This is a genomic window from Shewanella sp. SG44-6, from assembly GCF_014164185.1.
GTDB classification, from domain to species: Bacteria; Pseudomonadota; Gammaproteobacteria; order Enterobacterales; family Shewanellaceae; genus Shewanella; species Shewanella vesiculosa.
In genome coordinates, this window is record NZ_JACJER010000022.1 from 1 (window position 1) to 48,782 (window position 48,782).

Annotated in this window: 37 protein-coding genes; 17 read left to right on the forward strand and 20 right to left on the reverse strand. The window is 42.2% G+C overall.

The genetic code is table 11. From position 1 onward, the window contains the following. The coding region (locus tag H5185_RS05995; protein ID WP_182741595.1) for a diguanylate cyclase domain-containing protein at nucleotides 1-800 on the forward strand (800 nt) is incomplete at its 5' end. Here the strand turns inward: H5185_RS05995 and H5185_RS06000 are convergent. Beyond that, entirely contained in the window at nucleotides 770-1,345 is a 576-nt protein-coding gene (locus H5185_RS06000) for a hypothetical protein (protein ID WP_182741596.1), read from the reverse strand. The genes H5185_RS05995 and H5185_RS06000 overlap by 31 nt on opposite strands. A gap of 158 nt (nucleotides 1,346-1,503) precedes the next feature. Between H5185_RS06000 and ubiD the strand changes: the two genes are divergently transcribed. From ubiD to H5185_RS06020, 4 genes are all read left to right on the forward strand, one after another. Beyond that, nucleotides 1,504-2,985 carry a 4-hydroxy-3-polyprenylbenzoate decarboxylase gene (ubiD, locus tag H5185_RS06005; RefSeq protein WP_182696728.1) on the forward strand — a complete coding sequence of 494 codons (1,482 nt, stop codon included), beginning with the start codon at nucleotides 1,504-1,506 and terminating at the stop codon, nucleotides 2,983-2,985. 80 nt (nucleotides 2,986-3,065) lie between these two features. Beyond that, entirely contained in the window at nucleotides 3,066-3,764 is a 699-nt protein-coding gene (fre, locus tag H5185_RS06010; protein WP_124015088.1) for an NAD(P)H-flavin reductase, read from the forward strand. A gap of 219 nt (nucleotides 3,765-3,983) precedes the next feature. Next, nucleotides 3,984-5,531 carry a PAS domain-containing methyl-accepting chemotaxis protein gene (locus H5185_RS06015; RefSeq protein WP_182741597.1) on the forward strand — a complete coding sequence of 516 codons (1,548 nt, stop codon included), beginning with the start codon at nucleotides 3,984-3,986 and terminating at the stop codon, nucleotides 5,529-5,531. Between the two features lie 98 nt (nucleotides 5,532-5,629). Beyond that, on the forward strand, nucleotides 5,630-6,208 hold the full coding sequence (locus H5185_RS06020; RefSeq protein WP_182722374.1) for a nucleoside triphosphate pyrophosphohydrolase family protein: 579 nt from the start codon (nucleotides 5,630-5,632) through the stop codon (nucleotides 6,206-6,208). 94 nt (nucleotides 6,209-6,302) lie between these two features. Here the strand turns inward: H5185_RS06020 and H5185_RS06025 are convergent, their stop codons facing one another. The 4 genes from H5185_RS06025 to uvrD all read right to left on the reverse strand — a co-directional run bounded on the left by H5185_RS06025 (nucleotide 6,303) and on the right by uvrD (nucleotide 11,546). Beyond that, the gene (locus H5185_RS06025; RefSeq protein WP_182741598.1) at nucleotides 6,303-7,322 is read right to left on the reverse strand and encodes a hypothetical protein; all 1,020 of its coding nucleotides are present in this window, start codon (nucleotides 7,320-7,322) and stop codon (nucleotides 6,303-6,305) included. A 185-nt stretch (nucleotides 7,323-7,507) separates the two neighbouring features. Next, nucleotides 7,508-8,425 (reverse strand): alpha/beta hydrolase, encoded by a 918-nt coding sequence (locus tag H5185_RS06030; protein ID WP_124015092.1) that lies wholly within the window; start codon nucleotides 8,423-8,425, stop codon nucleotides 7,508-7,510. A gap of 33 nt (nucleotides 8,426-8,458) precedes the next feature. After that, nucleotides 8,459-9,319 (reverse strand): 4-hydroxybenzoate octaprenyltransferase, encoded by an 861-nt coding sequence (ubiA, locus tag H5185_RS06035; protein ID WP_124015361.1) that lies wholly within the window; start codon nucleotides 9,317-9,319, stop codon nucleotides 8,459-8,461. 37 nt (nucleotides 9,320-9,356) lie between these two features. Beyond that, nucleotides 9,357-11,546: a DNA helicase II gene (gene uvrD / locus H5185_RS06040; RefSeq protein WP_182741599.1), complete on the reverse strand. Its 2,190-nt coding sequence runs from the start codon at nucleotides 11,544-11,546 to the stop codon at nucleotides 9,357-9,359. Between the two features lie 449 nt (nucleotides 11,547-11,995). On the opposite strand from uvrD, the gene H5185_RS06045 reads away from it, so the two are divergent. Next, entirely contained in the window at nucleotides 11,996-12,874 is an 879-nt protein-coding gene (locus H5185_RS06045) for a LysR family transcriptional regulator (protein WP_182741600.1), read from the forward strand. A gap of 117 nt (nucleotides 12,875-12,991) precedes the next feature. On the opposite strand, the gene H5185_RS06050 is transcribed toward H5185_RS06045, so the two are convergent. The 3 genes from H5185_RS06050 to H5185_RS06060 all read right to left on the reverse strand — a co-directional run bounded on the left by H5185_RS06050 (nucleotide 12,992) and on the right by H5185_RS06060 (nucleotide 15,438). Next, nucleotides 12,992-13,930 carry an SPFH domain-containing protein gene (locus H5185_RS06050; RefSeq protein ID WP_124015095.1) on the reverse strand — a complete coding sequence of 313 codons (939 nt, stop codon included), beginning with the start codon at nucleotides 13,928-13,930 and terminating at the stop codon, nucleotides 12,992-12,994. Next, complete coding sequence (locus tag H5185_RS06055) at nucleotides 13,930-14,859, reverse strand: slipin family protein (RefSeq protein ID WP_182696734.1); 930 nt, start codon at nucleotides 14,857-14,859, stop codon at nucleotides 13,930-13,932. The genes H5185_RS06050 and H5185_RS06055 overlap by 1 nt, the downstream gene beginning before the upstream one ends. A gap of 117 nt (nucleotides 14,860-14,976) precedes the next feature. Further along, nucleotides 14,977-15,438 (reverse strand): NfeD family protein, encoded by a 462-nt coding sequence (locus H5185_RS06060; protein ID WP_124015097.1) that lies wholly within the window; start codon nucleotides 15,436-15,438, stop codon nucleotides 14,977-14,979. A 475-nt stretch (nucleotides 15,439-15,913) separates the two neighbouring features. On the opposite strand from H5185_RS06060, the gene H5185_RS06065 reads away from it, so the two are divergent. Next, nucleotides 15,914-16,666: an outer membrane protein OmpK gene (locus tag H5185_RS06065; protein WP_124015098.1), complete on the forward strand. Its 753-nt coding sequence runs from the start codon at nucleotides 15,914-15,916 to the stop codon at nucleotides 16,664-16,666. Nucleotides 16,667-16,764: 98 nt separating this feature from the next. On the opposite strand, the gene udp is transcribed toward H5185_RS06065, so the two are convergent. Beyond that, nucleotides 16,765-17,523, reverse strand: coding sequence for a uridine phosphorylase (gene udp, locus H5185_RS06070; protein ID WP_124015099.1), 759 nt, complete (start codon nucleotides 17,521-17,523; stop codon nucleotides 16,765-16,767). A 457-nt stretch (nucleotides 17,524-17,980) separates the two neighbouring features. Between udp and H5185_RS06075 the strand changes: the two genes are divergently transcribed. Then, nucleotides 17,981-18,196, forward strand: coding sequence for a YdcH family protein (locus tag H5185_RS06075; protein WP_124015100.1), 216 nt, complete (start codon nucleotides 17,981-17,983; stop codon nucleotides 18,194-18,196). Between the two features lie 83 nt (nucleotides 18,197-18,279). Here the strand turns inward: H5185_RS06075 and H5185_RS06080 are convergent, their stop codons facing one another. Then, nucleotides 18,280-19,455: a type III PLP-dependent enzyme gene (locus H5185_RS06080; protein WP_124015101.1), complete on the reverse strand. Its 1,176-nt coding sequence runs from the start codon at nucleotides 19,453-19,455 to the stop codon at nucleotides 18,280-18,282. 354 nt (nucleotides 19,456-19,809) lie between these two features. On the opposite strand from H5185_RS06080, the gene H5185_RS06085 reads away from it, so the two are divergent. Next, on the forward strand, nucleotides 19,810-20,643 hold the full coding sequence (locus H5185_RS06085; protein WP_124015102.1) for a mechanosensitive ion channel family protein: 834 nt from the start codon (nucleotides 19,810-19,812) through the stop codon (nucleotides 20,641-20,643). Nucleotides 20,644-20,873: 230 nt separating this feature from the next. Here H5185_RS06085 and H5185_RS06090 read toward each other — a convergent pair whose 3' ends face one another. After that, the gene (locus H5185_RS06090; RefSeq protein ID WP_182741601.1) at nucleotides 20,874-21,857 is read right to left on the reverse strand and encodes a nucleoside hydrolase; all 984 of its coding nucleotides are present in this window, start codon (nucleotides 21,855-21,857) and stop codon (nucleotides 20,874-20,876) included. A gap of 471 nt (nucleotides 21,858-22,328) precedes the next feature. Here H5185_RS06090 and H5185_RS06095 point away from each other — a divergent pair, with 471 nt between their 5' ends. Beyond that, nucleotides 22,329-22,745, forward strand: a complete 417-nt coding sequence (locus H5185_RS06095; RefSeq protein ID WP_182741602.1) for a hypothetical protein — start codon at nucleotides 22,329-22,331, stop codon at nucleotides 22,743-22,745. After that, nucleotides 22,742-22,936 carry a helix-turn-helix transcriptional regulator gene (locus H5185_RS06100; protein ID WP_124015105.1) on the forward strand — a complete coding sequence of 65 codons (195 nt, stop codon included), beginning with the start codon at nucleotides 22,742-22,744 and terminating at the stop codon, nucleotides 22,934-22,936. Before H5185_RS06095 ends, H5185_RS06100 begins: the two co-directional genes overlap by 4 nt. A 481-nt stretch (nucleotides 22,937-23,417) precedes the next feature. Here H5185_RS06100 and nhaC read toward each other — a convergent pair whose 3' ends face one another. Then, nucleotides 23,418-24,830 (reverse strand): Na+/H+ antiporter NhaC, encoded by a 1,413-nt coding sequence (gene nhaC, locus H5185_RS06105; protein WP_182741603.1) that lies wholly within the window; start codon nucleotides 24,828-24,830, stop codon nucleotides 23,418-23,420. Between the two features lie 415 nt (nucleotides 24,831-25,245). On the opposite strand from nhaC, the gene H5185_RS06110 reads away from it, so the two are divergent. Further along, nucleotides 25,246-26,379 carry an ADP-ribosylglycohydrolase family protein gene (locus H5185_RS06110; RefSeq protein ID WP_182741604.1) on the forward strand — a complete coding sequence of 378 codons (1,134 nt, stop codon included), beginning with the start codon at nucleotides 25,246-25,248 and terminating at the stop codon, nucleotides 26,377-26,379. Here H5185_RS06110 and ovoA read toward each other — a convergent pair. The 4 genes from ovoA to H5185_RS06130 form a co-directional block, all read right to left on the reverse strand. After that, the gene (gene ovoA, locus H5185_RS06115) at nucleotides 26,351-28,513 is read right to left on the reverse strand and encodes a 5-histidylcysteine sulfoxide synthase (protein WP_182741605.1); all 2,163 of its coding nucleotides are present in this window, start codon (nucleotides 28,511-28,513) and stop codon (nucleotides 26,351-26,353) included. The two genes, H5185_RS06110 and ovoA, sit on opposite strands and share 29 nt — an antisense overlap. A 119-nt stretch (nucleotides 28,514-28,632) precedes the next feature. Continuing rightward, complete coding sequence (locus tag H5185_RS06120) at nucleotides 28,633-29,766, reverse strand: MalY/PatB family protein (RefSeq protein WP_182741606.1); 1,134 nt, start codon at nucleotides 29,764-29,766, stop codon at nucleotides 28,633-28,635. A 285-nt stretch (nucleotides 29,767-30,051) separates the two neighbouring features. Continuing rightward, nucleotides 30,052-30,711, reverse strand: a complete 660-nt coding sequence (locus H5185_RS06125; protein WP_182741607.1) for a thiopurine S-methyltransferase — start codon at nucleotides 30,709-30,711, stop codon at nucleotides 30,052-30,054. A gap of 98 nt (nucleotides 30,712-30,809) precedes the next feature. Beyond that, nucleotides 30,810-31,157 carry a hypothetical protein gene (locus H5185_RS06130; RefSeq protein WP_124015111.1) on the reverse strand — a complete coding sequence of 116 codons (348 nt, stop codon included), beginning with the start codon at nucleotides 31,155-31,157 and terminating at the stop codon, nucleotides 30,810-30,812. 289 nt (nucleotides 31,158-31,446) lie between these two features. Between H5185_RS06130 and H5185_RS06135 the strand changes: the two genes are divergently transcribed. Then, nucleotides 31,447-33,273 (forward strand): protein kinase domain-containing protein, encoded by a 1,827-nt coding sequence (locus H5185_RS06135; protein WP_182741608.1) that lies wholly within the window; start codon nucleotides 31,447-31,449, stop codon nucleotides 33,271-33,273. A 160-nt stretch (nucleotides 33,274-33,433) separates the two neighbouring features. Here H5185_RS06135 and H5185_RS06140 read toward each other — a convergent pair whose 3' ends face one another. The 3 genes from H5185_RS06140 to H5185_RS06150 form a co-directional block, all read right to left on the reverse strand. After that, entirely contained in the window at nucleotides 33,434-35,830 is a 2,397-nt protein-coding gene (locus tag H5185_RS06140) for a zinc-dependent metalloprotease (RefSeq protein WP_182741609.1), read from the reverse strand. 39 nt (nucleotides 35,831-35,869) lie between these two features. Further along, the gene (locus H5185_RS06145) at nucleotides 35,870-39,580 is read right to left on the reverse strand and encodes a response regulator (RefSeq protein ID WP_182741610.1); all 3,711 of its coding nucleotides are present in this window, start codon (nucleotides 39,578-39,580) and stop codon (nucleotides 35,870-35,872) included. A 279-nt stretch (nucleotides 39,581-39,859) separates the two neighbouring features. Then, nucleotides 39,860-41,254, reverse strand: a complete 1,395-nt coding sequence (locus H5185_RS06150) for a PhoH family protein (RefSeq protein ID WP_182741611.1) — start codon at nucleotides 41,252-41,254, stop codon at nucleotides 39,860-39,862. A 324-nt stretch (nucleotides 41,255-41,578) separates the two neighbouring features. Between H5185_RS06150 and rapA the strand changes: the two genes are divergently transcribed. After that, nucleotides 41,579-44,485 (forward strand): RNA polymerase-associated protein RapA, encoded by a 2,907-nt coding sequence (rapA, locus tag H5185_RS06155; protein ID WP_182741612.1) that lies wholly within the window; start codon nucleotides 41,579-41,581, stop codon nucleotides 44,483-44,485. 117 nt (nucleotides 44,486-44,602) lie between these two features. Further along, nucleotides 44,603-45,478 (forward strand): DUF3530 family protein, encoded by an 876-nt coding sequence (locus tag H5185_RS06160; RefSeq protein ID WP_182741613.1) that lies wholly within the window; start codon nucleotides 44,603-44,605, stop codon nucleotides 45,476-45,478. 35 nt (nucleotides 45,479-45,513) lie between these two features. Here the strand turns inward: H5185_RS06160 and H5185_RS06165 are convergent, their stop codons facing one another. Further along, complete coding sequence (locus tag H5185_RS06165) at nucleotides 45,514-46,320, reverse strand: crotonase/enoyl-CoA hydratase family protein (RefSeq protein WP_182741614.1); 807 nt, start codon at nucleotides 46,318-46,320, stop codon at nucleotides 45,514-45,516. Between the two features lie 434 nt (nucleotides 46,321-46,754). Between H5185_RS06165 and H5185_RS06170 the strand changes: the two genes are divergently transcribed. Together H5185_RS06170 and H5185_RS06175 are read left to right on the forward strand one after the other, a co-directional pair. After that, nucleotides 46,755-47,750 carry a response regulator gene (locus tag H5185_RS06170; RefSeq protein ID WP_124015119.1) on the forward strand — a complete coding sequence of 332 codons (996 nt, stop codon included), beginning with the start codon at nucleotides 46,755-46,757 and terminating at the stop codon, nucleotides 47,748-47,750. A 15-nt stretch (nucleotides 47,751-47,765) separates the two neighbouring features. Then, nucleotides 47,766-48,722, forward strand: coding sequence for a sensor domain-containing diguanylate cyclase (locus H5185_RS06175; RefSeq protein WP_182741615.1), 957 nt, complete (start codon nucleotides 47,766-47,768; stop codon nucleotides 48,720-48,722). Nucleotides 48,723-48,782: the final 60 nt, after the last annotated feature.

Genomic DNA, 48,782 nt, shown 5'->3' on the forward strand with positions numbered 1-48,782 from the left:
TAGCGATTATGGTAACAGCTTGGTCTATTATGACACTAATTAGGTTTAAGAAAGGGCTCGCCTCACTCAAGATCGGTATGGAAGCGCTCGCAGCAGGCGATCTCGTCAGTCAAATTAATTCTTTTGATACCGATGAATTATCTGCACTCGCTGATGATTTTAATGAGATGAAACAATCATTAGCCCAAATCACGATAAAAAAAGAAAAATTGAAACAAGAAGTTGATATTCAAACCCGCAAATTGATTGAACAGCAAGATAAGCTTATTTTTTTAGCCGAACATGACGAACTCACGGGGATTTATAATCGCCGCGCATTTATTAAGCAAATTGATGCCGCGATAGCACGTGATTTACGCGGAGAACAGCAAGCTGCATTACTGTTTATAGATCTTAATAAATTTAAAGAGATTAATGATTCTCTGGGTCATAGCATTGGTGACGAAGTGATCATGACCATCGCTAATCGTTTGGTTAATAATCTGCGTACTACTGATATTGTCGGTAGATTGGGAGGCGATGAGTTTATCATTTGGCTCGATATGATCACCGAACCTATCGATATCAAAAACAAAATAAACCAATTATTGAGCAGTATTAAGCAACCCATAACCATCGGCGAGCACACTTTACAAGTTGGGGCGAGTATTGGTATTAGTGTACTGCCTGATGATGGTTTAAACAGCCGTGAACTTATCAGTGCGGCTGATACTGCTATGTATCAAGCTAAGGCTGACCACACGACTGAATTTTGTTTCTATACTGATGATCATCGAGTATCCGCTTTGGCTACTTCATAGGTTTGAGTATTCCAATCAAAATAATATTCTACCCCTTGCCACTCATAAACAGTGCCATTGTCACGCTGAATCACTTTGGCATTTTCAGGTAAATGATTCAAACCTTGAGCATATTGAATGCTGGTTGTAGTTTGTTGCCGTGGCGCGACTGCAACAGGCTCTAAAACCTCGATAGCTTGTGACTGGTAGACTGCGCTCAACTGATTTTGATAGGGGTAGCGACTAGGATAATCATTATTTCTCCAAACCGAATTGTATCGCAAGTTATTAGCATTGCTCCAACTAACACCAATACTCGGTCCCCAATATTGGTTACCACTCCAGCCTTGATCCCAACCGATCCCCCAACGCCAAGGGTCACGATGTCGATAATGATTATAATGTTGGCGATGGTTATTATGTTGAGAGCCGACAGAATGAGAAACGCGCTGAGAATACTCGTTCGCTAACAGCGGCTGAGCACTGACCAAACTCATCACAGTTAAGGTTACACTTGCACTAAGCCCTAATAACGGCATCAAAACCCACGGTTTGTTCACCCACATAAGTCACCTCCACAATCTGGTTCACAACATCCAGTTTACGCTAAGTATCACTAAAGTCGATATCAACAATATAGGTCTATCAAATGGCTTAACCCTATATTAGAAAAATGCTATAGTGCGCGCCATAGTGGTTTGGATTTGATTTACAGGCGGTAAACATGAGTTTTAAAGATTTACGCAGCTTCATCGATCATTTAGAAGCAAATGGAGAGTTAAAGCGCATTAGCTATCCTGTTGATCCTCATTTAGAGATGACAGAGATTGCTGATCGAGTTTTACGATCAGGTGGCCCCGCGCTGTTATTTGAAAATCCGACCAACCATACCATGCCGGTACTGGTTAACTTATTTGGTACGCCTAAACGTGTTGCTATGGCATTGGGAAAAGATGACCCTTTAGCATTACGTGAAGTCGGTGAATTATTAGCATTCTTAAAAGAACCAGAACCACCGAGTGGCTTTAAAGATGCCATAGCTAAAATACCAATGTTTAGGCAAGCGTTAAATATGCCGCCGAAAACAGTGCGTAATCCACCTTGTCAGCAAGTAGTCAAAAGCGGTGATGATGTCGACTTAACCGCGTTGCCAATCCAGCACTGCTGGCCAGGCGATGTGGCACCATTAGTCACTTGGGGATTAACCATCACCAAAGGGCCGCGACAAAAAAGACAAAATCTAGGTATTTATCGCCAACAGTTATTAAGTAAAAATAAACTGATCATGCGCTGGCTGGACCACCGTGGCGGAGCCCTAGACTTTAAAGACTTTAAACAGCTTCATCCAGGTGAACGTTATCCTGTCGTAGTGGCATTAGGTAGCGATCCTGTGACTATTTTGGGTGCTGTAACCCCAGTGCCAGATTCGATGAGTGAATATGCCTTTGCAGGCTTGTTGCGCGGCGAACGTACCGAGGTCTGTAAAGCCATTAGCTGCGATCTTGAAGTACCAGCCACCAGCGAAATTATTCTTGAAGGCTATATCGATCCTGATGAAACCGCAGTAGAAGGTCCATACGGCGATCACACGGGTTACTATAACGAAACAGACTCATTCCCAGTATTTACCGTGACCCATATTACTCACCGTAAAGATGCCATATACCATAGTACCTATACCGGCCGTCCACCAGATGAACCGGCTATGTTAGGCGTGGCATTAAATGAAGTATTTGTTCCTATCCTACGTAAACAATACCCTGAAATTATTGACTTTTATCTGCCGCCTGAAGGCTGCTCTTATCGTATGGCAATCATTTCAATCCGTAAACAATATCCGGGTCATGCCAAGCGTGTGATGATGGGAGCATGGTCATTCCTTCGCCAATTTATGTACACCAAATTTATTGTTGTGGTTGATGAGGATGTCAATTGCCGTAATTGGCAGGATGTTATTTGGGCTATTACCACACGGATGGATCCTACTCGCGATACCATGATGGTGGATAATACCCCTATCGATTACCTTGACTTTGCATCACCCGTTGCCGGTTTAGGATCGAAAATGGGTTTAGATGCCACCAATAAATGGCCAGGCGAAACCACCAGAGAATGGGGTACTCCCATTGTGATGGATGAGACAACAAAACAAAGAATCGACCAAATTTGGGATGATCTCGGCATAGAAGATGTGCCAACATTGTAACCATAGTGATCCGGTTAGGTCGTAAATAGCTATAATTAACTGATTGATAAAAAATTATAAAAGGGTTTAAAGGACGTTAGATGAAAACCATTCGTTGTCAGATTGAAAAAGTCACCCCGTTTAATGACGCTGTATATCAAGTGTTCCTTAAACCCGAAGCAGCCTTTGATTTTAAAGCTGGCCAATACTTATCTGTGGTCATGGGTGAAAAAGACAAACGTCCTTTTTCCATTGCTTCTGCCCCAAATGCTGCCTTAATAGAATTGCATATTGGTGCTGCTGTGAGTGAAAGTTATCCCATGCAAGTCGTTGAACGACTACAAACGGCAAGCCATATTGATATTGAAGCACCTGCTGGCGACGCATTTTTACGTAGCGAAAGCCACAGACCGCGGATCTTAATTGCGGGTGGTACTGGATTTTCATATATCAAAAGTATCGTTGAAGCACAGATTGCCAACGGCGAAACCATTCAGACTAAATTGTATTGGGGCTGCCGTAACGAAGAAGCCATGTACTATCAAGACATCGCCCGTCAATGGCACGCCGAGCATTCTTGGTTAGAGTTTATTCCAGTAGTAGAACTTGCTGACGGTAACTGGGAAGGTAAAAAAGCCAATTTACTCGAGCAGATTAAGCAGGACTTTGTCAGTTTGAATGGCTACGACATCTACATTGCTGGCCGTTTTGATATGGTTGGCACGGCACGAGAATTGTTCCGTGAGCTTGGGATTGAAGAAGCCCATTTGTATGGTGATGCTTTCGCATTTATAAAATAGGCTTAATTTCAATACCAGCATTTATGCAAAATTGAATCCATAGCTCAATACTAAAACCGACATATATGTCGGTTTTTTTATTGCCAAATTAAATATTTATTTAATCTCTGGTAATGATAATAGCTATTTACTAATATGATCTATATCTTGATATCCACTATAATTGTGAGGAAAGCAGCACAATGACTTTCCCGTTAAAAGTCGGACAATAATGGAAGTATGCCCATGAGAAACAAGGACGTAATCGATAAAGAAGTCAGTCTTAATGCTAATGACGAGCTGGTATCAATTACAGACAAACGCGGCATCATTACTTACGCCAATGAGACGTTCATTAAAATCTCAGGGTTCAGTGAGCAAGAACTCGTCACTCATAATCACAATATTGTCAGACATCCCGACATGCCAGCAGAAGCTTTCAAAGAATTATGGGATAAACTCAAAGCTGGTGAATCGTGGCGTGGAATTGTTAAAAATCGCTGTAAAGATGGAAGCTACTATTGGGTTGATGCCTTTGTCTCTCCCCTGTATGAAAAGGGCCAAATTACTGGATACCAATCGGTACGCATTAAAGCAAAGCCTGAATACATTACTAATGCCCAAAAACTTTACAGCCAAATAAAACAAGGAAAAACGGCCAGTTATGTCATGACTAGCCAACATAAACGCTGGTTAGGCGCGTCAATAACCTTGGTTGCAATCATTGGCTGTGGTGTAGTTTTTAATTGGACCATGGCAGCAGTGATCTTCTCTTTAGCACTGATTAATACACTATTATTTACCAAAGAACTCTTTTCACTGCCGAATAAGATTAACCAATATCAACAGCAATATGATTCAGTTAGTCGATTAGTCTATTGTGGTAACGACAGTATTTCCGTACTGGAATTTCAACAGGTTCTGAATCAGGCGAAAATGCAAGGGGTACTTGGCCGCTCACAAGATCAAGGTAACAACTTACATCATATCGCCAATGAACTGGTTCATTCTGCTCAAGAAGCTAATCATAGTATTGAGCAACAAAAAAATAAAATTGATGAAATCGCCAGCGCAATTGAAGCGATGAACTCCTCTGTTGCAGAGATAGCCCAACATGCGATATCGACCTCAGATCATGTAAACAAGGCACAGCAAGTGTGTCTTGAAAGTAGAACGGAAATGCACGCTAACCGTAATAGTATTGAGCGATTAGCGACTTCAGTTTCGGCAGCGGCATCGAATGCGCACTTATTAAATAAAGAAGCAGATAATGTGTCTAATGCCATGCAAGAAATTCAAAGCATTGCTGAGCAAACTAATTTGCTTGCACTTAATGCTGCCATTGAAGCCGCACGTGCTGGCGAGCAGGGGCGTGGATTTGCCGTCGTAGCAGATGAAGTTCGAACCTTATCAAGTAGAACTCAGCTCTCAACAGAGCTCATCTCTAAAAGCGTGCAATCTATGCATGCTATGCTTATTAATTGGACCGACGAAATGCAAGCCAGTAAACTTCAGGCTGATACTTGCGCAAGGGACATAGGATTTGCCTCGACAAAATTTGAAGATATCTATCAAAGCGTGAATGAGATAAACCAGTTTACACAACAAAATACTGTTGCAGCAGAGCAACAAAAACGGGTTACCGCAGAGGTAACCCATAATATCCATACGATTACAGAATTAAGCCACAGTAACTTGGCAAGCTTAAATGTGATTGAAGTTGCTGCATTAAATATTAAAACTCACGCAGATAAAGCCAAAGAACTCCGCCACACTTTCAGAGTATAAAAAAATGATTGCCTACTGCAAAAAACATTAGGCAATTTTTTGTATTCTGCTGATCAATTCTTTAAAATTAGCTTACATTATTTTTCGCAGGTAAGCCCATGCAACTCAGCCAATTAACTCAACCAATTTACGATCACTTATACCGCGATATCTTTGAGTTTCGCAGCACATTTGACTTACCCGTCAACGACGAGACCAGTCTTGATCATAAAGCAGACACTTTGCATACATCACTGATTATCGAAGAAATGACCGAGCTTGCCGAAGCGGATTCTCGTATTGAACAAGCTGATGCTATTGTTGATTCTGTCTACGTGTTAATGGGCCGTTTAGTGCACTTAGGAGCGACTCAGGTAAGCGATCGTTTAGAGATAAGCTATCTTGTCGATTTATTGCTTAACGTGGCTAAGAACCGTGAAATAGACTTTATTAAATGTTGGAATGAAGTGCATTCAAGCAACATGAGCAAAGTGTGCCGCAACCAGCAAGAATTAGCTGAAACCATTGCCCACTATGCCAAACAAGGTGTTGAAATTGTTGGTAGTACTAAAGGTGAGTTTATTATCGCTAAATGCGCTAAAGACGTTGATATGGCCGGTAAAGTGGTTCGTCAAGGTAAGGTATTAAAGTCAGTTTATTACCGCCCGGCTGACTTAACCACATTAGTGCGAGACTAATCGACAAATTAGCTCGTGGGCTTAGTTAGCCAGTACTGATTTACTCACAAAAAAATGCGCTTTCATCAGCGCATTTTTTATGCGTTTTTGAAGATTACTCAGCCACAGTAACTCTACTATTGTTAAGCGCCTGAATGAACCGCTGCGGACTATCCACACTCAAATACACCGTTTTCATGGGTTCAGGTAACTGACCCATACCACCATGATAAATAACCGCACGGTTTAGAGTAATAATGACATTACATTGTCCGCGGCCAATCATAATCGTTTCTGCTTGATCTTTATTTAATTCGATTGATTCTTGATGCGTCACACTGGCTATATCGGTCATGCTTATCACCATAAATCCCCACAAGGAGTTATTGATAACTAGGTTGTCTCGCATAAAATATAAAGAGTAATAGCGTGACAGTCGATGGTTAGCCACGATAGACATCAAGGTATAGGCAATGATGCTTGAGACAATAATCGCCACCCACTCACTCCACGATGCCAGTAATACGTAACTCAGACTCGACGCACCAACACAACCGATAAGCATTAACCACACATGCCAGCGTGTAGCGCTAACAAGATTGATATTGGCAATTACTGGTGGATGATGACGTGAAAACCATGGGATAGAATAAAACCAGTTAGTCGCTTCACTGGCCATAATAAGCGCGATAGTTAAGCTTTTATCATCACCATCTCGATAGGTTTCCACCGCCCCAACTCGAGGATCGCCCTTTAACTTTCGTACCTTAATCAAGCCACGAGCGACGCTGACAATTAAGTACAGTTGGATCACTAATAACACGGCAATAATTGGGTAGCGCAGCCAGGCCACAAACTCAAAGTAATGGGCAATTTCTGCAGGAAAACTTAGCCGTGCAACCAAGCTGCTTAAACTGAAAATAACTATTATTTTCCACAGTTTCTGGGCGCCCATTTTAATAATGCAATACCAATAACACAGTGGTAGCAACACAAAATAAAGCGCTGAAATAATACCCAGCATCAACTTGTCAGCATGGCTCGTTAACGACGCTGGGGTTAACTGAACGCCTAAGAAAAAACTGCATAGCATTAACACTAAAAAAACTAACCGGTACTTAACTGTTGCTCTCATTCAATACTCATCCTTGGGTAATCTCAGTTTAATTAATGCTGCGCTGTAGAAATTGATATGGGGGTAAATAAAAATAAAACAAGTTATTAACATATCAGCAAAAATGAATTGTACGCAGATTGATTGCCACAAAAATGGTTACAGGAAATGATTACAGGATATAAAGGATCGACTGTGGATCTTAGCTAGATGCTTCGTTTAAACAGCCAAGATAAACCGTGTATTGCCGTGGTTGGAAAAGCCATTGAATGGTCTGCTTCAGGGATGAGCAAAAATTTAAGCTGTAATGTACCTGCTTGAGCAGAAGGGTGAGATTGGAGTAGTTTAAAAAAAGCGCGCGCATCGGTAACCATCTGATGACCATCATGGGTGTAAGGTGGTTTTTCTAATTCGCCAATGCCAATAAACACCTTGGCAGATATTGCTGACGTTTGCTGGAAACGCTGAGCAAACTGCTGCAATAATTGTTTATTATCGAACCATAGAGATGGGCTACCCAACACGTAATACGCAAATAGCTTTGGCTGTTCTAATAAAATATATGCGCCGAGTAACCCGCCTAACGAATTACCCACAAAGGTGTTTTGTTGGGTGTCGACTCGATAGTTTTTTTCAATAAAGGGCATAACAACCTGGCTGATAAAGGCAACGTGGCGCTTAGCCTCGCCAGTAGGTAGTTTCCAACTCGCATCGTGACTTGGGGTATAGTCGCGGATCCGACTCGCCGAACCTTTACTTGGTCTCTGATAGCCAATAGCGACTAAAATAGCTTGCTGCATCATATTGGTGTTCATTGGAAATCGCGTCGCACCAGACACCACTTGCAAGCTATACATAGAATCCGTCATATAGACGACAGGGTAACGATGAGTGCTATTGTGGCGATAATCTTTTGGCAATTTGATCATCACTTGATAGTGGCGATCACCATCTTCAAGCACAAATTGGCGGGTACGAGGAATATTAACTAGCGCAGCAGAAGAATGCACATCAGCAGTGTTGTTTGGTAAGCCAGCCAGTACAGCATCATTGTGAGTTGACGCACTGGCGAGGGATAACCAACAACACATTATCGCGACGATTAACCAAACAGTTGTTTTCATGCATCCCTGCCACAAGGTAATAAACCACAAACCTTAAATCATATAATCCAGTGCAAGTGCAATAAACACTACCATGCCTGCCCAGTTATTATTTAAAAAGGCTTTAAAACATGGTGCACGTTCACGACCAAAGATTAATCGTTGCTGGTACACACCAAACCCAATGAAGCTGATAATGCCCAAGCCATAAATAACCCCACGATCGGCCACCAGCCCAGCCATAACAAAACACCCTAGGGCAGCAAGTTGAAATATGCCGATAATCTGTCGATCAAAGCGGCCAAACAAGATGGCGGTTGATTTAATGCCGACTTTTAAGTCATCGTCACGATCGACTATGGCATACATGGTGTCGTACGCTACCGTCCAACACCAATTCGCCATAAATAACCACCAAGCTTCCACAGGCACTTCACCAAGTTGAGCGGCATAGGCCATCGGAATTGACCAACTCCACACAATACCTAAAAACATCTGTGGCATGTTGGTCACCCGTTTCATAAACGGATACATCACTGTTAACACAATCCCGACGACAGATAACTGCACGACTAATGGATTGAGTAATAACACTAAGCTAAACGCAAGCAAACCTAAGACAGTAAATAAGCTCAGCGCCTCTTTAACAGACACTTCGCCCGATACTAAAGGACGCATACTGGTGCGCTCAACATGCGCATCTAAGTTGCGATCAGCAAAATCATTAATGATGCAGCCATTAGCACGCATAATGACTACGCCAACCACAAAAATCACCAGTACCTTAATATCTGGTAACCCTTGAGCAGCTAACACTAAGGCCATTAAACATGGCCAAAGCAAAAGTAAGGTGCCAATGGGTCTATCAATCCGCATCAGTCGCGCATAAGCATGCAGCTTGTCTTGCAATAACATTGGTTTCATCTCTCCCTGATTTTGCCAGCGAAACACCTTAACAACGCTCTAATTTTGCTAATGACACTAACAGCCATTTACTGCCAAAATCGACAAAATTAACTTGTACACGGCCTTTTTCACCAGAACCTTCAAAGCTAGTCACAACCCCTTCGCCAAACTTAAAGTGCTTCACTTTAGAACCTACTTTATGGCCTGTATCATTAAAACCATGAGGTTTTTTAGTCACAGTAACCGCTGCTGCACGAGCAGGGAAACGCTGACTAATTGATGGCGTGACCTGCGCACGAATGCGAATTTGTTCAACAAACTTTTCAGGAATCTCATTAATGAACCGCGATGGGCTGGCATAATCTTCACGACCGTAAATACGACGAGATTCAGCATAACTGATATACAGTTTTTGCATGGCACGGGTCATTCCGACATAACACAAACGGCGTTCTTCATCTAAACGATCGCCTTCATCTAATGCCATCTTGCTCGGGAATAATCCTTCTTCAACGCCCGCCATAAACACCATTGGAAACTCAAGTCCTTTAGCAGAATGCAAGGTCATTAACTGAACGGCATCGGTAAAGGCGTCAGCCTGACCTTCGCCAGCTTCTAATGCAGCATGAGACAAAAAGGCATTTAACTCGCCCATGTCTTCAAGCTCTTCAGGCATTTCGAAACTGCGCGCGGCGGTGACTAATTCATTTAAGTTTTCAATTCGCGCTTGGGCTTTCTCGCCTTTTTCAGCCTCGTACATGGTACGCAAGCCAGAACGATCAATCACGCTATCTGCCATACGGTACAGCAACATATCTGCCGTATCCGTGCGCATTGCAATAATCAGTTCCATAAAGCCATTGATGGCATTAGCCGCACGTCCAGCAAGGACCTTTTCTTCAATTAAACTCACGCAAGCTTGCCACAGAGTGAGCTCATGCTGTCTTGCGGTTGAGCGGATAATATCCAAAGTACGATCGCCGATACCACGAGCTGGGGTATTCACCACACGCTCAAATGCCGCATCATCATTTTGGTTATTAATCAGACGCATATAGCCCATCGCATCTTTAATTTCTTGGCGCTCGAAAAAGCGTAAACCACCGTAAATACGGTACGCTAACCCTTTGTGTAAAAAAGCCTCTTCTAATACCCGCGATTGCGCATTTGAACGATATAAAATAGCGCATTCGCTCAAACTACCGCCTTTGTCATGCCAGTCGCTAATGCGACCGACAATAAACTTGGCTTCATCCATCTCATTAAAGGCGCAATAAACCGAAATCGGCTCACCATCTTTATCTTCAGTCCATAACTCTTTGCCCAGACGGTCAGGGTTATTAGAGATGACCGCGTTAGAAGCATTCAAAATATTCGCGGTTGAACGATAATTTTGCTCTAAACGAATGGTGGTCGCACCGGAAAAATCTTTTAAGAAACGATGTAAGTTTTCTATTTGCGCACCACGCCAGCCATAAATAGACTGATCGTCATCACCAACTATCATCACATTGGCAGTATTACCGGCTAACACCCGGATCCACGCATATTGAATCGCGTTAGTATCTTGAAACTCATCGACTAAAATATGACGGAAGCGCTCTTGGTAATGGGCCAGTAAGTGTGGCTTATTGAGCCATAACTCGTGAGCACGCAATAAAATCTCAGCAAAGTCGACCAAGCCCGCGCGATCGCAAGACTCTTGGTAAACCTTATAAATATTCAGTAAATTTTGTTCAATCGGAAAACCACCCGCATCAATATGCTTAGGGCGTAAACCTTGGTCTTTTTTACCGTTAATATAGCCTTGGACCTGACGAGGAGGATATTGCTTCTCGTCTAAATTAAGGCTTTTAAGAATACGTTTTAATAAACGCAACTGATCGTCTGAATCGATAATCTGAAAGCTTTGCGGTAAATTGGCATCTTGATAGTGAGTGCGAAGTAAGCGGTGAGCTAAACCGTGGAATGTACCTATCCACATGCGCCCCATATTTGTGCCCACAACCTTTTCAACCCGTTCACGCATTTCTGCCGCGGCTTTATTGGTAAAGGTCACTGCCAAAATAGAATATGGACTTTGTTGTTCTACTTGCATTAACCACGCAATACGATGAGTTAATACACGGGTTTTACCGCTACCGGCACCCGCTAACACCAACATATTTGAAAGTGGCGCGCCGACTGCCTCACGCTGCTTATCGTTTAGGCCGTCTAATAATGATGATACGTCCATTCTTCCTCCCAGAAATCTGCGGGACATTATATCTTAAATAGCGGCTTAATGGCGTGCAATACTTCAGCTATTTTATAACAACAATTCACTGCGCTGGCTGAGATAATCTAGTCAGCGCAGTAATATCAAAGCCACTAAAATCATCGGGTTGTGATGTTTAACTGCGACAATGAGGCCTAAATTGACAAAGTCGTAAGCGAAAATTACTATACAAATAAAGGTGTTAATTAATTTTAGTATTAGCCAATAGCTCTGATAGTTGCTAAAACGCACTAAATAGATGACTAGAAACAGTAGATTGATTTTTTATACTTGTGGTAAATAAGCTGGGTAATTGTGCTTGTTTAGGATCCATTTATTTTAAGTAACCTGTTTACTATTCTTGTTAATACTCAAGCCGATTAAAAATGCATTTATTACCCACAGCATGAGCTGTATAGGTTGTCATATTGGATATCAAAGATTTAGAGTTATTCATTGCGGTAGCAAAGTTAGGCAGTTTTTCTAAAGCTGCAAAATCTTTTGATACTCGCAGAGCATTAGTCAGTCGTCGTATTGGGGAAATAGAAAAACAGCTCGGGGCACCTTTATTTACCCGCACCACAAGAGTAATGACTTTAACCACCGCGGGTCGGCAATACCTTGCTCAAATCGAACCTTTAGTGAATCAATTAAATCATGCTGGTTATGTGTTCAAACATCGTCATGACGAAGTGCAAGGCAAGTTGCGCATTGGCTTACTGCCGTTTGTCGACAAGCTTATGGATAAATATATCGCTCGTTTCATTCATGCTTATCCGCAAGTGCAATTAGAAGTATTAATTGTCTCCGCTGGCAGCAAAGAGCTCAATCGCTTAGGACTCGATGTGATTATTGATGCTAATGAGGTCAATGGAGCCAACCTTGCGGTTCATAAACTGACAACCTTCGAGCGTAAAATCTATGCTAGCCCAGGTTATTTAGAAAAATCATCACTGATAGAGAATACAGATGATCTGCAATATCACTCTTTATTGGGCTTTAGAGATGCCCATGGCCAACTTGAGCAAACTTGGCATTTTCAACACGCTAATGTGCCCACGCACTACAAAGTTATTTGCAGTGATTTTAACTCCCTGTACCACTTCTGTTTAGCGGGAGCGGGTATCGCATTGTTGCCACATGTGATCGCGGATGAAGCTGTCGAGCTGGGACAATTGATTAACATTTTACCGCAACACAGCATCGGCTTTGCTGATATCAGCTTGGTATACTCCACCAAAAGCCCTCAATCTTCTGTGGCCAAAGCCTTTTGCGAGCATTTGTTTACCGAGATGGCGGCGAATTAGAGTACTAAACAACTCACGGTAATATGTAATAAGCCATAAAAAAAGGTTAGCGAATTTGCTAACCTTTTTTGTGTCAATGTTCACTGCCCTGCAATCAACAGCGCTTAACCGAGATAATTATTTCTGATCGTCTTTCAAGCCAATACTGTCCATCCAGTATTCAAAATTCACTAAGTTACCCGGTAACACAATGCGGCTATCAGGTTTGCTTAAGCCATCAAGTTGTCTCATATATTGCTCACCGAGTTGCATCCGCAAGGCACTTTGTCCACCTTCAGATGAAATCACCACAGCTAAGCGCTCAATTGATTCAGCCGTCGCTTTAGCTAACGTCAAAATCTCTTGAGCTTTACCTTCGGCCTCATTGATACGGCGTTGCATTTCACCTTCAGAGCGGTTAATGGTTTCCGCCATCACACCTTCTGAACGGTTAATTTTGCTTTGCTTATCACCTTCACTTTTAGCCAGCAATGCCCGGCGCTCACGCTCGGCATTCACCTGCATTTCCATGGCATTTTTAACCGTTTCAGGTGGGGTAATATTTTTAATCTCATAACGGTGAACGCGAATCCCCCACATAGAACCAGCTTCATCGAGCACTTCCACCACTTTAGCTGAAATCACATCACGCTCTTCAAAAGTGCGATCAAGATCTAGAGTTCCGATCACTGAACGTGTTGTTGTTTGGGCTAGCTGAATAGCAGCATAACGGTAATCAGTAATACCATAACTGGCTTTAACGGGATCGGTAACCGAAATATAAATCACCCCATCCACTTCAACATTCACTTCATCACTGGAAAAACACTCTTGCGGCGGTACATCAATGGTTTCTTCCTTTAAGTCGTGGATATAAGCCACTTTATCAAAGAAGGGGATCAGAGCATGGAAGCCTGCATCTAAAGTACTGTGATATTTACCTAAACGCTCAACAATATAAGCTGATTTTGTCGGAACCAGGCAAATAGATTGAAATAATTTCAGCACAAAGATAGCAAAAATAATGCCCCAAATCGCCATCACGATAAGATCGGTATCAATTCCATTAAACGACATTAGCGTGCTCCTTTTTCTGATGAATTGGATACGGCATGAGTCACTTGTTCCATGCCTTCAAAAAAGCCTTCTAACTTAGCCATTTCTGCAGGCACCACTGAGACTTGAGCTTCAGATAAAATCTTACCAACTTGACCAATAAACTGCTCTTTTAACAGCATATTCATTGCATCATTGCCACCATTAACCGTTAAAGATTTACAGATCATTTCCATGCCTTCAGCCTTGGCATTAGCAATAATCGAAATTTCTTGTCCGGTACCTAAAGCCTCATTAATACGTTTTTGTTTTTGACCTTCGGATAAATTAATCGCTTCTTGGCGTTCACCTTGCGACATATTAATCATTGCCGCTTTTTCAGCATTGGCTAAGGTGATTTCAGCTCGCTTACGACGCTCTGCTTCCATTTGTTTTTCAAGGGTATGAATCACTTTTTGCGAAGGTGAGATATTCTTTATTTCATAGCGTAAGACTTTGATCCCCCAAGGATCGGATGCTTTATCAATTTCACGCACAATCGATTCATTTAAACTGTCACGCTCTGAAAACGTTTGTGTCAATGTCAGCTTACCAATTTCTGAACGCATAGTGGTTTGCGCTAAGTTAACTGCTGCACGGCGATAATTTTCAATACCATAACTGGCAAGCTTACCGTCCATCACCTTAAGGTAGACCAAGCCATCAACCTCTAATTGGGTGTTATCTTTTGAAATACAACTTTGTGGTGGCACATCAAGCACTTCTTCACGCGTGTCGTGTCGATAAGCAACGCGATCGACAAACGGAACGAGAAAATGAAACCCTGGCTCGAGTACGGTACGGAACTTACCTAAACGCTCAATGACATGTACTTCTCGCATTGGCACGATTAACATTAATTTGTACAAAATGAATAATACAAATAAAAAAACAATGGTTAACACAAACATATCTGCTCCCTTTTAATCTGACTTTCCTAGATGACGCTTAATAGCTATCACAGCACTATATTATTAGTTTATTAAATAAAAATGTTGGTTAAGTACAAATCACAATACTCAAAATCACTATACTGAATCAATTATAGGCTCAACAACAAAAGCAATATTATCTCGACAAATAATCCTAACTTTGGTGCCCTTTTTTATCAGAGTACCATCACCTAATGCAGTCCAATTAGAGCCTAAGCAGCTAATTCTACCGGTCTTTTGACCTGGGCCTATGGCTTGCTTTACGATAGCGACCTGATTATAGAGGTCCACTTCTTCGTCGGTATTATCCACATGAGAATCCCCTCCGACCAAACGCTGGGTCACATGACGAAAACTCAATAACAGCACCATAGAGGCCATAAACCATAGTGTCAGACTTTGCACCAAGCCTTCGACAATGCCAATAGCCAGTGCTGATGCGACGATAACACAAGCCGCACCCAATAAAATAACAATGCCCCCAGGAATGACAATTTCCGAGAGCATTAATAACAGCCCAAGTACTAGCCAGACTGCAATGGGATTTGAAAATTCCATATTATCCTCCATACAATGAGAATGACCTTAAATTTACTATAACAGCTTTATGAATCATTGCGACATATTATGTCAAATTAACTTGTTTTATTAAATATGATACGCACCTCATCAACTCAACATTGTCTGCAGATAAACGAAAAACATTAACTTATATAGCTAGTGAATTAAGCATCAGTGACCAGTATAAAAATGACACGTCCCCTTCACCATAACAGTGCAAACATATCATCGCTGTGTGTCACATCATATTGGCAGTGTTATTAAGCATTACATTATTATATTAACCACGAAAACAATGAAATCTGTATATTTGGCTCAGTTTTAATTGTGATTTATCACAATATTGAATATATTGCGCCCCATTGTGCACCAACAGAAATAATAGCTCACAAATTTACACTCAAGCGAGCTACAATTAACTCTAAAATGCTCCATTGTGGCGTACTTGGCCACTTAACTAACCGGAAGAAAAATGAAAAAAATCTGCCTATTAGCAACACTTATACTTTCTCAAAATGTTTTTGCTGATGATTTAGTGCAATGGTGGGATGTTAGCGCAACTGTCTTGCATGGCGAAAACTATGACTTAGCACCATCAGAAAGGCAAACCACTATTACGCTGGAAACCGCTGGCGGCTGGAAATATGGCGATTGGTTTGTCTTCCAAGATTTTATTAATTTTAATGGCAATAATAACGGTGTTGATAGCACCACTTATGGCGAAATTTCACCGCGTTTTAGTGCCAGCAAAATATTAGGTCAGCCAGTTGGCTTTGGTGCGATAAAAGATGTCTCTTTAGCACTGACTTTCGAAGAAGGTGAAGGCCCAGTTAACAGCATGCTTTATGGTATTGGTTTAGACATTGACGTACCATTTTTTAGCTACTTACAGCTAAACACCTACCGTCGTGATGCCATAAGCAATGGCAATATCAGTGATGGTTGGCAATTCACCCCGGTATTTAGAATCGACATGCCTATCGGTAATGCCAATATCATTGTTGATGGTTTTATTGATTGGGTATTTTCTGCCGACAATAACGGCTATGACGAAAACCTACACATTAATCCGCAAATCAAATATGACTTAGGCAAAAGTTTATTTGGTGATCACAAACAAAACCAGCTGCTAGTCGGTTTTGAATATGATTACTGGCAGAGTAAATATGGTGTTGCTGGTATTGATCAAAATACCTATTCAATCATTGCACAATATCATTTCTAATCCGCGTAGCAATTGATAATAATCAGCTAACAAAAAAGGTGCCTAGGGCACCTTTTTTAATACGTATTTTTACGTAATCGCTGATTAAAAGCGTTAACTTACGCTAGCAATTTTTTCGCTGCTGCGACAACAATAGAAACGGCACTCACTTCAGTTTTCTTCATTGTTGCTTCATCAGGAATTTCTTGCTGTGTACGGTTAACAATAACACCCGCAACACATGCTGCACGCCAACCTTGAGTCGCACACATAGTAAATAGTGTCGCTGATTCCATTTCATAGTTCAGCACGCCCATTGATTGCCATTCTTTCATAGAACCAACAAAACGCTGAGTAATGCGACCAGACACTGTATCGTAACGCTCTTGACCTGGATAGAAGGTGTCAGAAGAAGCAGTGATACCAACATGAGGTTCTACACCTGCATCACGACATGCTGCTACCATAGCGGTAGTACATTCAAAGTTTGCTGCAGCTGGGAACTCAAGCGGTGCAAAATGTAAGCTCGCACCATCTAAACGTACAGAAGCTTGAGTGACAATAACATCACCTACATTGACGTTTGGTTGAATGGCGCCAGTGGTACCTACGCGCAAGAATGTTCTTACACCTAGTTGTGCTAATTCTTCAACTGCAATAGACGTTGATGGTCCGCCGATACCTGTTGAACAAACAACCACAGCTTTGCCATCGATATAAGCTAAATAGCTAGTATATTCACGATGACTTGCTAAGAATGTTGCATTGTCCATTAGCTCGGCAATTCGCTTAACACGCTCTGGATCACCAGGAACGATCGCTAAGGTTGCGCCATCTAACATTTTTTTAGTTAATCCTAAGTGAAATACATCGGACATTATGAAAACCCCTTTCATTTTTGAATATTAAATTCTTATATCACAGACTTTAACCTAGTCTTTCGAACGATAAGGTTAACTTGATCACATATAAATTCATAATAGATAATATTGATTCGTTAAATTATTACTAATAAATGACCATAACCCACCAAATACATGGACTTCAGCATAATGGAGGACAGGCATAAACAACAATCTATTTATCTAACCCAAAAAGCATTAACGTGATTTACATCAAGTTAACCTAACAGCAATGATTCTAGGCTGAAGCTAACCACCATCACAGAGTGTCACGCACATACAATAGTCGCTTTAATATATGCCATCTTTGGAAGAGCTGTTGATACTGCTGCAGGGACTCATGATTTTATACAATCAATGTCAATTACCATAATGCCATTAATTTGTTCGATATGAGATCGGCATTGTCAACTTAACTTATAAGGAGTCACGTATGTTTCCAGAGTACCGAGATTTAATTACAACACTTAAAACAACTGATAATCATTTTTTAAAAAAATTTAATGAACATAATCAGCTTGATGCAGAAATTACCGAATTAGAAAAACACAGTAGCAGCGATGCTACACCAGAGCTCAAACTAATGAAAACTAAGCGATTACATCTTAAAGAACAAATATTTGAGATGTTAAAAAGCCATCAGGAATAAAACTAAGTTCAGGTCACAGATAAAAATAAAGGACGCACTAGCGTCCTTTTGTCTTACAAAGAATGATATCTAAAACCAATCAGTTAAAGGTAATAATCTTTAAGTGGCGGAAAACCGTTAAAACAGACTGCCGAGTATGTGGTGGTGTAAGCACCTGCAGTTAACCAATACATGCGGTCACCAATAGCAAGATCAACCGGTAAACCATAACTGTAATGCTCGTACATAATATCAGCGCTATCACAGGTTGGTCCGGCAATCACACACTTATCTAACTCCCCTCTGCGGTCAGTGTAGATAGGGAATTTAATGGCTTCGTCCATGGTTTCAATTAAACCAGAGAATTTACCCACATCAGTAAATACCCAACGCTCTAAAGCGGTGTGCGACTTACGTGAAATCAAGACCACTTCAGACACCAATACGCCGGCATTTGAAAGTAATGAACGACCCGGTTCTAAAATGATTTCAGGCAATTCATCACCAAAATCTTCTTCTAGGAAATGCTTAATCTGCTGTGCATAAATGCCTAACTCATTAGTTTTATCCATGTAGTTAGCAGGAAAACCACCACCTAAGTTAATCATTTTAAGTACGATGCCATGTTCTTCTTTTAAACGGTCATAGATACTTTTTACTTTGCCGATAGCAGAATCCCACGCACCGATATCACGTTGTTGTGAACCTACATGGAACGAAATACCATGAGGTTGTAAGCCTAACTCTTTTGCTAACACTAATAAGTCATAAGCCATTTCATTTTGGCAACCAAACTTACGCGATAAAGGCCAGTCAGCGGTGTGGGTACCTTCAGTTAAAATACGTACATATACTTTTGAACCTGGGGCTTCTTCAGCAATCATACGTAAATCAGCTTCAGAATCTGAAGCGAACATACGAACGCCTTGCTTATAGAAAGAGCGAACATCTACACGTTTCTTAATAGTGTTGCCGTAGCTAACACGATCAGTAGAAACACCTATCGACGTCACCATTTCAAGTTCGTAAATGGATGCAATATCAAAGTTTGAACCTTTATCTCGCAATAAAGTTAAAATCTCTTTGGCCGGATTTGCCTTAACCGCATAATAAATATTTGCGAAAGGAAAATTGGTAACCATATCATCGTATTGTTTCGCAACGATTTGGGTGTCAATAACGACAAATGGCGTTGGCTTATCTTCAGCAAATGCCTTAATGCGGTCAAACGTGTCCTTGTCATAATAATCTGCAACATCAATCGATTGAAATTGGCTCATTAGGCCAGTGCCTCCTGTTAGTTGGGCGAAAAAAGTGTCAATGCTATTGTGTAAAAACATGCGCAGTAAACGATATTTCTAATCATTACGCAACGAATTTTTATGCAGGAAGTGTAGTTTTTTATTCTTTAAAGCAATTTAATCAAAATGTCTAAATTGCCAACCCACTTATCCGCATAATTGATTCGCTTTTGTGCCTAAAAGTATAGTCATTCGTGAGGATAATGCGCATGAAGCCGGTAAAATATTTCACTATGATGGCTTTTACACTCGCCTCAGATTTAGCCCTGAGTATGGAAAGTTGTTATTATCTAGGTTGATATCAACTCAATGATCTTCAATAAGGAACATTAAATGAACGAACCCAGTTTAGATCAAGAGCTCCAACAACTGCAAAATGTTTATAGTCTCATCACTGAGTTTGTCATTGAATATAGTTTTCAAATCGCAGGCGCAATTATTATTTTCTTATTGGGGCTTTGGCTTGCCAGTAAAGCTGCCAGCATAGTCGCCGCTCAACTGCAAAAACATAACATTGATATCACCCTCAGTAATTTTGCCTCAAACTTAGTCAGAATAATCATTATCGTAATGGTCGCGGTAATTTGTTTAGGCAAACTGGGAATTAGCGTAACACCTATGGTGGCTGCAATTGGTGCCGCATCTCTAGGTGCAGGCTTGGCATTACAGGGCATGCTAGCTAATTATGCTGCTGGCGTTACAATTATTGTTACCCGCCCTTTTGTGGTGGGCAATACCATTGAAATTAAGGATGTTAGTGGTGTTGTCGAGACAATAAAATTAGGCCAAACCATTTTAACGAATGAAGAAGGTGAGCAGATCAGCATCCCCAACAAACATATTATTGGCGAGATTTTACATAACTCATTCGCTTATAAGCTGGTTGAGAATAAATTTAATATTGATTATCAAGCCGATGCCGATCACATTATCCAATTAATAAACGCTGTACTAGCCGCCTCACCTGCGATTTATCAAGAAAAGAAACCCTTGGTCGGCATTAATGGCTTTAATGCTATCGGTATTGAGATTGGCGTACGCTATTGGGTGCCAACACAACGTTACTATGAAGAAAAATATCACACTAACTTAGCCATTATGAAGGCGCTAACGGCAGCAAACATTACTATCCCTTGTCCTGTGAAGGAAATTCATTTACAGCGCTAGTATTAGCATTTGGGCGGTTAGTCTTCAGCGCTATGGAGGCCAGCACATAACGCTTAGCCTCCCTCATTGCAGCATAAGCTAACGTCTAACTAAAAGTCGCGAGGGTTACACCCAATATAACGAGTCTGCATGCTATGCAATTTTTACATCGCAGTGGCTCAGCCGGCACAAAACAGCCAATAACAGCACCGTTATCTGAGTAAATATAACTGCACTTTTACGTTAATTGACTAACTGGATGGTTTCAAGCGTGCGGCATATTCGATGATACTGCTGCGGTATAACTCCAACAACTCGAGATTTTTTACTGCAACACCAACCTTTTGTGAGGGCTTACTCATCCATTCATCATGCAGATACACACGGCTATCTAGTTTCTGAATAGTCATTCCTTCAGCGACTCCATCGGTCACGACCCGTATTGGCCCTTCTCTGAGAGTAAAAAGCGCTGGATTAATCACATAGGCAATCGCTGATGGATCGTGTACATGGCAAGCCTCGAGGCCAACTTTTTCACTGTAAAACCGTAAATAGAACCGGCTAATATCCCAAATAAACTGGCCTACCTCACCAGCATCATCGCGCAACTTATCAAGATACTCTCGGGTAAAGAAACTTTGCTCGGTGACATCTAAACCAATCACCACCACAGGCCAAGAGGCGGTTAAAACCATATCAGCCGCATGGGGATCATCATGAATATTGGCTTCAGCAAATGGAGTCACATTGCCACTGTGATTGTTCTCACCAAAGGCCCCACCCATGATGACCACTTGTTTAACTAAATCAACAATCGTGGGATCGGCCTGAAGCGCGAGTGCAAGGTTAGTTAACGGACCGATAGCTACCAAGGTAATTTCACCTGGCTCGGCTTTTACTTTATCGATAATATATTGATATGCAGGACGAGGATCCGCTTGCCCCTCGACCTCAGAAGGAACCATGACATCACCAAAACCACCTTCGCCATGAACAACTACTGTAGGTCCTAGCGGAGATCGTACGATAGGTTTACTCGCACCTGTGACAATATCAGCCTGTAACTGATATTTTTGCTTAAGATAAAGCGCATTATGGGTCGCATTTTCAATGGTCACATTGCCATAAACCGTGGTGATCGCTTTTAGTTCAATTGCTGGATGCGCTTGGGCAAATAGAATCGCAAATACATCATCAATACCGGGATCTGTGTCTAATATAATTTTAGTTATCATGGGGATAGCTGTCCTACTCAATTTAGGTGAATTGATTAAAATGATTTTTACTGGCTATTTGGCGATTATACTCATAGACACTTCTATGTATATCAACAAGATAGCCAACACTTTAGCCCAATATAAATACACAGAGGCTCATGAGTGACTTAGCACTATACAAAAATCATCATGATGTAAGTGTGATAGCGCCTAAACTTGCAGCTAAAAGTGCCCTCTGTTATGCGCTTACATTCATATGTAATCACTCATTTATTCATTTATTCGCTAAAAACCATAAGTAAGTTCATTAATAAATCGAATGACATAAGGTGATGCACTAACACGATTAGTTAAGGGTTTTGCTTCTATCATCAATTTAAGCCACGACTAAAAGTAAAGCGTGCTTGACATTTATTGTGAGGTTGCGGTAAATTAAGTCAAGCTTACTTTACTTAATGACAAACAAACACGACCAAAGGAGTATTAATCATGTCATCACAATCAGATCCACGAGACTGGAAAAACGCCAACAAACAAAACACTGCTCGCTTAGCAAAGTGGACCTTCGCTTGGGTGATCACTATGGCCATAGCAAACTTTGGCCCAATATATCTGTGGCAGCAACAAGCCATCACAGCTCTGGCCATTGGGATTAACTTTATGATTGGTATTGGGATGATTATGGCCAACCGCCGCCAACTACTTGGCTTAGATGAGCTACAGCAAAAAATTCAATTACATGCGATGGGACTCAGTATAGGGGTTGGGTTAATAGTTGGTTTGAGCTACTCAAATTTAGACACCACTAACCTAATAAGCGGTCATGCTGAGATTTCACATTTGGTCATTATCATGAGCCTAAGCTATTTAGTTGGCATAATTCTAGGTCATAGGAAGTACCAATGAAAAATCGCTTAAAAGTGCTCCGAGCAGAGCAAGGCTTTACCCAAGCACAGCTAGCTGATTTACTTAATGTTTCTAGGCAAACCATTAATGCGATCGAAACCGGTAAGTTTGATCCCAGTTTACCATTAGCCTTTAAAGCAGCCAGATTGTTTAACTTACCCATTGAAAGCATTTTTGAAGACGAAGTCTAGCTAGTAGCATTAAAAATAAACATTATAAAATACCCATATTATGCAAAATCAAACTTGTGCTTAACAGAGGATATTTTAGGCTTTATTGAGTTAAGTTGGATGCATAAAACCGCATGAAAGACAGAGATAAAATTAGCATTGTGACGCTAATTAAGCTTATTGAACGCTAATATTTAACTTTTCGGTTATGGATTAACGTCATTTTATTGGGTATGTGAACATCATTAAAACAGTGGGCGAACCACTAGAGAGGTAAGACAACTCACCCTTAACGTTAACTGAGTTTGACTATTTAGCCTGTATATTTCAAACGTAAAATAGGCCTTTTATATTAAAAAGGCCACTGTGACGCTTAAGAGGAATAATCCATATTCTCTACAATACATGTTAAACACCCCAGCGGTCGATTCAACTCAAGCATTGACCAGATTTACAGTATTAACCCTAAAAGCCCTACTCACTGATATAAGATTAATCTCCTTTACGTCAGCGCAGGTTTGGTTTTTGGTTTGAGAAGACCAATGCCAAAGGCGGCCATTGCCACTGCTATGATGGCATTAAGGTAGTTGAAAAAAGCATAGGGTGCGTAGTCAAGTACGTTTACCCCTAGCGTGGCAGTATAAAAGGCACCGGCCGTGGTCCACGGAATAAGGCCTGTAGTCATAGTGGCCCCTTCTTCTACTGAGCGCGAAAGAATGGCTGCCTCTACATTTTGTTGCTCATATTTGGGCTTAAACAGTTGGCAACTTAGAATAATCGAAATATAGGCTTCGCCCATAGCAATGTTACCTAAGAAGCCGGACATAATTGTCGTCGCAATAAGGGTAGCGGTGCGCTGCACTCTTTTTATAATACCGGCCAATAGTGCGCTGAGAAATCCCGCGCCATGCAAAATTCCGCCTAGCGCGATAGCCATTAACGCCAGCAGTAAGGTCCAGCTCATGCTGCTAATGCCACCGCGACCAAGCAAAGCATCTAAACTGGCAATACCGGTTGATTCGGGCGTATTTTCCCACAGCGCATTTAGCACAGAGATAGCACTTTGTTGCTGATAAAAAATCGCAATTAACACAGCAAGTATAATACTGCATGACATAGTCACTTCAGCGGGCACTTTTTTAATGCTCAGTACCGCGAGTAAAATCAGGGGTAATAAGGTGATCAGCGGCGTAAGGCTGTAATTGTTAGCAAGTGCTGTTTGAATTGAAGTGACCTCTGCCAAGTCTATATTTTGCTCGCCATAGTTCAATCCGATCACTAAAAATATTAAGAAAGTGAGGATAAAGGTCGGCGTTGTGGTGAACAGCATGGCGTAAATGTGTCGATAAAGATCGGTGCCAGCACTCATAGCGGCAAGGTTTGTGGTATCTGAAATCGGCGACATTTTATCGCCGAAGGTGGCACCGCAGACAATCATACCTGCAACCAAAGGCAGGGGAATATTCATGGCAGAACCGATGCCAATAAAAACCACGCCTAAGGTGCCGACGGTACCCCAAGATGTTCCAGTTGCTAGCGACATCAGGGCGCACAGTAATAAACCGACAGCCAGAAACAAACTCGGACTCAGCCAGCTAAGGCCATAATAAATCAGCGTGGCGATGGTTCCACTGTGCATAAAACTGGCAATCACCATGCCGATCAATATAAATATATAGATGGCAGGCATGGCTCTGGTGAGGGCGTTAGTCATCAACTCACGTATATGTATATAGCCGTAACCAAGACTAAAAGCGTTGAGGCCTATCCACAACAGACACAGGAACATCAATGTATGCAGGCTGATCCCTAGACCAAAAAGCCCACCTGCAATGGTGATGATAATCACGCTAAAACAGATAAGAGACTGCAAAAAACTAGGGCTACGGGGTAAGTTGGGAGTGATTACAGACATTGGCACACATTATGGTAACAATTGAGATAAAGCTGAGTATATCAGTACAGATAATTGGGTAAACTATAAACAAGCAGGATATCAAAAATAAACCTTTCATCTTTTAGCCGCAATGGTTTAGCCCCGATGCAAAAGCCAAATCAACAGATATATCATCATAGATTGCTGTACATAATCTGTTACGTCATCTATATCTTCCACACACTCAAAAAGCGGTTGTACTTGTCGGGGTGAAGATTATGCTTACGAAATAAATTTAACCTATTGCCTTAAAAAACGTCTAGTTTTGTATAAATCACGTATCAAATATAAACACAGACGTTTTTAATCAATATTCACGTCGTAAAAATAATCCATTGTTGCTGTATCTAATCTAGATGCGAGTGCTTTTATACCATGTGAAAGAGGCATTACCATGAATCACAACCCTTCTCAGCCACTTCGCGTTACCTGGGCACTTAAAACAAGCTTTATTGCTGATGCTTTAGCCATGCCAGTGCATTGGTATTATCAACCAATGGAAATCGAGCGTGCTTTTACGGGTGGTATTCAGCGCTTTGAAGCTGCACCTGAGTTTCACCCTTCATCTATTATGTCATTGCACTCAAAACACAAAGGAGGGCGACAATCCAATGATCGGTCGTCTAAGGGACATGCAGCTCACGATCAGCCGCCGCAAGTAATAGGCGATATTATTTTAAAAGATAAGGCGCAGTTTTGGGACAGACCGAATGTGCATTATCATCAAGGCATGCAGGCGGGAGAAAATACCCTTAACGCCCATTGCGCTCGCGTACTGATGCGCACTCTGGCGAGTACGCCACAACGCTACGACCGACAAGCATTTGTTAATGCCTACATTGACTTTATGACCATGACTCCCGCCGCTCATCCCGATACTTATGCAGAGTCCTACCATAGAGGATTTTTTGCTAACTTGGCACAGGGACGCAAGCCTGAAAATTGTGGCATCATAACTCACGACACTGCATCCATTGGTGCATTGGTAACCATAGCGCCTTTGGTGTTTTCAGAACGACTTAAGGGCATAAGCGAAGCCGAAATAAAGATTACCTGCCGAGCGCATCTGGCCTTAACCCATCCTGATGAATCCTTAATGCAGGTGTGTGATAGCTACGTACAACTCTTGTGTGCTCTGATGGAAGGGCCGGATGAGGCCAGCGCTAAAGCACTTTTACTTGAAGCAAGTAAAGGCTTAACGAGTACTCATTTAGCCGGTCTGTTAAAACGTAATGTGCCCGACAATCAGGTAGTCGGCCAAGTATTTTCAAGGGCATGTTATATTTCAGATTCTTGGCCTGTGGTCTTGTATCTGGCCTGTAAATACCAACATGATCCTTGGCAAGCACTGCGAGTGAATACTAACTTAGGCGGCGACAACGTACATCGCGGCATAGTGCTGGGTACCTTGCTTGGATTGCAAAGCGATATTGTGGCCACCAGCTGGTTTGAACAACTGGTAGACCACAAATTGATTGCTGAGGAAATTGAGGCGCTTATCAGCGAGGCAAGCGCTCCCAAACCGTAAGTTCAGACAAGGTATGCTGAAACTTGTGCTGAGTTTCACGGATCACAAACGGCACTTTGCGCGGCTCACCGATCAACTTAAAGTGGCTTGATAGTTGATCTTTCAAGCCATCTAACGTGCTGTAGTTTTCACCATCTTTTTTGAAACCCCCTATCCATTCTGCCTTGGGTGTATGTTCTTCCAGCCAAGTGTAAGGCGATGCAATAATAAGCAAACCGCCATCATTGATGCGCTGTGCCATATCCGCCAAAAAACGGCTTGGCTGGTAGAGCCTATCAATCAAATTAGCTGCTAGCACTAAATCATAAGCAGTGAATTGGGGTTTGAGGTTACAGGCATCACCTTGATGAAATGCGACACGGTTTGCATAAGCTTCCAACCCTAGTTCTTGCAGGGTTCGAGTATGATAGCTCACTAATTCGCCTTCTTCCGCTCGGGCATAACGCACTGCGCCTTGCTGTGCCATTTTAGCCGCTAGGCGAGTAAAGTTGGCAGAAAAATCAATACCGTCTACTTCATCGAACTCACGCGCCAACTCAAAACTTGCTCGGCCACAGGCACAGCCTAGATCAAGGGCTTTAACAGTGGGTTTACCCTTCATTGCCTCAAGTGCAATATCAGCTAAGGCTTTAGGGAAATTATCTACGCCATACCAGGTGTCACCAAAGTGAAACTCTGCATATTCTGACAGCAACTGGTCACTTTCGTAGTAAGCCTTATGAGACGTTGCCTCCACTTCAGAGGCAATATAGCGAAATCCTGCATGCTGCAAAAAGTGACGCCTAAATGCATAACGTGCACTAAGGCGTGCTTCATTACCACTTGAAATCCATGAACCACCTTTGATCAGGTTGTGTTTGCCATCAAAAGTCGGCGTGGTGAAATCGTCATACAATGGGTGTACTTTAAAGTTATCGAACGGGTAAATCGGCGTTTCGGTCCATTGCCATACATTGCCCACCACATCAAACCAATTACCATGTTGATAGCGCGTTACCGGGCAGCATGAGGCAAAATGGTCAAGATGCAAGTTAGCATTGGCAGCACTATTCCCCAACTCTTCGACGCCCGCTTGTGTGCACAAGCGATACCATTCGTCTTCAGTTGGCATGCGAATTTGTTGCCCGGTTACTACTGTTTTCCATTCACAAAACGCTTTCGCTTCATGGTAGTTAACTTCAGCAGGCCAGTCCCAAGCCATATCAACTTCTTCCGTCATCAAGCGCAAATACCAGCCATTATGCCAACGCCAAAATGCTGGGTGTTTCGCCTCAGTAAATTGCCGCCAAGCCAGGCCTTCATCGCTCCAGAAACGATTTTGCTCATATCCACCGTCCTCAACAAACTCGAGAAACTCCTGATTACTGACTAAATATTGGCTGGCTTTAAATTCAGCGACCTCTGCCTGATGTTGGCCATATTCGTTGTCCCAGCCATAGAAGGCACTATCAAGTGATTTGCCAAGATTTACTGAGCCAGCGGCAACGCTGATAAGTTTGTTTTTTGGAGCTTGGCCAGTATCTTTGCAAGCTTGCCATTGAGGTAATGGCTGGACTTTGGCCAATTCATGTTGACGAATGAGTACCGACGACGTCTCAAGGTGAATACGCTCATGCTCAATACCCATGACGATAGGCCACCAGGTGTTGTCCCAATCAATGGGTAGCACCAGGTCCAAGGTATCAATTAATGTTAATACTGTGGCACGTACTTTAGCGCGATAGTCTTTTACCGCAGCAACACTGGGCCAGTCATAACTGTCTTCAGACAGATCATCCCAGCTCATTTCATCAACACCCACCGCAAAAATTGATTCCATATGAGGATTAATCCTATCGGGTATCAGTTTTGCCAATAGTAGCTTGTTGATGAAAAAAGTGGCCGTATGCCCAAGATAGAAAATAAGCGGGTGGCGCAAGGGGATAGGTTTTTGATAAAAACCGGCATCATCGCGCAAACAATCAAACAGTTGCGTATAGGTATCAAAGGTGTTGGTGAAGTAAAGCGCTATTTCTTGGCGCTTATCATCCACGGTGCCACTGTTGAGTTTAGGGGTTCTGCGCAATGCTCCAGAGTCAACAAACTTTGTCGATCGTTTAGCCATTTCTTGAGCGTTTTGTATAGGTAATGTCATCGTGGAACACGTTCCCTTAATTCTTATTCTACATTTATACGAGTAACTACTGGATGAAGGGTCAATTTTTTTACTTTATATTGATATTACCCGTAAAAAAACAAAAGTTTTGCCGGCGGTTAAACGTCTCTGCCCTGCAGTTTTTTAATGGCTTCGACTAAATAATCTCGTGAACAGCCGAAATTCAAGCGAAAACAGTCTTTATCACCAAAGTCTCTGCCCGCTGATGGGCCGACACCTTTGGCTTCACACCAGGCTTGCGTATCGGTAACTTGCAACCCGCTGGCATCAACCCAGAGTAAAAAAGTTGCCGCGGGTACGATAGCTTTTAAACCGTCGATTTTGTTAATTTCAGTGACTAAATAATCGCGATTTTCTGTTAAATAAGCCACTTGTTGTTGATGCCACTCATCACAATGTCTGAAGGCTGCATTGGTGGCAGTAAGGCCTGTCACAGTGACCGATGGCATAATTCCACGGGCGGCATGGTTAAAGGCTGCTCTTAATTTTGCGTTGGGAATAATAGCAAAAGACGTACCTAATCCCGCAATATTGAAGGTTTTACTCGCGGCCATCAATGTCACTGAATGCTCAGCCAACTCTGGGTGCGCACTGGCAGGTAAATGTGGCACGTCATCTAAAATTAAATCACAGTGTATTTCATCCGAACACAGCATGACGCCATGCTTTGTGCATATTGCTGCAATTGTGTCGAGTTCTGCTTGGTTTAAGACTGTTCCAAGCGGATTCATTGGATTACACATAATAAATAAGCTGGCTTTGGGATCCGCGGCCGCCGCTTCTAAGGCATTAAAATCGAGTGTCCAGCGCCCTGCCACTTTTATCGAACCTATACAGGTTCGGTTGAGATGATTAATACCCGCTGCAGCTAATATAGGAGGATAATTGGGTGTTTGTACGATAACCGTATCCCCTGTTTGGCAATATGCTTTAATAGCCACATTAAACGCCGGCACTATACCCGGAGTCCACACTAGCCAACTGGGATCAATCTTCCAGTTATATTGACGTTGACACCACGCCACAACGGCCTCACAGGCATCTGTATCGTGAGCCGGTGAGGTATAACCGAACAGACCATCATCAATGCGCTGATGTAAGGCAGATAAAATAGGTTCAGCACAGCGAAACTCAGTATCAGCAATCCACATAGGCAATATATCTGTACCTTTGTATTTTTCCCATTTATGGGCTTTTGACCATCTGCGGTCAGGTTTATCACTGAAATTCATTGCGGATCCTTTGATTATTCATGTGGTAGCCTACAGAAAATAGCTGACTTAGCCTGTTGCTATTAACCCTTGGTTTGGCCTTAGTTATGCTTTTACTCTACCTGTGCAGCTAGACTCGGTCCGTGAGCTGGCAAATTTAGCGGCAATTTATGCCGACGCTGAAATCGATTTGTGTCCACCGATAACGCTGAAAGCATAACCCTTATGCTCTCCACTGCAATGGCTTAACAAACTATTGAGCCTAAAAAACCTACAGAGTATATCGGTAGGTTTTTGGGGGCATTGTTATGATTTTCGAGTCAATTTATACACAGCTTCATTAAGCCAAGGAACCTGTTTATAAACAAACCTAGAGTTATCGGCCAACACGTCAGCACACTCAAGTAACTCGACCGTAAAATAAGCTGTTAAGTAGGTTTCAATCCAGGTTGGACTCACAGCAAACGGTGGTCCTTTTAGGGTTTCTTGTGGGTAATCAAGGGTAATGAGTAAACCACTAACATCAGCAGGCACTAGTGCAGCTAGTGTATGAACATACTGTTGGCGCATTTCTTCAGGCCAAGCAATCAGTGCCGCGCGATCATAAAAGCCGCTAATCGATGATGTTAACTGGGAAGGTAGAGTAAAAATATCACCTTGATATAAGGTCACTTGCTCGGCAGAGAATACCGCGTGATCATTAATACGAGACTCTTGATACACTATATCGTTATCAGTAAAAAAATCTTTTACCGCGACTAAGCTTAATTCACAGCCTAACACCGTATGACGCTGTTCGGCCAAATAAAACATATCTAACGATTTACCACATAAAGGAACAAACACCTCACTATTTTCAGGTAAGCCCAAATGCGGCCAATATTTTACTAAAAATGGGTTCACTTGGTTTAGATGAAAACCGATTTGTTGTAATTGCCATTTTTCATGCCAAAAGCTGGGTTCCATAATGCTATTCTTCAGTCAAGTTGCTAGTGTTGTGCAGGCTACTTTAAAGACTAAAAAAAAGGGATGCAACTGCCGTTACTGATTTAGCAATATGCGACCTAGGCTTTGCCGTCTAGAGTCATTTGTACTTGCCTTAACCAACGACAGTTTTCACATTGGCACTTTCTTCGCGACATATGGTGTGGGCTTAAATTAGAATCGATGTAATCAACTGCGATTAATAATTGCTGCTTTAATTCGTCGATTGACTTCAACTCAAGTGCGACCATTTCATCATTATGATTAATCCACACACATTCTTCACCCTGATGACATGTTATGCATTGCTCATCACTTTGATTAAAAAATACCGCATGAGGACAATGGGTCACTTCCATAGACTGTAAAATTCGCTGCCGAGGAAAATTAAACAACTGAATTAATTCAGCTTTATTTATATTATGCATATAACCTCTCACAAAAAACATTCATTAACTGCTTCAACCATAATACCCAGTGTTGATTCATTTTGATTTGATATAGGTCAAGGTTTACATATCGGATTTTTTTAGATAGGAAGCCGCTGTTAATCAGTTAAAAATAGCGACTGATATAGGCTCTTTGAGTGATTTGCAGCTAAAAAGGTTAAATAGACTTTATGATATATCAATGGATATCGCATGTTTTAAATAACAGCACTTGCCGTCGTAAGGTTAATCAAGGTTTAATGAGTTAACAGTCAATGGAGGCTAATCTTTGCAAACACCGCAACTGCAGCACTTTTATATTAACGAAGAGCAGTCTATCTACCTGCTAAGCGCTAATGACGCCCGTAAGCATAAAGCATGGGTTCGTCTGTGTAAGCAACAGCTCAGCAAGCTGGGATATCAACAAATTGAATTTATTGGTAAAGGCGCTTATGGTTTTGTGTTTGCAGGAGTCAATGAGTTTAACCAGTCGCATGTGTTTAAATTCTCAAGAGTAAATTTACCCCAAAGTGTTCAAGATAGGCTGGAAGAAGAAGCCTATATGCTCAGCCAAGTGCATCATCCTAACGTGCCTGGAGCAATTAAATTTGAACGCGTTGGTAAGCAGGGAATATTAGTCATGGAGCGGGCTCAAGGCGAAGATTTAGACAAAATTTGTCAGCGATTAGGTGCCTTGCCTCCAGTAATGGTGGTGAGTATTGCCAGGCAATTGGCTAATATTTTATATTATCTGCGCAAAGGCAAGCCTCTAGTACACGGCGATATTAAGCCATCGAACTTAGTTTATGATATTGAAACCGACAAGCTATCATTAATCGATTGGGGGTCTGCGGTATTTGCTCAGCGAGATGAACACAACCGCGCGGTTGATGACAATGTTATGTCTTTATTATCCAGCGATCAGCAACATACCAATGCTCGCATGGGAGATGTTTACTTTATTGGTGACGAGCAACTGAGTGGCGCATTATCAACACCAAGATTTGACGAGCAAGGCGCAGCTGCAACCCTGTATGCACTCGCCTCAGGCCAAATCAGTCGTTTCGGCACCAAAGTCATTCCAGCCACCAGCATAGGATTGCCCATAGAACTGGCAAAAACACTCGATGCAATGCTCAGTGACGATGTAGAACGGCGCAATCTTGCTGGTGATTATTTCCTCAAAAGTTTGCGTCACAGCCATAGAATGTATTTACCGATATTATCGACTCCGCCGTTAACACCCGACATTCCAGTGTGGGCTCAACCGCGCTCAAAAACGGTTGAAACCGTGAGTTATAGTTCACGAAAATCATTTTTAAAAGAGCACAATACTCAAGATCCCATTGCTAAAATGGATGATGTGCAACTGGATAAATATTATCGTAACTTTATGGCCGGTATGGCTGATACCGAAAAAGGCTTTATTGCTGCAGTAGGCCGTTTAGCACAGTATCCGATTGTCGGTGGTCTCGTGATCCATTGGCAAGAATCAGGGGTGTTTATTGACTCCAATTTAGCCATTTACGATCCCGACAGCAAAGCACCGTTAATATTAGCGGTGAATAACATGGTCACTATGGCGCGGGGAATTAAACGAATCGGAGTATTTAAAGCTTGTTTCTTCAATGCTAAAGATACCTTACATCTTGAGCGGAAAAGCACTGAGCACCAATATAAAATAACCGGTGAACTGCAAATGCCTTTTGAAGTCGGTGATGTGCCCACTTTAGAAGACAAATCTCGGCTGCATTCATACTTTGAAGACGGTAAAGATCCAGAAGAAAACTTAGAACTACCAGCTGAAATCATGACAGAACTTGGCTGGTTAAACCAAATACATCACACAGGTTGTATTATTTTTGAAGCGCTACCAAACCACTTAAAAATTCATAGCTATTTACGGTTATTAAATCCACGTAAACAAGCTTCGTTTCGGGCCTGTTTAGATCGTATTATCGCTCATGCCAATAAAATTCAAGGTCATGGGATTTCAGGCTTCATGAAACTGCCCTACAAAAATACCCGTCAATTTAGCCATATCGATCGTAAAGCAGATAACTTCTATCCTAAAAACCCTAAAGAGATTGATCATCAAGTTGCGCATAATGAGTGATGAAACTATATGCCGGCATCCACTTTAATATTTTTAACCACATAACAAGTATGTTTTTAAGCTGCCACAAGCTAAAACGCGACCCGATAGGGTCGCGTTTTATTAGCCGTCAAAATTATTAGCATTTAAAAATATTTGTCGTCAAAAATAATGGGCTATGTTAAATCGGCGAGCCAGGTGGCATGTCCACAGGCTTAGTAATGAGTCGATAACTTGAGTCATCCATCCCTTTGGTTATCCCTTGAAATAACCAATCATAATGTGCTGATTGATAATCGCTACCACGATTACTGCGCCGTTTAAGCTGCTTGATAATATAATCAACTCTTGCCGCCAACTGGGCTTTCACTTCAGGGGCTGTTTTAGGATTATGATACGTCGCTAATAGGCCATCAATCACCACAGTGTTCACCCGCATTTGCTCTGCTAAGCCTTGTCCACTAGGTAAATCTTGGTACAAGGTTGCGCCAACAAGTTTATCAATTAATTTAACCACCGACAGCTGCTGACTATCGCCCATATAGGCCTGACTGACTCGATTTAAACGCTCTGGCGCTAATAGTTGAGTCACAACATGACGGCTCATGACTTCAGCCATCGCAGCAGGATCGGTAATCACACCTAAGTTTGATCCAAAACTTTCACGGGTTTTAGCATAGTTTCCCGCTTTAGGTACCAAAGCTTGCAATACATTATTCGGCACTAATAAACTCTTGGTTTGCAAACTCGTCAACAAGGTATCGAGTGCAGCAAATTGCATTTCAGGGCGAATATAATTCCAACGTACACCAGCGCCGACTTGTTGATAACTGTAATCTGTTCCGCCGATCCACTTTGCTGCGGCGTCGATTTGATAACGAGTCAGCAAGTAGATAGGCACAAACACATCGGCTAATTCGCCATGGGGCTCATCGGCTAATAATGCATCTGAATTAAAATCGTCAATCGCTTTACGGCGCACGGTTTCTAAACGCACTAACTCAGCAACAGCATCGTTACCGCGATCCCATAAACTGGCATATGCATTACTGGCGCTAACACTGCGAGAATCTGCTTCACCAATATAACGAAAACCTTTAGTCAAGGTCGATGTTAACAATGCATCCGTTTGTTTTATATCACCATAACCATACGCTATGGTGTATTTATCCCACTCACCAATACCTTCACGATATGGGGTGGCGATATCGATTTTATCGTTTTGAATACTGGCATATGGATGCGGATAATCCATCACCGAGGCATCATCATTTGTTGATGCGGCAAAGTTATGATCCAGTCCTAAAGTATGGCCCATCTCATGCGCGGCTAACTGACGAATACGAGCAAGTGATAATGCCATTGCCGCGTCGGCGGCGGCTTTACGATCTGGCCATCCAGCAATCAGTCCCCTAGCGATGAGGTGATCTTGGCGAACTCTCAAACTGCCTAAGGTGACATTACCTTTAATAATTTCACCCGTTCGCGGATCGGTAACCGCTGCGCCATATGACCAGCCTCGGGTGGCGCGATGTACCCATTGGATCATGTTATAACGCACATCTTGAGGGTCAGCACCTTCGGGCAGTAATTCCACCTTAAAACCATCGATAAAGCCAGCGTCAGTAAAGGCCGTTTCCCACCAGCGGGCGCCTTCAAGTAAGGCGCTGCGGATCGGCTCTGGTACACCGGGATCAAGGTAATACACAATGGGCTTAACCACTTTGCTAGGCGCATCCCCAGGCGTGACCTTCTGTAATCGGTGGCGTAATAAATGACGTTGTATCAGCGGTTGATCAACCGCAGTAGAATAATCGGCATATTGATCAGACAAATAACCGCTCATAGGATGATAATTGCGGGCTTGATAACCGGCCTCTGGCAGTTGTACAAATGAATAACGCACCCGTACAGACAGCATTTTACCGTCTGGAGTGACTTGCTCAACTTGCTTACCCGCTTTGCTAGCCGTAAAGGTTAAATTAACATCAACATCTGCATTTCGTGCAAACGATTTAATCCCTTGCGGTAAAATGACGGAACGGCTGCTGTCTAAGCTATAGGTGCCTTGATTGGTTGCCGCCAACACATCAGTTACACCATGCAAATCATTAATCACTAGGTCATTAATTGCAACGATTGCCGTTTTACCTGCCACAACTTTACCGCGCCATAAAATCGACTCAGCAAAGGCTTGTGTAACCGCTTGGCGTTCAGCGACATTATCACTAGAAGCACGAAAATTAGGATTAAGCTGCTTTAAAATAATGAAAGGGCCGTGCTGTTCAAATTGCACCATGCGGGTTTGGCCTAATTGGCCACGATCTAAACCAATATCATTTGAACCCACACCATGAGGTAAGCTGGTCAGCAATAAAAAGGGTTGATTGAGTTTATCTGCTTGTAGGTATAACTCAGCGGATTTAGCATCGTAAAATAGATTGATAAAGCCTGTTGCAGCCTCAGCATTATTGATTATTGTTTGGGCTGAGTCGCTAGCCGCTATTGCGGCTGTAGAAAATAATGTTGCTGGCGTAATCGCCAGCAACAGTGCCAATGAAATACTACGGCGGACCATAATTAATCTCCTTGTCGGTAATGTCCTATCGTCAAAAGACTACTCGTCTTGATGATTGTGTTTATATGTAATCCAATGCGATAAGGTTTCAAATAATTCAGTAAGCACAATTGGCTTAGTGATATGGGCATTCATGCCTGCGGCTAAACTTTTCTCTTTATCACCGGACATTGCATGGGCAGTCATGGCAATAATCGGCATTTGTTCTTTACTAAAACGTTTGCGTAATTCTGCGGTAGCGGTTAATCCATCCATTATTGGCATTTGAATGTCCATTAACACGGCATCAAACGGCTTAGAATCGATCACATCTAACGCCACTTGGCCATTATCGGCAATCACCACTTCATAACCGGCACTTTTGAGTAATTCAGATGCCACTTGTTGATTAATAAAGTTATCTTCAACCAATAGCACTAAACCGGATGCTTTAGTAGGTTCGGCTTCAATAATAACCGGCATAGCATTAAGCTTTGGCTCTTTGGCAAAAGCATTAATAATTTCATCAAACAAGGCCGAAGCTTTGAACGGTTTTTGTAATACGGCATAAACAGAATCTTTTTGTAATTCATGGTCTAATGGTTCTGCGGCATAAGCTGTCATTAAAATAATAATCGGACGTTTTTCTAAGCTGCCGTCTTCAATCATTTGATCAACGGCTTTAATCACGTCACAACCGTTCATTTCTGGCATCATCCAATCTAGCAACAATAAATCGACCGGCTTTTTACGTAAAATCTCCAGAGCCTTTTGGCCGCTATCGGCGGTATTCACTCCAAAGCTGAAATCTGTCATTAATGTAGAGTAAATCTGTAATGCACTTGGATTGTCATCAACCACCAGTGTAGTGAGATTATTTAATTGTTCTGGCACCACTAATGGCTCGACGACTTGTTCTTCGGCAATTTCAAAGCTAATGGTAAAACTGAAGGTACTGCCCGATCCTAGCTCGGACTCAACTTGCATGGTGCCGCCCATCATCGACACTAAATGTTTACTGATCGATAAACCTAAACCAGTACCACCATATTTACGTGTGGTTGAACCATCGGCTTGTGAAAAGGCATCAAACAGCATTGCTTGTTGATCTTTACTGATCCCAATACCGGTATCGCGTACCCAAAACTTCATGGTAATGCGATCGTCACGCTCACCCACATCTTCACAACCCAGCTCAACTTCACCCGTTTGGGTAAATTTAACCGCATTAGACAATAAATTAACGATGACTTGGCCTAAACGTAGCGGATCGCCGTACAGGATAAGTCCTGCGGTGACAGGCGCATACAGCAGTAATTCAACGCCTTTTTCTTGCGCTTTCATGGCATTAATATCAATAACATGATCAAGCACTTTATCCAGCGGGAAAGCGACTCTTTCTAACTCTAATTTACCGGCTTCGATTTTAGAAAAATCTAGAATATCGTTGATAATACGCAGTAACGACTGCGCTGAGAAACCAGCTTTATGAAGGTAATCTTGCTGTTGCGGGGTTAAATTAGTCCGTTGCGCCAACTGCAGCATGCCAATAATCGCGTTCATTGGCGTGCGAATTTCATGACTCATGTTAGCCAAAAACTCACTCTTATACATATTGGCCAATTCAGCATCTTGTTTGGCTTCAAGCAAGGCCACTTCGTTACTCTTCTGACGGGTAATGTCTTTATGAGTACCGAGCATCCGCTTACTGCAACCGTCCTCAGAAAATTCGACTGCGCGACCTCGGGATAACACCCAGTAATACTGGCCATTTTTACCGCGCATTCTGAACTCAATTTCATAAGTACCAACCGGATCACGCACATACTGAGAGCGATATTCCTGCACCCGGTCACGATCGTCAGGATGATACAATTCATCGATTGATTCGAGTAATGGCGGAAATTCATGGGCTTGATAACCTAACATCGAATAGAAGGCCGGATTACAAATAATCTGTTCCGAATCAATGTACCAATCCCATAATCCATCTTCTACCGCATCCATAGCAAGATGATAACGTTGCTCAGACATCCGCAATTGTTCAGCAGCCTCGTATTCACGAGTAATATCACGCCAAACGGAAATCAAACCTAATAGGTCGCCACGGCGATTATAAAATGGCAGTTTAAAGGTATCGAGTAATACTGGTTTACCTTCAATATTCACCCGCTCTTGGTAACGTAATGAATGCTGTTGGGTCAATACTTTGTTATCTTCCTCACCAATGCGCTGGCCCTGCTCAGGGCTAACCACTTCTGATGAGGTTAAGCCAATAATCTCATTTTCGCGGTAACCCAGCATTCTTTCTGCTGATTTGTTACAGCCTAAATATTTACCTTCTTTGTCTTTAAACACAATCGCTTCAGGGATTGAGTCGATTAATGACCGCAGTAGTGCAAATTCACGTTCACGGCGCTCAGTCGTTTCACGTAAACGCTGAGTTCGGCGCGCCACTAAGTTATCTAGGCGTTTATTTTGTTCGGCTAAATGATGAGTATATTGGCGGTTTTCTTCAAAAATACGGCTCACCAATGCAAACCACGGCTCCCAGCCATGAGTCATTTTTTCCGGCGGTCTGATTGGTGTTTGAGAACACGCTTCCAAATGTGTTAGCAAGCGTGAAGCTGGGCTAACGAATGCACGACGCGTTTGCCAATGCACAATAGTAACCAGCAGCGACAGGGCCAGCACCACTAACAAAAAGCTCAGTTGCAGCTTGTCCCACGAATCTTTAAATAAATCATCTTCATCTTGCAAATACAGCAAGCGCCATGGGGCGTTATGCAGTGCAACGCTGTGAATATAATAGCCGTTACGTAAAATGCCTTCGTGGGCATCAAATAACTCAGATTCAGACAACGAATGTAACTCTGCCGGAATGCGCTGGCTAATATGATAAACCTTATTCATCTCATTAGAATCAAAGTCACTGTGAGATAAAATATTGTTTTGCTGATCAAGCAAAATCACCGTACCAGGCATTTTAAAGTAAGTACGAATTTGCTTATCTAACGACGACAAGGTCATGTCTAAATTAATTGAACCAATAAACTCATCGTCTAAATATACCGGTAAACCTAGCGTAGTAATTAAGCCTTGGTGGGCTGAGTCAATGTAGGCCTCACTCCAAAATACGCTGCGTTGCGGGTTCATTGACGGGGTCGATAATTGAAACTGTTTCTTATTGAGTAATTCATCTCTAAAGCGTAAGTCATTACTTTCCCATGGGTAAAATGACATCATTCGACGTTTAGAAATATAATAAATTGATGAGGCTTTAGGGGCTGCTTCTTTGGCAACGGGGAAAGATAATGATAGCTCAAACAGCATTTCCAACTCTTGGTAGAAGCTCTCACTACGTCCTTCTAGTGAGCCCGCACCAGTAATCCTGCCCATGTTAGTAAATGGCAAGCCGCTGTTAGCGTAATTGGGTTCTAAGGTAAAATACTGGCCATCTTCGTTAAACTTTTCATATTCTGGTAAGCGTTGTTTACGCACAAACTCACCTAAGCGTAGATGATCAACAGCCACATCACGTAAACTTTTCACAGCGCGAATACTCGACTCGAGCAATAAGTCGATTTGCATAACATGACGGGCAACCTGCCCTTCTCGCTGTTGAATTTGCTGCTCTTTTTGACGTTCAAACATAATGCCTGCCGTCAGTAACGCCATCACAATTACCCCGATATAAGTGTAGAACACCGCTCGGTTATAATTACGTTGAATAGGAGATTTTAGTTGTAAATCTGGCTCAGTCGGTTTCATTAACCACCCTTGATACAGCGTAAAAAAAGACCCGCTGTCGAACGAATAACACCAAAAAATTCGGTAATATAAAACTATTGATTATGATATCAGGAACATAAGCTCAAGCACATGTATTAATAGCCCAAGGGACTTGCCTAACCTGCGGCCAGTAAACATCACAAACCTTAAGACTTATTTAAAAGAGTGATAATACATAAGGTTATCCAATGTAACCTTATGTATGTATGAGAATATCAGCTTCTTTGGTGCAGATAACGCTTTCTATTGGTTAACCGATTACAGATGCTCCTCAGCAAATTCAGCTAATCGTGAACGAACCACACCATTGAGATAAATATTAGCGCTGCCTTCAAAGTCTTTAAAACGCTCGACTATGTAGGTTAAGCCTGACGTCACTGCGGTTAAGTAAGTCGAATCTATTTGGGCTAAATTACCACTGCAGATCAGCTTAGTACCCTCACCCATTCGAGTGATCATGGTCTTAATTTGTGATGCGGTGAGGTTTTGGCATTCATCTAAAATGACCACTGAGTTTTGAATCGAGCGACCACGCATAAAGTTAATCGACTTAAATTGAATGTTGGCCTTTTCCATTATGTAGTTCACGCTGCCGCTAGGGTTAACATCATTTTTGTGGAGCACTTCTAAGGTATCGGTAATTGCAGCTAGCCAGGGAGTCATCTTCTCTTCCTCGGTGCCAGGTAAAAAACCTATCGACTCAGCAATTTCGGGGGTGTTACGAGTTACAATGATTTTGTCGTAACGTTTACGCTCAACCACCAGCTCTAATGCAGCCGCCATGGCTAATAGTGTTTTACCGCAGCCAGCGGGCCCCGTAAGAATAATCAGTTCGATGTCAGGATCCAGCAAGGCATCAAGTGCCATGCCTTGATAAATATTCTTCGGTTTAACCCCCCAAGCTTGATGATGCAATAAGCGATCGCGGCCACGATCAATGATCTCTAGGTATTGATCTGTTTTACTGGCAACACGGCCGCAAAAATCGGAACTGTCGTCAATTAAATACTGATTAAGATAAAAGTTTTCATTACCAAGATGCTCCAATGGTACTTGATGAACCGTATGGCGGTCTTTGCGATCGGTAGAGACTTTATCGATATTTTGCCAAAAATCACCTGGGAACTGGTAAAAGCCTTTAGCAAGAAAGCGCACATCATCAATCAATTGATCAGTACGATAATCTTCTACTCGCTCAATACCCGCGCCTTTGGCCTTTAAGCGCATGTTAATGTCTTTGGTAACGAGCACTACGGTGCGGGGAAAATGAAGTTTTTGTAGATGCAGCGCGGTATTAATAATGCGGTTATCGTTATTATCGCCCGGGAGTGAGCCGATAATAAATTCTATTTGATGATCAGGAAAAATCGACAAATGCCCTGATACCTCAGCATGCTCCTCGCGTGTAGGTAATGGAACGCCTTTTAAAATTTGCTCCGGAGTAGTGGGTCCCCCCAAAATATCTTCTAATGCTCGTATGGCAACCCGAGCATCACGACTCACATCTCGCTTCCTGTCCTTAATACTGTCGAGCTCTTCTAACACAGTCATGGGAATAATTACGTCATGTTCTTTAAACGAATATATCGCTAAAGGTTCATGCAGTAACACGTTGGTATCCAGTACAAACAACTTTTTGTCGTCTTGTTGCATGGTGCCTCCAGAGTGCTCTCAATGAATAGAATCAGTATCACTTAGCTAAACGTATAACATTAAAGGGATAATTAAAGTCTTTATTGAAAACAGGCCATTGCCATAACAATGCTGCCTTCATAAAATATGCCACTGGCTGAAGAAAAACTCAATGTCATCATTAACGCCTTTGTTTCACACTATGACGTCAATGTGACGCTAACATGTCAAGATGGTGTGAAAATGAACATCTACACGATAAATCAATGCTAGAATTTCAATCTGGATGGGTTTGGTTTAACATACGCCCCCTTTTTTGTTTCACGCAATAAATGAGAGTAGAAGATGCCGTTTGCCTTAGGTCAACGCTGGATAAGTGATACCGAGTCAGAACTCGGATTAGGAACAGTCGTTCAAGTTGAAGGCCGCATGGTTACGCTGCTATTTCCTGCCACTGGAGAAAACCGGATGTTTTCTCGCAGTGAAGCTCCCTTAACCCGGGTTATTTTTAACCCCGGAGACACTGTCGAAAGCGGTGAAGGTTGGAGTATCACCATTGAAGAGCTTGAAGAAAAAAATCAATTGGTGATTTATCACGGGATCCACAGCGAAACCAAAGAAAAGGTCAGTCTTCGTGAGACGATGCTGAACCACAATATTCGTTTCAATAAGCCCCAAGACCGTTTATTTGCTGGCCAAATTGATCGCTTAGAACGCTTTGGTGTACGTTACCAATGTCAGTTATTACGCCACAAATTAGCCACATCAGACTTACTCGGTCAGCAAGGCCCACGAGTTGGCTTAATTGCTCATCAACAATGGATTGCTCATGAAGTCGGTAGTCGCTATGCGCCGCGAGTATTATTGGCCGATGAAGTAGGGTTAGGTAAAACCATTGAAGCGGGTTTAATTATTCATCAGCAGTTACTCACAGGTCGTGCTGAACGCATTTTAATTATCGTACCCGATACGCTACGTCACCAGTGGTTAGTTGAAATGTTACGTCGCTTTAATTTACGTTTTTCAGTGTTTGATGAAGATCGTTGTGTTGAAGCTTATGCCGACAATGATAATCCGTTCTATACCGAACAATTGGTTATTTGTTCACTTGATTTATTGCGTAAGAAAAAACGTCTTGAACAAGCTGTCGATGCCGATTGGGACTTAATGGTTGTCGATGAAGCTCACCATCTAGAATGGTCAGAAGATGCGCCAAGCCGTGCCTATAAAATCGTTGAAGCGTTAAGTGAAGTCGTTCCTGGCGTATTGCTCCTTACCGCGACCCCTGATCAACTGGGTCATCAAAGCCACTTTGCCCGTTTACGTTTGCTCGATCCAGATCGTTTTTATGACTACGATGCTTTTTTAGCAGAAGAATCAAGCTATAAAGATGTCGCGCAAGCCGCTGAAGCATTAAGTAAAGACAGTAAATTACCCGACAGCGCCATTAATAGCTTAACCGAATTGCTGAGCGAAAAAGACATCGAGCCAAGTATCCGCTTGATCCAGTCAAAGGATGTTGATGCCGAATCACAGCAAGCGGCACGTCAAGAATTACTGCAAGAATTACTCGATCGTCATGGTACCGGCCGCGTTCTTTATCGTAACAGTCGCGCCTCAGTGAAAGGCTTTCCTAAGCGTTTGTTTAATGCCTACCCACAAGACATGCCAGCACAATACGTTACCGCGGAACGTGTCAATGCCATGATGGGCAGCGCCAAACAACCACAAGATAAAGCCGCTCAGGCATTGAGCCCTGAAAAACTGTATCAAGCTTTTGAAAGCGACAGTGCCAGTTGGTGGAAATTTGATCCTCGAGTAGATTGGTTAATTGAGTTTTTAAAGTCTCACCGCAGTAAAAAAGTACTGATTATTGCCAGCCAAGCTGAAACGGCTTTAAGTCTTGAAGAAGCATTACGTACTCGCGAAGGTATTCAGGCAACGGTTTTTCATGAAGAAATGTCGATTATTGAACGTGACAAAGCCGGGGCGTATTTTGCTCAAGAAGAAGGCGGTGCTCAGGCATTAATTTGTTCTGAAATCGGTTCTGAAGGTCGCAATTTCCAATTTGCTAGCCACCTAGTACTGTTCGATTTGCCGCTTAACCCTGACTTACTAGAGCAGCGGATTGGCCGTTTAGATCGTATTGGTCAGCTAAACGATATTCAAATTCATTTACCTTACCTGCGCGATACCGCCCAAGAAAGGTTAATGCGTTGGTATCATCAAGGATTAAATGCGTTTGAACTCACTTGCCCGAGCGGACATGTGTTATTTAACGAATTTGCTGATGAGCTGATTAACGTGCTGTGCGACGATGATGAAGAGGTAATGACCCAATTACTCAATCATACTCAGCATCGCTACAAAGAGCTTAAGCAAGCAATGGAGCAAGGCCGCGATAAACTGCTAGAGATCAACTCTCATGGCGGCGAGCGTGCTAATGCGTTAATTAAACGCTTGTCAGACAGTGATAATGATACCCATCTAATCGGTTCAGTGATCCGTTTATGGGACATTATTGGTGTTGATCAAGAAGATCGTGGTGAAAACTCGATTATCTTGCGCCCTAGTGAACACATGATGTTCCCAACGTATCCTGGACTGCATGAAGATGGCATCACAGTCACCTTCGATCGCACCACGGCGTTGGCACGTGATGACATTGCCTTTATTTCGCAAGAGCACCCTTTAGTGCAAACTGGCTTAGATTTAATCACCGGCTCAGATACCGGCACCACCAGTGTGGCCATTCTAAAAAATAAGGCGTTACCTGCAGGTACCCTGTTTTTAGAATTGATTTACATGGCCGATGCTTCGGCGCCAAAGGCGAGTCAGCTGTACCGTTATTTACCACCCACTCCTATTAGAGTGTTGCTGGATAAAAATGGCTTAAACATGGCAGACAAAGTGGATTATGCCAGCTTTGATAAGCAACTTAGTGCGGTTAACCGTCATATTGCCAGTAAGCTTGTTAATGCATCGCAGCCTATTTTGCACCCTTTATTGGCAAAAGGTGAAGAGTTTGCCAAGCAATCGCTAGCACAGTTAGTGGTCGATGGCCGCGCTAAAATGACTCAGCAACTCACTGGCGAATTAGAAAGACTAGAAGCCTTAAAAGCAGTGAATCCGAACATTCGTGAAGACGAACTAGAATATATTCGTAATCAAATGGTCGAATTAACGGGTTACATGGACAACAGTCAATTACAGCTTGATGCGATACGTATGGTGCTTGTTAGCCACGTATAACGCTTAACTCGTTGTAGCAATAATGTCGTGTAAAAAATGCCCTGTTTATCAGGGCATTGTTTTTACTCATCGTTATACATTAAGCTAATCATATTAAGTGTTTTTTACTGAGAGGTTATGGTGCAATTAGGACGACTAAGTCTGTTATTAATCGTAACAGTAAGCTTATTAATGGCCATGGCGAGCGTAAAAGCGCAGCAACCTTATGCTTACCTATCTGCTGATGAAATAAAATTTATCACTATTGACGGTAAACAAAGTGAGATTCTGGTCCGGTCTTGGCAGAGTAAAAAACACTTTGGCTCTGCGGTGATTGTGGCCGCGTCAGACACAGATGCAGATGCCGCGGGTTTAGCCAGCTATCTGCGGACTAATATTAATAGCCTAGGCTGGGCGAGTATTAGCCTCACACCAGCAAAAGGCTTATATCGACCAAACTATGCCACTAAACCTGAAGAAATTACTAAAGCAGGCACAGAACAATTACAATTAAGTAGTGACAAAAGCATTCCTAAATATGAATCATCTCAGTTACTTGAACTGAGAAATTTTCAACAAACCAATCTAAATGAAGCCCTAAATCAATTACCCGCAACCACCAGTTTATTCCCAGGCGGAAAGATTATGATTGTGCTTGATGACAGCGCTGGCATGATCATCAATTTGCTCTATGAAAAAAAAATTCCTACGCCAGATGTACTGGTCATCATCAACCCTTATCGCGAGTACGAATATTTAATCGATCCGCAAAGTCAGCGTAAATCAATTGCCGAGCAATTAGTGACTATGTCGATTCCAATACTCGATATTCAATCGGCTGATGCACACCCTAATTCGATTGAACAAGCCCCTACTCGACTTAATTACAATCAAGTTAAACCGGCTCGATACTATCGCCAATATCAGATGAGTTTAGATTTAAGCAATGCTAGTGGCTGGGAAGAAGCCCTGAACCAAATTGAAGGATTTTCCCGAACCGTTATCGGTAGATAGTTATTGCATTGATACATTAATGCTAATCGATTTACTTACCACCAAGACTGACGAACGCGATAGGCCTTATGTGGATTTTTAGTTTGTCTAATCGCAGCAATCACCCGGTTTTTCCCCAATAACAATCGAATTTGGCTCAACGATTCCCTGGCTAATAAACTGCGTACAGAGGCACTCCAACTTTGATTGATACTGCGTTTAATGGCGGCATTGGCATCGGGCGAAGTACGCATAATTTTTTGAGCTAATGCCGTAGCATACTCATAAGCGTTATCACTTATATGAGTCACCAAACCTAGCTCAAGCGCTTGCTCAGCAGTTAAAATATCCGCGGTATAGGTCAACATCAACGCTTTGTCTTTCGGCATAATTTGTCTTAATGCCACCAAACCAGCCATATCTGGCACAAGCCCCCACTTTGCTTCCATTATCGACAACTTACAATGTGGCGTGGCAATACGAATATCAGCCCCTAAAGCTATTTGGGTGCCACCGCCATAACAACAGCCGTCTAACACCGCAATAACAGGAATCGGTAAACGCTGCCAGCCCAAAGACACCTGCTGAGCTAAGTTTGCATTACCTGGCAACCACTTAAATAATAGCTTCAAGGCACTGGTGGGTGAACTCGCCACACTCTTCACATCTAAGCCTGAACAGAAATTGCCTTCGGCGCCGGATAAAATCACCGCATTAATCTGTTTATCAACTCTGATCTGCTTAATAAGCGCATCTATCGCGGTAAACATCTCAACATTAAGCGCATTTATTTTACTGGGTCTGTTTAGGCAAACATGGGCAATACCATGCTCAACCCTGAACTTAATTAACTCTTTTTCCATAAAGCACCCTATTACTGGTCAGTCCAGTTTTTAGACTAACATATCTGGACTATCTGCCGAATAGTAATAACATGACAAATAAGCAGCATTGGTCAAAATGTTGCCACGCTTTATTTTGAACAATATTCCATTGAGTGTTAGCCTGATACAGTATTAATTTAGGCATAACCATCCAATCTTCATGCTTCTACACGAAATATAACGCCAGATTGATATGACATTGATGACATTGTGGTAACAGCTATACAAATGTTACCAACTTAATTAAATGTTAAAACTAAGTTATCAATATTGTAAGCAAATACGTATAATGAGCTAACGAACAAAAAATCGCTGTAAATAGTCTTATAATTATAACTATCCGCCTCATACCACTCGCGGTTGCATTAATGGGTGTTTTTTTCTTAAAGGCGAAATAAGGAAGACCAGCAACAATGACCATTCCAATATTAATATGCGACGACTCTGCACTCGCCAGAAAACAAATGGCAAGAACTCTCCCCAAAGACTGGGACGTTGAAATTAGCTACGCCACCAATGGTGCCGAAGGGCTTGAGGTCATTCGCGCAGGTAAAGGTGAGATTGTCTTTCTCGATCTCAACATGCCGGTCATGGATGGTTATGAAGTACTCCAAGCGGTACAACAGCAAGATTTACCCGCGTTGATTATTGTGGTGTCAGGTGATATTCAAATTAAGGCCCATGAGCGAGTCAAAGCTTTAGGTGCTCTGGACTTTATTCAAAAACCCGTTAGTGCAGAAGCTATCAGCCATATTTTGCAAGAGTACGGAATTTTAACCCTTACTCAGGGTAATAAAGCTGACGACACTCCAATGATGAAAGTTGATATGCGTGACGCATGCCAAGAAATCGCTAACGTCGCTATGGGTAGAGCCGCAGACTTACTCGCTAAACTTCTAGATGTATTTGTATTATTACCAATCCCAAATGTGAACGTGCTAGAAGTTAGTGAATTAACCATGGCCTTAAAAGCCACCGAGCGAAACTCAACTGTCTCAGGGCTGTGCCAAGGATTTATTGGTGCAGGAATCGCTGGTGAAGCGTTATTGCTGTTCCATGACTCTAGCTTTGAAGACATGGCCAAATTGATGGGCTTAGATAATCCAGAAGACATCACCACAGAAATAGAAGTGATGATGGATACCGGTAACGTGCTCATCGGAGCATTTCTAAATGGTATATCTGAACAACTTGACATGAAATTCAGTCAGGCACATCCGGTTGTACTTGGCAGACATTGCAGCGTCAATGAACTCATTCACGACAACTCAGACAAATGGCAACGAACTCTAGCGATGGAAATCAACTATCGAATCGAAGATTACAATATTCAATGTGATCTTTTGCTGCTGTTTACTGAAGACTCTATTCCTACGCTTAACTATAAGCTTGGCTACTTACTCGATTAATGTTGGATACTCTTTATGTCAAATGACCAAAGTGCGATGAATGAGCTTCACTGGCTAATCGATATGGTGCAAACCATTGAGGTAGGCTTAGTTGTGCTCGATCGCGACTATAATATCCAGCTTTGGAATGGTTTTATGGAAAACCACAGCGGCGTATCACCGAACTCCATTAAGGGTAAAAATCTGTTCGAACAGTTTCCAGATTTACAGGCTGATTGGCTGAAGAAAAAAATGGAGTCGGTATTTGTATTAAAAAATCGCACTTTTATTAGTTGGGAACAACGTCCATACGTATTTAAGTTTAAAAACTATCGGCCAGTAACGGGACGAGCAGATTTTATGTTTCAGAACATTACCTTACTGCCATTAGCTTCATTAACAGGGCAAATCACCCACATCAGTATTATTGTCTATGATGTAACCGATATAGCGGTAAATAAACTGCAATTAAAATCGGCCAATGAGCAACTGGAGCAATTAAGCCAAACCGATGGCTTAACCCAGCTACATAACCGTCGCCACTGGCAAGATTGTATGGAAAAAGAGTTTGATCGCTATTCACGTTACGGTGATGCGGCATCTTTAGTCATGATTGATATTGATAATTTCAAACTAATTAACGACAAGTATGGTCACCCTGCTGGCGATAAAGTTATCCAACATATCGCTTATCTGTTAAAACAAGCATTACGTGAAACCGACTGTGCCGGCCGTTATGGTGGTGAAGAGTTTGGCGTGGTGTTATCTAAAACCACAGCAGAAGATGCACTGAACTTTACCGAACGGTTACGAAAACGCATTGAAGAATCTGAAATAGCATTCGAAAATCGCCTGATAAAAGTCACTATAAGTATAGGGATTAATGATTTAGATTCAGAAATAGACAATAGCTCTACCTGGTTATCCGGTGCAGATAAAGCACTATATCTTGCTAAACAACAAGGTCGTAATCAAAGCGTTATTAATAAATAATAGGTTATCAATAATTGCTATTCAGCCATAAAAAAACGCTCATCCATGATGAGCGTTTTT

What these genes read in the sequence shown, in the direction of transcription:
- H5185_RS06000 (WP_182741596.1), bottom strand. Translation starts at nt 1,345, where the DNA reads ATGTGGGTGAACAAACCGTGGGTTTTGATGCCGTTATTAGGGCTTAGT.
- ubiD (WP_182696728.1), top strand. Translation starts at nt 1,504, where the DNA reads ATGAGTTTTAAAGATTTACGCAGCTTCATCGATCATTTAGAAGCAAAT.
- fre (WP_124015088.1), top strand. Translation starts at nt 3,066, where the DNA reads ATGAAAACCATTCGTTGTCAGATTGAAAAAGTCACCCCGTTTAATGAC.
- H5185_RS06015 (WP_182741597.1), top strand. Translation starts at nt 3,984, where the DNA reads ATGCCCATGAGAAACAAGGACGTAATCGATAAAGAAGTCAGTCTTAAT.
- H5185_RS06020 (WP_182722374.1), top strand. Translation starts at nt 5,630, where the DNA reads ATGCAACTCAGCCAATTAACTCAACCAATTTACGATCACTTATACCGC.
- H5185_RS06025 (WP_182741598.1), bottom strand. Translation starts at nt 7,322, where the DNA reads ATGAGAGCAACAGTTAAGTACCGGTTAGTTTTTTTAGTGTTAATGCTA.
- H5185_RS06030 (WP_124015092.1), bottom strand. Translation starts at nt 8,425, where the DNA reads ATGAAAACAACTGTTTGGTTAATCGTCGCGATAATGTGTTGTTGGTTA.
- ubiA (WP_124015361.1), bottom strand. Translation starts at nt 9,319, where the DNA reads ATGTTATTGCAAGACAAGCTGCATGCTTATGCGCGACTGATGCGGATT.
- uvrD (WP_182741599.1), bottom strand. Translation starts at nt 11,546, where the DNA reads ATGGACGTATCATCATTATTAGACGGCCTAAACGATAAGCAGCGTGAG.
- H5185_RS06050 (WP_124015095.1), bottom strand. Translation starts at nt 13,930, where the DNA reads ATGTCGTTTAATGGAATTGATACCGATCTTATCGTGATGGCGATTTGG.
- H5185_RS06055 (WP_182696734.1), bottom strand. Translation starts at nt 14,859, where the DNA reads ATGTTTGTGTTAACCATTGTTTTTTTATTTGTATTATTCATTTTGTAC.
- H5185_RS06060 (WP_124015097.1), bottom strand. Translation starts at nt 15,438, where the DNA reads ATGGAATTTTCAAATCCCATTGCAGTCTGGCTAGTACTTGGGCTGTTA.
- H5185_RS06065 (WP_124015098.1), top strand. Translation starts at nt 15,914, where the DNA reads ATGAAAAAAATCTGCCTATTAGCAACACTTATACTTTCTCAAAATGTT.
- udp (WP_124015099.1), bottom strand. Translation starts at nt 17,523, where the DNA reads ATGTCCGATGTATTTCACTTAGGATTAACTAAAAAAATGTTAGATGGC.
- H5185_RS06075 (WP_124015100.1), top strand. Translation starts at nt 17,981, where the DNA reads ATGTTTCCAGAGTACCGAGATTTAATTACAACACTTAAAACAACTGAT.
- H5185_RS06080 (WP_124015101.1), bottom strand. Translation starts at nt 19,455, where the DNA reads ATGAGCCAATTTCAATCGATTGATGTTGCAGATTATTATGACAAGGAC.
- H5185_RS06085 (WP_124015102.1), top strand. Translation starts at nt 19,810, where the DNA reads ATGAACGAACCCAGTTTAGATCAAGAGCTCCAACAACTGCAAAATGTT.
- H5185_RS06090 (WP_182741601.1), bottom strand. Translation starts at nt 21,857, where the DNA reads ATGATAACTAAAATTATATTAGACACAGATCCCGGTATTGATGATGTA.
- H5185_RS06095 (WP_182741602.1), top strand. Translation starts at nt 22,329, where the DNA reads ATGTCATCACAATCAGATCCACGAGACTGGAAAAACGCCAACAAACAA.
- H5185_RS06100 (WP_124015105.1), top strand. Translation starts at nt 22,742, where the DNA reads ATGAAAAATCGCTTAAAAGTGCTCCGAGCAGAGCAAGGCTTTACCCAA.
- nhaC (WP_182741603.1), bottom strand. Translation starts at nt 24,830, where the DNA reads ATGTCTGTAATCACTCCCAACTTACCCCGTAGCCCTAGTTTTTTGCAG.
- H5185_RS06110 (WP_182741604.1), top strand. Translation starts at nt 25,246, where the DNA reads ATGAATCACAACCCTTCTCAGCCACTTCGCGTTACCTGGGCACTTAAA.
- ovoA (WP_182741605.1), bottom strand. Translation starts at nt 28,513, where the DNA reads ATGACATTACCTATACAAAACGCTCAAGAAATGGCTAAACGATCGACA.
- H5185_RS06120 (WP_182741606.1), bottom strand. Translation starts at nt 29,766, where the DNA reads ATGAATTTCAGTGATAAACCTGACCGCAGATGGTCAAAAGCCCATAAA.
- H5185_RS06125 (WP_182741607.1), bottom strand. Translation starts at nt 30,711, where the DNA reads ATGGAACCCAGCTTTTGGCATGAAAAATGGCAATTACAACAAATCGGT.
- H5185_RS06130 (WP_124015111.1), bottom strand. Translation starts at nt 31,157, where the DNA reads ATGCATAATATAAATAAAGCTGAATTAATTCAGTTGTTTAATTTTCCT.
- H5185_RS06140 (WP_182741609.1), bottom strand. Translation starts at nt 35,830, where the DNA reads ATGGTCCGCCGTAGTATTTCATTGGCACTGTTGCTGGCGATTACGCCA.
- H5185_RS06145 (WP_182741610.1), bottom strand. Translation starts at nt 39,580, where the DNA reads ATGAAACCGACTGAGCCAGATTTACAACTAAAATCTCCTATTCAACGT.
- H5185_RS06150 (WP_182741611.1), bottom strand. Translation starts at nt 41,254, where the DNA reads ATGCAACAAGACGACAAAAAGTTGTTTGTACTGGATACCAACGTGTTA.
- rapA (WP_182741612.1), top strand. Translation starts at nt 41,579, where the DNA reads ATGCCGTTTGCCTTAGGTCAACGCTGGATAAGTGATACCGAGTCAGAA.
- H5185_RS06160 (WP_182741613.1), top strand. Translation starts at nt 44,603, where the DNA reads ATGGTGCAATTAGGACGACTAAGTCTGTTATTAATCGTAACAGTAAGC.
- H5185_RS06165 (WP_182741614.1), bottom strand. Translation starts at nt 46,320, where the DNA reads ATGGAAAAAGAGTTAATTAAGTTCAGGGTTGAGCATGGTATTGCCCAT.
- H5185_RS06170 (WP_124015119.1), top strand. Translation starts at nt 46,755, where the DNA reads ATGACCATTCCAATATTAATATGCGACGACTCTGCACTCGCCAGAAAA.
- H5185_RS06175 (WP_182741615.1), top strand. Translation starts at nt 47,766, where the DNA reads ATGTCAAATGACCAAAGTGCGATGAATGAGCTTCACTGGCTAATCGAT.